This is a genomic window from Neorhizobium tomejilense (assembly GCF_964254135.1).
Lineage (GTDB): Bacteria > Pseudomonadota > Alphaproteobacteria > Rhizobiales > Rhizobiaceae > Neorhizobium > Neorhizobium tomejilense.
The window spans coordinates 4,208,314-4,264,962 of record NZ_CAXUSO020000001.1 but is presented as its reverse complement, the minus strand read 5'-3'; the positions used below and the strand labels follow the sequence as shown (position 1 = coordinate 4,264,962).

Sequence of the window (56,649 nt, the reverse complement as noted above, 5' to 3'; positions counted from 1 at the left end):
CGGGCAATGCGGCCGCCGACATCGGCAAGCGCCTCTTCGAGACCCGGCGCTTCGAAGACATCCTCATCGAGTTCCATCTCATTGGCACAGGAACGCAGCACCTCGCCGAGTTCGGCGTTGAAGTTCAGCCGGGCGAGCGAGATATCCATCTCGCCGACCGCCGTCCTGCTCTGATCGCCGAGCGCCAACATCTGGGCATCCATCCGGTCGCCGACCGAGCGGATGTTTTCAAGCGCGTTTTCCAAACGCTGGTCGAGGCTTTGTTCGCTCTCTTCGCCGTGGACGCTGGTCAGCTTGTTGGCAGCGATTTCAAGCGTCTGGAGTTCGATCAGGATCTTTTCAGCCGTCTCGTCGAGCACAGCGGCGAAGTTGCGCAGTTCGGCGGTCACGACGTTGATCGCCCTGCCTTCCTCACCGATCTTGCCGCAACGCAGGTTGGTGTTGAGCGCCATATAGTGAATGTCGGTGCGCACGACCTTGACGATGCCGATGCCCTCGACAAGTTCCCCGACGGTATCGCTGGTCGACCGGCTGAGTTCACCGGCGTGGTGGGCAACCTCCTCGATTTCGCGCACGGCACCGCGAGCTGCGGCCACGCCGCTCTCGAGCTGCCGGATCGCATTGTCGTTGTCGCCGCTGTCAGCGTCGGTCATCGTCGCGCGCAGGGCCTCGATCTGCGACAGATCGGACCGGAAGCTTGCGACAATGGCAACGATCTTTGCAGTATCGCGATCGAAGTCGGAGACGGATTGATTGAGCTGCAACGATACGAGCTTGCGGATGATCAGCGACAGGCTTTCGCGCTGGTCGCCGGTCAGCCTGGCGGCCGCAGGCGACTCCAGATAGTCGGAAAGGATGCGCAGGGCCGACTGGCAATGTTCGATGCGCTGGCGGGTGATGTCGCCGACCTGCATGGCCGACAGCGTCGAGGCGAGCTTCGACTGGATGCCGCCTGCAACGGTACGCACCCTCGCGGCGCGCTCGACCAGCAGCTTGCGGTGCTTGCCGATCTCCGCCGCGCCGTTGGAGAGGCCGACAACGATCTGCGGCACCGTTTGATCGTAGCGTGCCAGGATCGCCTTCCCCTTGACCATCACCGGTCCAAGACCGTGGCCGAGGGTGCTCAGCTTGCCGGCCAGATCGTTGACCTGGCGCGAGCCCTCCTGGATTCTTGCGAGAATTTCCTCTGCGAAGCCGGCGAAATCGGCAATACCGGCACCGGTGATCTTTGCGGTCACCGCGAAGGTGCGCAGATAACGCAGCGTTTCTTGCATCTCTTCGATCTGGGGCCGGAGCTTGCGCTCGGCACAGGCGATTTCCTGGAAGCCGATCTGGCGTCCGGATTCGAGCCTGGTCAGGTGCGACAGGCGCTCGACCGTGCTCTTCAGTTCGGCCATCGTGGCGTTTGCCGTTCCTTCATCCAGCGAACCGGTCAACTGGTCGAGAGAGCTGATCAGCTTGTTCAGCACGTCGAGGATCGACAGAAGTGCAGCCCCGCCATCGAGAAAGCGTTCCTCGATACGTGACCGTGCCGTTTCCATCCGGTCGACAAAGACCAGAACGCCCGTCGAATTGTCTGCGACGTCAAAAATGGGTGCCCTGACAGCCACTTTGCCTCACCTTTCGGGTCCCGCGGGACCTCTGCCTGCTGACGATAACGACGATGAACTCGTCTGTATTGTTTTGGGACGGCCCGCACCGGCAAGTCGCCGATACGGTTTGTCCCGTGCGAGAGGGACTGTGAGCGCCCAGGGGTTAATTCTCGCAGAATCCGCGGTCTCATTTGCGACTTGTGGTTAATTTTTCCGCCTCCTCGGTGGGTCAAAATACAACCTATAAGTATTGTTTCGCGAAAAGTCGCCATACGCGATTAACTCACCATTAACGATGCAAGTCCAAATTCTGCCAGCTATTTCAGCTCTTTCGGAATTACGTTGAGGTAAGAATGCCTGCTTCCGATGTTAAAGAAGATTGCCTTCGCCTGCCGCAGAACCTGACGGTTCGCGCGATCACCATTGTCCAGCAGGAAATGCTGCAGTTTCTCGACAAGACCGCCTCCGCAACCATCGAACTCGACGATGACTGCCAGGTGGACATCAGCTTCATCCAGCTCATGGAAGCGGCACGCATTCATGCCGATACAGCCGGAAAGCACATCGCGTTGGCCCGTCCCGCCAGCGGCTCGACGCTCGATGTTCTGAAGCGCAGCGGCTTCCTCGAAGGGATGTCCGCTGAAGACCTGAAATTCTGGCTTCATCAAGGGGGTATTCAATGAGCGCCAGCATCCTAACAGTCGATGATTCCGCCAGCATCCGGCTGACGACGCGCGTCGCCCTCAGCAATGCCGGATATCAGATCACCGAGGCAGTCGATGGACTGGACGGCATCGCCAAGCTCAAGGCCGGCCAGTTCGACCTGATCGTCACCGATCTCAACATGCCGAACATGGATGGCCTGACGATGATCCGGGAACTGCGCAAGATGCCGGCCCATATGGGCGTTCCGGTCATCTTCCTGACGACGGAATCCGACAGCGACATCAAGCAGGAAGCCAAGGCCGCCGGTGCCACCGGCTGGCTCACCAAGCCATTCGACCCGGAAAGCTTGGTCAAGATCGTGCGGAAGGTACTCGGCCGATGAGCTTTCCCGATCCTATCGCGGTTTTCAGGACAGAAGCGGCCGAGCTTCTGGAACTGATCGAAGCAGGACTTCTCGACCTGAATGTAAACCTCGGTGACAAGGATCAGGTGGACGCGGTCTTCCGCGGCCTCCACACATTGAAGGGATCGGGAGCCATGTTCGGCTTCGATGCCCTTGCCGCTTTCACCCATCACTGCGAAACGGCTTTCGACCGCGTCCGCAAGGGCGAAGTTCCGGCAACCCGGGAACTGGTCACCGCAGTTCTGGAAGCCAAGGATCACATGCGTGCCCTGGTGGACACGCCAAATGGCGACCATGAGGCAACGGGCGAAGCGCTTCTCGCCAACCTGCGTGCCGCCGTCGATGGCGCCAACAGCCCGGGCGCGGCCAGCCCCGCCAAGGCTGCGCCGGGCCGTAACCATTTCAAGATCCGCTTCAGCCTGCCGCAGAACGCGATGGCAAACGGCACTAATCCGCTGCCGCTTCTCGACGAACTGCGCGAGCTCGGCGAGTGCGAGATTGTGGCAAACCGGTCCGCCATCCCATCGCTCGAACTTCTCGCCCCGACCGATCTTCATGTCTCCTGGCAAGTCGAGCTCGTGACCACACAACCGCGTTCGGCGATCGACGACGTGTTCATCTTCGTCATGGACGAAATGCAGCTCGACGTCGTCACAGTGGAGCCTCCGCGCGCCGCCGGCACGCCGGCCAAGACCGAAGCCCCGGTTGCCGAAGCTCTGCCTGCCCCGGCACCCCAGGCCGTTGCAGCGGCACCGACCGCCCCAGCCCCTGCGCCCACCGCTCCGGCACTCGTCGATGCAAAGCAGAAAAAGACGTCCGAAAACGTCCGTGTACCCGCCGAAAAGCTCGACGAGCTGATGGACCGGGTCGGCGAACTCGTGATCGCCCAGTCGCGCCTCAGCCAGCTTGCAGGCGGCAGCGGCGACCTGCAGCTGCGGGCCGTCTCGGAAGACGTGGAACGCTTGTCCGGCGAGCTGCGGGATACGATGATGGTGCTGCGCATGGTGCCGGTCACCCAGCTCTTCGGCCGCTTCCGCCGGCTGGTACACGATCTGGCGCGTGAAACCGGCAAGACGATCGAGCTGCTGACCGAGGGCGAAACGACGGAAGTCGACAAGAGCGTGATCGAACGCCTTGCCGATCCTCTCGTGCATCTCGTGCGCAACTCCTGCGACCACGGTCTCGAGACGCCCGAGGAACGGCGTGCCGCCGGCAAACCGGAGGCGGGCCATATCCTGCTCACCGCCCGCCAGCAGGCCGGCGAAGTGATCATCACCATCAAGGACGATGGCCGTGGCATCAACAAGGAGCGGGTGCGGGCCAAGGCGGAATCCTCCGGTCTCATCGCATCCAATGCCAACCTCACCGACCAGGAACTCTATCAGCTGATCTTTCAGCCCGGCTTCTCGACGGCCCAGACGGTCACCAACCTCTCCGGCCGCGGCGTCGGCATGGACGTGGTCAAGCGGACGATCGACGCTTTGCGCGGCACGATCAACGTCACAAGCCACGTTGGCAAGGGTTCAGAGATCTCGCTCGCCATCCCGCTGACGCTCGCGATCATCGACGGGCTGCTCGTGCGGGTCGGCGACGGCCGCTATGTCATCCCGCTTTCGGCGGTGGAGGAATGCCTCGAACTTCCGATCGAGGAAGACATGCGCTCGCGCGGCCGCAGCTTCATCTCGCTGCGCGACAGCCTGGTGCCGTTCCTCAGGCTTCGGGACCTGTTCCGCACCGGCACCAAGCCCGATCCCTTCCAGAAGGTGGTCGTCATCTCGACCGGTTCCGAACGGGTGGGCCTGGTCGTCGACCAGATCATCGGCGACCACCAGACGGTCATCAAGGGAATGTCGAAACTGCACCACGACGTCGCCACCTTCTCGGGGGCGACCATCCTCGGCGACGGGGACGTGGCGTTGATCCTCGACGTCGGCCATCTCGTGGCCGAAGGACAACAACAGGAGGCGCATCTGCGCGCGGCCGGATGAACGAAGCAGTCAGAAAGATCTCCGAAAACCTCTGGGGCGGCCGCGACGAGCTGGAAGTCCTGACATTCGATATCGCCGGCGAGATGTTCGCGCTGGAAGCCGTGAGCGTACAGGAAATCCTCGATCTCCTGCCCGAGACCATGGTTCCCGGCGCAAAAGCCTTCGTCGGCAGCGTCATCAACTTCCGCGGCAAGGTCATTCCGCTGGCCGATATCCGGCTCGCATTCGGCATGGAAGCGACGAAGCCGACGATCGACAGCCGGATCATCGTCATCGCGATCAACATCGGCGGCGAACCGGTTCTTGCAGGCATCCGTACAGACAAAGTGCATGAGGTCACCACCCTGCTCCGCGCCGCCGGCGAACCGCCGCCGAGCGTGGGCATGCGCTGGCGGCCGGATTTCATCGATTGCCTCGTCAAGCGGGGGGCGGAGTTCATCATTCTCCCCAATCTCCAGGCGATCTTCTCCGCCCAACACGACCATTCCGCGACCGGGGCTTCCCACGGTTGATCACCCTTTCGATGGACGAAAAAAATGCACGCTTCGATCAAGCTTAAGCTGGCTTCAGCATTCGGTTTCATCATCATCATGCTGCTTGCGACCGCCGCCTACGGCATCGTCAGCCTTGGCAACATGAACGACACGCTCGAGAATGTGCTGCAGGGGCCGGCCCTGCGCCTGAAACTGGCCCAGAACCTGAACAACGAGCAGCTCCAGCAGACCCGTCAGCAGAAGAACCTGCTCCTGGCTGCAAATCCTGGAGAGATGCAGGGATATATCGCAAAGGGCGATGAGGCTCGACGCACGTTCGACGAAACGCTCAAGGCGGTTGAAGCCCGTGCAACCGAGCAGGGCAAGGCTCTGTGGGCGAAGCTTGGCGGCTTCACGGTCGAGTTCCGCAAGCAGGACGACCGGATCCGCAACTCTATGCTCGGCGGGGACTCAGCCTCCGCGCTGCACATTTCCAACAATGAGGCCCGCGCTGTCACCAACGACATCGACACGCTGCTCTCGGATGTAGTCAAGCTCGAGGAGAGCCGCCTCAGCGAGGCCGACAAACAAACCGATCTGGATTACGCCCAGACCCGCTTGATCATGATCTCGGTCGCCAGCGCCGCTTTCCTGATCGCCGTGCTGGCCGCGCTCTGGATCGCGCTTTCGATCAACAGGGGTCTGCGCAATGCGGTAACGGCAGTTCAGAACGTCGCCGACGGTGACCTGACCAGGTTTGCCTCGATCACCAGCAAGGACGAGATCGGCGAGCTGCTTGGTTACGTCAACACGATGATCGAGCGTCTGCGCGGCGTCGTGGGCGATGCGCTCGCGGCATCCGACAACGTCTCCTCGGGCAGCCAGGAGCTTTCGGCAAGCTCGGAACAGCTGAGCCAGGGTGCGACCGAACAGGCCTCCTCGGCCGAAGAAGCGTCCGCCTCGATGGAGCAGATGGCGGCCAACATCAAGCAGAATGCCGACAACGCCGCGCAGACGGAAAAGATCGCCCGCCAGTCGTCGCGTGACGCCGAAGCATCCGGCCAGGCGGTCGGCCGCGCCGTCGGCGCGATGCGCACGATCGCCGAGAAGATCTCGATCGTCCAGGAGATCGCCCGCCAGACCGATCTGCTCGCCCTGAACGCCGCGGTGGAAGCCGCCCGTGCCGGCGAACACGGCAAGGGTTTTGCAGTGGTCGCCTCGGAAGTCCGCAAGCTCGCCGAACGGTCCCAGGCTGCCGCTGCCGAAATCAGCGCGCTCTCGGGCGAAACGGTGCAGGTCGCAACGGAAGCCGGCGAGATGCTCAACAAGCTGGTGCCGGACATCCAGAAGACCGCTGAGTTGGTCTCAGAAATCTCCGCCGCTTGCCGCGAGCAGGACATCGGCGCTTCGCAGATCAACGAAGCGATCCAGCAGCTCGACAAGGTGACCCAGCAGAATGCCGGCGCCTCCGAAGAGATGTCGGCGACTTCCGAAGAACTCGCCTCGCAAGCCGAAGAATTGCAGGCCTCGATCGCCTTCTTCAAGGTCGATCAGGCCGGCGGCAAAAAGCCGACCAAGCGGGCTCCGGCTACCGTTGCGGCCCACAAGCCGATTGGCAAGCCGGCCCCGATGCGCCGCGCTGCGGGACAGCCGTCTCACAAGGCCGATCATTCGGTGCTCAGCCAGCAAGCCCGCGCCAAGGGTTTTGCCCTCGACATGTCGATGGGCGGACCGGATGCCGACGACGCGGACTTCCGCGAAAGCGCCTGAAGGAATTGAAAGGGTCCCGGATCAACAGAGATCCGGGATCGCCTCTCGCATGTAAGCGGGAGAATGTCCGGGCTGCCGGACCATCGCAGAAGGGTGAATGTATCGGTCTTCTCGTTCCAACCGCTTTCCTCCGCCGGAGGAAGCACTGACTGATGCACTTCACCGCCTCGAGGGGATAGGGCTATGCGATTTACGATCAAGGCCAAGCTGGGACTGGCTTTCGGCTTTCTTGTCAGCCTGCTGATTGGTACCGCCGGCTATGGGATATACAGCCTCGCCGCCGCGCACGATTCCATGACCTACGTGACAGAGGTCGCGGCAAAGCGCCTCGATAGCGTCCAGCAGATGGACATCCTGTCGCTCAATCGCATCCGCGCACAGAAGAACATGCTGCTCGCCACCTCGCCGCAGGAGATCGAAAAGTTCTACGTCGACGGCGACAAGCTGGAGCTTCAGTTCACCACGTTGCTGGACCAGCTGGCTTCGACGGCGTCGGCAGACCAGAAGCAGTTCTGGGATGAGACGCGTGCGCTCTCGACGACCAATCACGCTGCGAACGAAAAAGTCGACGCCGCGGTCAAGCGCGGCGACATGCAGGAGGCGATCGCCCTCTCGGCCGGAGAAAGCCGCAAGGCGATCATGGAACTTTCCGCGCAACTGGACGAGGCCGTACAGATCAACCGCGACCGGATGCAGAAGGCGAACGACGAAGCGGAAGCCAGCTACTGGACGACGCGCAGCCTGATGATCGCGATCGCGGTGGTGGCCGTCGTCACCGCAGCGGCAACGGCGTTCTGGATCGCCCTCGGGATCGGCAGGGGCCTCACCAAGATCATGGGCGTCGCCAAGGCAGTGTCGATCGGAGATCTCGACCAGAATATCGAGATCAAGACAAACGACGAGATCAAGGATCTGGTCGACACGATCAACACGATGACGGCGAACCTGCGCAATACGGCGACTATCGCCAGCCAGATTTCCAACGGTGACCTGACCGTCTCGCCGAAACCGCTCTCCGACAAGGATACGCTCGGCCTGGCGCTCGAAAGCATGGTGGAACGCCTGCGCGGCGTGGTCAGTGATGCGCTCGCCGCATCCGACAACGTATCCTCGGGCAGCCAGGAGCTTTCGGCAAGTTCGGAGCAGCTGAGCCAGGGCGCGACCGAACAGGCATCTTCGGCCGAAGAAGCCTCCGCCTCGATGGAACAGATGGCGGCCAACATCAAACAGAATGCGGACAACGCCGCGCAGACCGAGAAGATCGCCCGCCAGTCGTCACGGGACGCCGAAGCCTCCGGCCAGGCCGTCGGCCGCGCCGTCGGCGCCATGCGCACGATCGCCGAGAAGATCTCGATCGTCCAGGAAATCGCTCGCCAGACCGATCTGCTCGCCCTGAACGCCGCGGTGGAAGCCGCCCGTGCCGGCGAACACGGCAAGGGGTTTGCGGTGGTCGCATCGGAAGTGCGCAAGCTTGCCGAACGGTCCCAGGCTGCCGCTGCCGAAATCAGCGCCCTCTCCGGCCAAACGGTGCAGGTCGCAACGGAAGCCGGCGAGATGCTCAACAAGCTGGTGCCGGACATCCAGAAGACTGCGGAACTGGTGTCGGAAATCTCCGCCGCCTGCCGCGAGCAGGATATCGGTGCTTCCCAGATCAACGAAGCGATCCAGCAGCTCGACAAGGTGACCCAGCAGAATGCCGGCGCCTCCGAAGAGATGTCGGCGACCTCGGAAGAACTCGCAGCCCAGGCAGAAGAACTGCAGGCCTCGATCGCCTTCTTCAAGGTCGAGCGCGCTACCGCAAAGGCTCGGACCCAGCCCGGGACCAAAGCCCACGCACCGGCAAAACCCGGCGCGAAACAGATGTCGAAGTTCGCCGCTTCCCGGCCAACCGAGCATTCCGTGAAGGCGCAGCAGTCCCGCGCCAAGGGATTTGCGCTTGATCTTTCGATGGGTGGCCCCGACCAGGATGACGATGATTTCAGGGAAAGTGCCTGAGCGGCTTTCAGACACATGAGCGGGGCCGTCAGGTCCCGTCAATGGCCAGCGTAACTGCGTTAATGCGAGCCATGAAAAGTTCCGGCGGTCGGCCTACCGGCCTTTCAGCCAGACTTTTCCCGGTCGCATCTGAGGATAGGGCGGCTCTGCCGGTTGTTTCAAGAAATTCGGGGGATTTAAGATGCGGTTTACAATCAAACTGAAATTGGGATTGGCTTTCGCCCTGTTGACGCTGCTGCTGGTCGGCATTGCAGTCTACGGCAGCCTGAGCCTTGGCGGACTCAACGACGCCAGCGTCAAGATGGTCGACGGCCCGGTTCGTCGTCTGGAGCTTGCGCTCGCCGCCAATGTGAACGAGGTCGATGCGGTGCGCGCCCAGAAAAACGCGCTGCTTGCGACCAATCTCGCGGATGCCGCGAAATTCCACAAGGAAGCGGACGACAACACGGAACTGATGTTCAAGGCCGTTCAGGAAGGGCTTTCGATCGCCTCTCCGGAAGGCAAGCCCTACTGGGAAAAACTACTGACGATCGGCAAGCAGTTCCAGCAGAAGTCCAACGACTTGCAGGCAGTTCAGGCCCGCGGTGATCAGGCCGGCGCTCTGGCGCTCTCCATGGGCGATCTGCGCACCATGACCGCCGATATGGGCGAGGCCATCAAGGTTCTCCTCGATATCCAGCGCAAGGGCATGGCAAATACCGAAAAAGCGAACCAGGATCTGTTCGCCTCGACGATGATGGTCTTGAGCGTCGCCTCGATTGCGGCTGTGCTGATCGCCATCGGCGCCGCCTTCTGGATCACGCTCGGTATCAACAACGGCCTCAAGAAGATCGCGTCCGTCGCCAACGCAGTGGCCATCGGCGACCTCAACCAGAAAGTCGAGGTCAAGACGAATGACGAGGTCAAGGATCTGATCGACACCGTCAACGTGATGACCGGCAACCTGCGCAATACGGCGGCGATCGCCGAGCGCATCTCGGAGGGTGACCTTGCCGTCGACGTCAAGCCGCTTTCCGACAAGGATACGCTTGGGCTCGCCATGCAGAGCATGGTGGCCAACCTGCGCACCACGGCACATGTCGCCGACCAGATCGCCAACGGCGACCTGACCGTCTCGCCAAAACCGCTCTCCGACAAGGACACGCTTGGGCTTGCGCTGCAGAGCATGGGTGAACGCCTTCGCGGCGTCGTCGCCGATGCCCTGGCGGCATCGAGCAACGTCTCCTCCGGCAGCCAGGAGCTTTCCGCAAGCTCGGAACAGCTGAGCCAGGGCGCCACCGAACAGGCCTCTTCGGCCGAAGAAGCCTCTGCCTCGATGGAACAGATGGCGGCCAACATCAAGCAGAACGCCGACAACGCCGCGCAGACGGAAAAGATCGCCCGCCAATCCTCGCGTGATGCCGAAGCCTCCGGCCAGGCCGTCGGCCGCGCCGTCGGCGCGATGCGCACGATCGCCGAGAAGATCTCGATCGTCCAGGAAATCGCCCGCCAGACCGACCTTCTCGCCCTGAATGCCGCGGTGGAAGCCGCCCGTGCCGGCGAACACGGCAAGGGGTTTGCGGTCGTCGCATCGGAAGTGCGCAAGCTTGCCGAACGCAGCCAGGCTGCTGCTGCCGAGATCAGCGCACTTTCCGGCGAAACGGTGCAGGTCGCAACCGACGCTGGCGAGATGCTGAACAAGCTCGTGCCCGCGATCCACAAGACTGCGGAGCTCGTCTCGGAAATCTCCGCTGCCTGCCGCGAGCAGGATATCGGTGCTTCGCAGATCAACGAAGCGATCCAGCAGCTCGACAAGGTGACCCAGCAGAATGCCGGCGCCTCCGAACAGATGTCGGCGACGTCCGAAGAACTCGCCGCCCAGGCCGAAGAACTGCAGGCCTCGATCGCGTTCTTCAAGGTCGACCGGGCCGGATCCAAGCAGCGGAGCCAGCCGGTCCCAACCGCCAAGCCCGCACCGGCCAAATCCAGGGTCCAGCCGGCACCCAAGGCCTATTCGGCCGGTCATTCAGTCAATGCACAACAGGCCCGCGTGAAAGGTTTTGCCCTCGATCTGTCGATGGGCGGCCCGGACGCGGACGATGACGATTTCAGGGAGAGCGCGTAATGGCAGGCATATCCTCCGAATCCCAGTTCGTAACCTTCAGCCTAGGCGATGAGATTTTCGCGGTCCCCGTCGAGGTGGTCCGCGAGATCCTCGACCACGAGGAGCCGTTCAAGATCCCGCACGGCCCGGAATATCTGCTCGGCCTGCGCGATGTGCGCGGACAGGGCGTGCCGGTGATCGACCTCCGTCTTCGCCTCGGCCTGACGAGGACGGTCAAGACGCCGCATACGCGCATTCTGGTGCTCGACGTGCCGGTCGCCGATCGCGTCCTGGTGCTCGGCCTCGTCGCGGACCGGGTCTTCGAAGTGGTGCCGTTCCGCAAGGAACAGATCGAGACGGCGCCGGATATCGGGGTGCGCTGGCGCTCCGATTATATCGCCGGCGTGGTGCGCCGGGAGAGCGGCTTCGTTGTCGTTGTCGACCTTGCACGGCTGTTTTCGGATTCCGGATCGGCGCTCGCCGATGTCGGGCCGCAGTCCCAGGTCGCATGACGGAATTCGCATAACCGAATAGGTTCTTGTACGGGGGGCACGCGCGTGAGTGCAGCAATGAGGAGCCAGCCGCTCGATGACCGGCTGAGCAAGCGCAACTTCGATCTGCTTTCGAAGTACATCTACGACTATAGCGGCATCAAGATGCCGCACAGCAAGATGACCATGCTCGAAGGACGGCTTCGCCGGCGCCTGCGCGTCACGGCCATGCCGACTTTCGACAGTTATTGCGATTACCTCTTCAAACACGGAGGTATCGAGGCCGAATCGATCTTCCTCATCGATGCGGTGACCACCAACAAGACCGACTTCTTCCGCGAGCCGAAGCATTTCGACTACATGATGCAGACGGCGTTGCCGGACATCCTGAAAACCTACGCCGACCGGCGCATCCGCACCTGGAGTTCGGCCTGCTCGACGGGCGCCGAGCCCTATACGATAGCCATGGTGCTTTCGGAATTTCTGAGCTCGTCGACGCCGGAACGTGACTATTTCGTGCTTGCCACCGATCTTTCGACCGACGTGCTGCAGAAGGCCCAGCGCGGCGTCTACCAGAGCGATCTCCTGGCGCCTGTCCCGGCCGACATGATGAGCAAATATGTCATGCGTTCGTCCGACAGCCGTCGGCAGGAAGTGCGTATTTCACCGAAACTGCGCTCCCACGTCGGTTTCGCCCGGCTGAACCTGATGGACGAGGCCTACCCCGTCGGCGACCTGATGCACATGATCTTCTGCCGCAACGTGCTGATCTATTTCGACAAGCCGACGCAGCAGCATGTACTGTCCCGCCTTTGCCAAGCCCTGCTACCCGGAGGTTATCTGTTCATCGGTCATTCGGAAACCGTGACTGGCTTCGACCTGCCTATCCGTCAGGTGGCAAATACTGTGTTCAAGCGAGTATGAACCATGAGCGGCAAAATTCGCGTTCTGATCATTGATGACTCCGCCAGCGTCCGCCAGACCCTGACGGCCGTCCTGTCGGCGGATCCGGACATCGAAGTCATAGGCGCGGCCAGCGATCCCTTCATGGCGGCGCGAAAACTGCGCGAGGAAATCCCCGACGTCATCACGCTCGATGTGGAAATGCCGCAGATGGACGGCATCACCTTTCTGCGCAAGCTGATGTCCCAGCATCCCATTCCGGTGGTGATGTGCTCGTCTCTGACCGAAAGCGGCTCGGAAACGCTGATGCAGGCGCTCGAGGCGGGCGCTGTCGATATCATCCTGAAGCCGAAGATCGGCGCGGCCGACCACCTTGCCGAATCCGCCGAAAGGATCCGCACCGCGGTCAAGGGAGCGGCGCGCGCCCGGGTCGGCCGGCTGCGCCCGTCACGCATTTCCGAAGGCGGAACGACCGCCAAGCTGACGGCCGACGCGGTGCTTCCGCCCCCCAAGGCCGGCGCCATGGCGAAGACCACCGAAATGGTCGTCTGCGTCGGCGCCTCGACCGGCGGAACCGAGGCCCTGCGCGAGCTTCTCGAAGCCCTGCCGGCCAATTCTCCGGGCATGGTCATCGTCCAGCACATGCCGGAAAAATTCACCGCGGCCTTCGCCAAGCGGCTCAACAGCCTGTGCGAAGTCGAGGTCAAGGAGGCGGCCGACGGCGATCCGGTACTGCGTGGCCATGTGCTGATCGCCCCCGGTGACAAGCATATGCTGCTAGAACGGCGCGGCGCGCGTTACGAGGTTTCGATCCGCTCAGGCCCGCTGGTCAGCCGCCATCGTCCGTCCGTCGACGTGCTATTCCGGTCCGCCGCACGCTCGGCCGGCAGCAATGCGATGGGCGTGATCATGACCGGCATGGGCGACGACGGCGCCCGCGGCATGAACGAGATGCATCAGGCGGGCGCCTATACGGTGGCCCAAGACGAAGCGTCGTCCGTGGTGTTCGGCATGCCCAAGGAAGCCATCGCCCATGGCGGCGTCGACAAGGTCGTGCCGCTCGAACAGATCGCCCGGGAAATCCTCGCCGCCGATCGTCGGCGGTAAGATCTGGCAACGGATTTTTCACGGCTCGTTAACCATGTTTGGCAAGAATGGGGCAACGCATCATGAGGGTGCGGTGAGAGAGCAATATTTCGCTCGTAGCCGGACAGGGACCCAAGATGCCAGTCATTACCTTTGCCAACACCAAGGGCGGAGCGGGCAAGACCACCGCTGTGCTTCTTCTTGCAACCGAACTTGTTGAGCAAGGCTACCGCGTCACGATTCTGGATGCCGATCCGCAATACTGGATCACTCGCTGGCACATGCTCTCGCCGCGCGATGACAAGCTCAACGTCATTTCCTATGTAACGCAGGCTTCGATCGACCGGCATATTTCCGAGAACCGCCACAAGACCGATTATTTCGTGCTCGACCTGCCCGGCGCCCAGAGCCCGCTGCTTGCCAAGGCGATCGGACTTTCCGACCACGTGCTGATCCCTATCCAGGGTTGCGCCATGGATGCCCAGGGCGGCGCAAACGTGCTGGAACTGCTGCGCTATCTGGAAGAAAAGGCCAATCTCCGCGTGCCGCACTCGGTCGTTCTGACCCGCGTCAACTCGATGGTGACGACCCGGGCCCTGCTTGCGGTGAAGATGCTGCTGGCCGAACGCAAGGTCGAAGTGCTGGACACGCCGATCATCGAACGCGCCGCCTTCCGCGACATCTTCGATCTCGGCGGCACGCTCTACACGATGGACGAAAACCGCATCAGCAATCTCGACAAGGCCCGGCAGAACGCCCGCCTGTTCGCGCTCGAAATGCTCCGCCGCGTGCCGCTCCACAAGCCGGCCTCGCTTTCGAAGCGCTTCGTCCGCGCTGCCTGATCACGCCTTGCCGTTCATCAGGATCTGCAGCTTGACGTCGGACGGATGTGCTGCGGCGGCCCGCTCGAAGGCCTTGATCGAATCCTTGAAATCGAAGACGCCGGTGATCAGCGGCTTCAAGTCGACCTTGCCGGACGCGATCAGTTCCAGCGCCCGGTCAAAGATGTTGGCGTAGCGGAACACGGTCTCAAAGCGAACTTCCTTGGAGATGGCGCTCGAGACGTCCAACGGCACCGGCTCGACCGGCAGGCCGACCAGCACGAAGGCGCCGCCCGGCCGCACCAGGTCCAGCATGCCTGCATAGGCCCTCGGGCTGCCGCTCGCCTCGAACACGACATCCGCGCCCCAGCCGCCGGTCGCTTCGGCGATGACCTCGGCAAACGGCCGTTCGGTGATGTTGACCGGGATGATGCCCGGGTACTGGCCGGCGATCTTCAGCTTGTCGGGGCTCAGATCCGAGATGAAGACGCGGGCGCAACCGCCCGCGAGTGCCGCCAGTGCCACCATGATGCCGATCGGGCCGGCACCGATCACCGCACCGACATCGCCGGGCTGGATACGGGCGCGGCTGGCGGCCTGCATGCCGATCGCGAACGGCTCCACCATGGCACCTTCGGCAAAGGAGACGTTGTCCGGCAGCTTGTAGGTGAAGGCTGCCGGGTGGATGACTTCCGGCGTCAGCACCCCGTGGACCGGCGGCGTCGCCCAGAAACGGACGTCCGGATCGACGTTGTAGAGGCCGAGCTTGGAGGCGCGTGACGACAGGTTCGGTACGCCCGGTTCCATGCAGACGCGGTCGCCGATCTTCAAGGTCTTCACCTCGCTGCCGACCTCGACGACGATGCCGGCCGCCTCATGACCGAGCACCATCGGCTCACGCAGAACAAAGGGGCCGATTGCGCCGTGGGTGTAATAGTGAACGTCGCTGCCGCAGACACCGACCGTATCGATGGCGATCTTCACGTCGCCCGGCCCGACCTCGGTCGGAAGATCGATCTCCCTCAGCGCGAGAACGCCTTTTTTCTCGAGCACCAGTGCCTGCTGCATGCGATGTTTCCTTCCGATTACTTTCTGACGCTGGCCGAGCTTCCGGGCGAGATCAAGGCAGCCATCTGCCGCTTTCAGCCACGGCCGGCATAAGGCATGCCGTTTGCCATCACCGTCATGAACAGGACATTGGCCTCAAGCGGCAATCCATCCATGTAGAGCACGGCATCAGCCACGTGCTTGGTATCCATGACCGGCTCCACAGCAGTCGTGAGGTCCGCCTGCAGTGCCCCTTCCTTCATCCGCACCGTCATCGGCGTGTCGGCATTGCCGATATCCACCTGGCCGCAGACGATGTTCAGCGGCCGCCCATCGAGCGCGATCTGGCGCGTCAGGCCGGTAATGGCGTGTTTGGTGGCGGTGTATGCGGCCTGGAAAGGACGCGGCACGTGCGCCGAGATCGAACCGTTGTTGATGATCCGCCCGCCGCCGGGGTTTTGCCGCCGCATCATCCCGAAGGCCGCCCGGGCGCAATAGAAGGCGCCATTGAGGTTGAGGTCGATGACAGCCCGCCAGGTTTCCAGCGGCAATTCGTCGATCGGAACGGCCGGCGTGCCGCGTCCGGCATTGTTGAACAGAAGATCAAGGCGGCCATAGGCCTCTTCCGTCGCCGCAAACAAGGCCTCCACGGCGGCCGGATCGGTGACGTCCGTCGGCACGACGAGCGACTCCCCGCCGGCCAGTTCCGCCGTACCCCGCAACTCGCTCTCGCGCCGGCCGGCAAGCACGGTCCGATAACCTGCATTCAAAAGCCCGATGGCGACGGCCCTGCCAACGCCCGAGCCCGCGCCCGTTACGATCGCTACTTTCGACATATCCACTCCTCCTTGTCCGTTTCGCCGCATCTTATAATCGGCGATCGGCATGGCCGTCGAGGCCCATCAGTCCTTTGCCAGCAGTTCGCGAAGGGCGAGCCGCTTGTAGGTCTCCACCATCGCCGCACCTTGGGCGGGCTCGACGGAGATCGCCAGCCGCATTGTCGACGTGCCGAGATACATGACCAGCATGGCCCGGTTGAACAGTTCTTCCGGATGGGCGTCGGGCTGGATATGCGCCAGCGCTGCCGCGACGATCGCGCCGTTTTCGCGGGCATCGGCGAGATCGATATCCTGCAATGCCTTGTCTGCCTGGGTGCCGGACCAGATGTCGCGCATCACCGGTTCAGCGAGGAACAGGTCGTAATAGATGTCGATCAGCTCTCTGAACGCTTGCGAAAACGCAGCCTCGTTCCGGACTGGCTCCAGCGCCTCGCGAATGCAGGCGCTGCCCTCCTCGTTGTAGCGTTCGGCGAGCGTGCGGACCACCGACCCCTTGTCCGGGAAGAACTGGTAGAGCGAGCCGATCGGCACGCCCGCCTTTTCCGCCAGCTCACCCATCTTCATCACGTCGCTGCCGCCGCGGGCGATCAGCTCCTTCGCCGCCGCGAGAATCCGCTCCACCCGCTCCCGGCTGCGCTTCTGCTGGGGCTGGCGTGGCATCGATGCAGAAATCTCCATTGTCTTTCCGTGCCTTGAGTTTGTAACGCGAGGAACATTCGCATTTTTTGTTGACAAGCGCAACATGAGGATTTATCGCTTTTAAACGTGAGGAAAATTCATGTTAAAGGAGGCATCCCATGGAAAACCCCATTCTCATCATCGGCGGCAAGGGCAAGACCGGCTCTCGGGTTACAGAGCGCCTCCAAGCATTGAACAGGCCTGTCCGTTTCGCTTCGCGCTCCACCGGTTTCGACTGGACGGACCGCAGCACCTGGGCGCCGGCCCTAAAGGGAGCGTCGGCCGCCTACATCACCTACTATCCGGACCTCGCGGTGAAGGGAGCTCCGGACGATATCGACGCGCTTGCGACGCTCGCGGTATCACTGGGCGTCAAGCGGCTGGTTCTCTTGTCAGGCCGGGGCGAACCCGCGGCGCAGGAAAGCGAACAGCGGCTGATCGCCTCGGGCGCCGACTGGACGATCGTTCGGGCAAGCTGGTTCGACCAGAATTTCGACGAGGGACAGCTCTTGCCGATGATCCTTGAAGGCGAACTGGCGCTGCCGGTCAGCGCCGTGCGCGAGCCGTTCATCGATGCCGGCGACATCGCCGACGTGGTTACTGCCGCTCTGACCGACGCTCGGCATATCGGCGAACTCTACGAAGTGACCGGTCCGCAGCTTCTGACCTTTGCCGAAGCCGTGGCGGAAATCGGCAAGGCAAGCGGGCGCGCGATCGCCTTCCAGACGATCTCCAACGAGGCGTTCGTGGAAGGTCTCAAACAGGCCGAAGTGCCCGCCGATGTTGCCGAACTGTTGGTGGAGTTGTTCACCGTCGTGCTCGACGGCCGCAACGAATACCTGTCGGGCGGCGTGATGCGCGCCCTCGGCCGGCCGGCCAAGAGCTTCTCCGATTATGCGAAAGACGCCGCCGCCCGCGGCGCCTGGGCATGATCTCAGGCGGTTTTTTTCTTGGTCACGGTCACTGTACCGGCATCGGCATCGACCACGACCCAGTCGCCGGTCTCGATCACATCGAGCGGGTCCTGGTCCAGCTCGGTGATCGCCGGAACCCGGGTGACGACAGCGCCGAGCGCGATCTTGGTGGTCATCCGCGTAAAGATCATCGCCGCCGGCTGGACGCCGTTCAGTCGGGTCATATGAAAATAGGCCGACCAGCCGGACGAGCCTTTCGCGCCGGGGAAAACAAGGATCTTGCCGGCGAAGGAGACGCCGCGCATTTCGTGCCGGCGCTCGATGACCGTGCCGGTGCGCTCGTTGATGCCGCCCCAGCCGGAGATTGTCTCGGTCGTGACAAGCGCCTCGCCCTCGGCACGGCCGGCAACCACCTTGCGTCCCCTGAGCTCGATCGCATCGGATCTTGTGTCGGTCGCGATATCCATCAGGCCCTCCCGTTCCATTCACCCGTCAAGGCGGCATCGACGCAATCGCTGACCGAGCCGAACCAGCCCTGTACGCCGGTGATCGCCGGCAGGTAATGCGCCTGCTTGGCGGAATCCGTGGCGATGACCTTGGTCCCAGCCGGCAAACGGCGGGAAATGGCGGGACAGGTGTCGCTCATGACGACCCCGCCGGCTTCGCGGATGACGTCGATATAGCCGTTGCGCTCGGCGACCTGCTTGATCGCGCGCGGCGTGTGCACCCAGAGCTGCACATTCGAATGAATCTTTTTATTCTCCAGCATGTGGGCGATCAGGGCCATCTGGTCGATGGAATTGTGCGGACAGCCGAGCATGATGAAATCGACCTTTTTTTCGGTCGAGCTCTGCAGCTTCTCATAGGTTTCGCGGCGTTCCTTGGCGCCGTAGCGGAACGTGCCCTTGACCTTGCGGCCGCCGAAGGCTTCCTCGATGCTGTCCGCTTCCGGCGTGATGCCGGGAATATGGTACATCTCGACACCGCCGGAGGACGCTGCGGCTGCGCCAAAATGCTTGAGCTTGATGAGGTCGGGCTGGCGGCCGGCGCCCTTCAGCACCGGGATCTCCTCGCCGATCACCTCGCCGATATAATAACCGAGCAGGCCCCAATCCATCATGTCGTCGACCTCGATATCGAGCTCGACCAGATGGGTGCCGCGGCGGTTTTCGGTGATGTGGAAGCCCCAATAGGGAATGCGGCCGGTGAGCGCCGCAGCGCCGGTGCTTTCCTTGCCCTCGACATTGGTGCGGGCGCCGAGAACCGAGTTGCAGTAGATGACGGCCGATGATTCCATCCAGGCGCAGTGTTCGCCCTTCACCGGCACGTTGCCCACCTGATAGGGCGTGCAGGTGGCGAACATGTTGACGCCGCGCCGCCCCAGATACTTCTCATTGGCGCGCTGCATGTCCACAAGCGCCTTGTCCACGCCCTGCAGTTCCCAGTTGTCGTTATCGATGCCGGTGATCAGCTGGCAGGTATGCGCCACCATATGCGGCACCTCGACGACTTCGTCGCTGTCGAGATTGAGCTCTGAATAGACGTGCTCCATGCCCTTTTCGGCAATCGCCTGCACCGACGGCGTCGAGGCGTTGAAGGCGCCGGCGACATTGTTGGTCTCGACCAGCCGCTCGGCACCGAGCGCTTCGCCATAACGAACGAGCAGGTCCATGGCGCGCGCCTTGGCGCGGCCGTGCTCGCCGTCATACATCGCCTTTTCGTGATCCGTCAGGTTCATCGCATCCTCCTCACGATGCGGCGCGCATTTTCGCGTCGGTCCACCGATAATGCTTCTTTTCGACGTTGTCGGAAACCCGCTCGCGCAGCGCATCGCGATCGATCTGGTGCACGCTGCCGGTTCCGGCAAGGTCGAGCGCGTTGGCGGCCGCCATGCCCATGGCGATGCACGGCCCCATGACGCGGATGCTCGAAAGCGCCGCGGAATCCGCATCGACACAGCGGCCGGCGGCGGCAATGTTGTCGCATTCGTCCGGCGTCAGGCTGCCAAGCGGAATATAGTGGGCATGCTCTTCGTCGAAAGTGATCCAGTGGTGGCCGTCGCCGTGGTCATGCAGCTCGATCGGCCAGGCGGTGCGGGCAACGGCGTCGTCGAACTTGGTGCCGGCTTTGATCTCGTCGACCGTCAGGTGATGGCTGCCGGCGATCCAGCGGGTCTGGCGGATGCCCGGCAGGCCGAAGGAGCGGATACGGGCATTGCCGAAACATTCCGGGAATTCCGCCTTCAGGAACTCCACGGCGCGGGCCGCCTGGTCCTTGCCTTCCAGCGCCTTCCTGGAAGCCTCGACCGGATCGAGCGGGGTCTCCACATGCGTCATATTCATGGCGGCAATGCCTCGGCCGGGAATGGTGAAGCCGAGGCCTTCGCGGCGCAGCAGGCCATAGCTCGCCGCCTTTTCCTTCATCCGGTCGCCGATCTCGTAGCGAGTCGGCTGTTTCGCTTCATCGATGTTTTCCAGCACCACCATCTGGGTGCCGAAGACGCCGCCCTTTTCCGGTTGGCGGCAGGCAAAGCCGGCCTGCCAGACGAGCGCCGCGTCGCCACTCGCCTCCACCCAGCCGGCCGCCTCGATCGACACGCCGCCGTAACGGGTCATGAAATCGGTCTGGACGACACGGCGGCCTTCGACATGCACGTCGAGAATCTGCGCACCGAGCACGACCTCGATGCCGGCGTCCAGAATGCTACTCTCCATCCAGCGGCCGAGGACGACTTCGTCGTAATAGACGACCGTGGTGTTCGGCCCGTGGCGGTAATAGATCGACTGGTCCTGGCTTTCCAGATAGGCGAGCAACCTGTCGGCGACGCCATAGGTGAACTGGTAGCCATGCGTGCCGTTCGAAAACAGGCCGCAGAACGTGGCGATGATCGAGTTGACCGCCTGCCCGCCGAGCGCTGCCTGGCCATCGACAATCACCACCTTGCGACCGAGCTTCGCGGCTTCGAGTGCGGCCGAAATGCCGGCGATGCCGGCGCCGACGACGCAGATATCCGCCTTGAGCCTGCGGAACGGCGCCGACTTCTCGCGCCGGACAATCCGCGTTTCCCTGCTCAGCGTCTCCGCCATCGAACCCTCCCATACAGCCTGCGCCCTCCCGGCGCTCTGGCCATGATCGTAACCCAAGCCGCCTCGCCTTGAACCCGGCAAGTGATGCGATCAGCTTTCTTGTTTCGAGAAAGGTCCCGCCGGATTTCAGCGGTTTAGCGTCAGTGAAACGGTGAGCGTGACGCTGGACAGCTGCAGGTGAGTCCGGATTTCTCCTCAGAACATCGGAATGACCTGATCCGGCACCCCTTCCGAAAACCGCTTCTGCACGTAGGATATGAACTCGGACACCACGACCTTGTTCATCTTGATCCTGGGCACGGACGCCTTGACCCAGAGCGGCTCGACCGGAAACTCCGGCATCACCTCCTCGAGCGCGCCGCTATCGAGATCCGACCGAGCGAGGAACCTCGGCAGGATCGCCAGTCCCAATCCCTGCCGGGCAGCGGCGAGCAGGACCCGGCTGTCGTTAGCCGTGAAATTCGACGTGATCTCCACGTTGAGCGTGCTCGTTTCCATCTGGAAGGTCCAGGTCGTGCCGATCGTGTGGAAGGTGATGCATTCGTGGCCAACGAGTTCGGTGGGCGTCTTCGGCCGCTTGCGACCCGCCAGATAACCCCGCGACGCGCACAGCACCCGCGGATAGGGACAAAGCGGATGATCGATCACATAGGCGTAGGATTGCGGCAGGGCGCCGATCGCCACGTCGAACCCTTCTTCCAGCGGGTTGACCGAGCGGTCGATCAGCACGATCTCCATCTTCACCCGCGGATTGGCGGCCTGGAACGCGGCGCAGATATCCCCGAAGAACATCGATGTCAGCGTCGTCGGCGCCTTGATGCGCAGCGAACCGGTCAGCCCCAGCTCGTGAGTATTCGGCGTCGCCAGCGTCTCCTCGATCTCGCCGACCAGGAGCTGCAGGCGAGGCCGCAGCCGCTCGCCGTCGAGCGTCAGGGCCAATCGCCTTGTGGTGCGCACGAACAGCTGGGTATTGAGGTGCTCTTCGAGCCGCTTGACGCGCTTGGTGATGACCGAAGTCGCGACGCCCAAATCACGGCCGGCGGCGGAAAAACTGCCGGCGCGGGCAGTCGCCAGGAACGCACCGATATCGAGAAGTATATTCACTGTCTTTCTCGTTTCGAGAAAAAATCCGAGCCGGTATCACGCGCATATTTTCCGGGGTTCGCAACTCCCGCCGCGTTCCATAGCCGGCGTCCTATTTGCTTGATCGCCCTCGATGGATCAGCCGCAGCGTGCGCAGTGAAAATCGAACTCCGCAGCGAGTTTCCCGACCGCACCGGTTTCCGAGATGCGCAATGCCATCCATATGGACACGGCCGACCAGGCAGCGCGCATATAGCTGTCGGCGCGGTAGAGGGCAGCATCCGGATCGCTCTGAAGCGCCGTCATCCGCCCGCTCAAGCGCTCGAATCCCTCCAGGACCGCGAGAGCACGTTCCGATTCCGCCGGATGTTCGGCGATATAGGCGTCGATCTCGTCGCGCGCCTTCTCGAGGAAAAGCGCGAGCCCCCGCCCCTCGTCGCGCCAAAGGCGGCGGGTCAGAAAATCCAGTGCCTGCATGCCCGTCGTGCCCTCATAGATGGTCATGATGCGGGCGTCGCGAAGATATTGTTCGAGCGGCCAGTCGCGCGTGTAGCCGACGCCGCCGAGCACCTGGATTGCCGCATTCGCCGTCTCGAACCCTGCGGCAGCGCCAAAGTTCTTGATCAGCGGCAACATCCAGCCGGTAAAATCCTCCAGCCCTGTCTCGGGCTCCAGCCGGGCGATATCCATGGTCGTGGCAAGTTCGAGAATGGCGGCGCGCAGGATTTCCGTGGAGCTGCGGATCTCGTGCAGTTGGCGCTGCACATCCGGATGGCTCGATATCGGCACCGGCGGCTGGTCCGGCCGTCCGCCCTGGCGGCGCTCCTTCGCATAGTCCTCGGCAATGTCGGCGGCGGCGGACGCGATGCCCAGCCCCTGGCAACCGGTGAGCAGCCGCATCAGCTCGATCATGGTGAAAAGCTGCGGCAGGCCGCGACCTTCGCGGCCGAGCATGATGCCCCTGGCGCCGTCGAAGCGCATGGCGCAGGTGGGCGAGCCGTGCAGGCCCATCTTCTCCTCGATGCGATCGACCGAAACGCCGTTCGGTTGGCCGTCGATGAGGTTTGGCACGAGAAAGAGGCTGATGCCGCGCGTGCCCGGCTGGTCGTTGGTACGGGCGAGCAGGCAATGACCGATGCGGTCCGCCATGTCATGGTCGCCGAAGGAGATCCAGATCTTCTGGCCGGTGATCCGCCATTCGCCATCGCTGAGTTCGGCCCTGGTGCGCAGCCGGCCGACGTCGGAACCCGCATCCGGTTCGGAAATGCAGATCGTCGCCGCCCATTCGCCGATGCTGAGTTTCGGCACCCATTCGTTTGCGGTCGCTTCGTCGGCGGCTTCCGCCAGAAGATGGGCCGCCGCACGGGTCGAGCCGGCCGCCATCATCAGCGCCACGCAACCGCGCTCGAACAGCGGCGCGCAGGCCGCGTGCAAGGTCAGAGGAACGGCCTGACCGCCGAATTTCTCGGCCACGTCCATGCCGAGCCAGCCGGCCTCGGCATATTGCCGGAACGCATCGGCAAAACCGTCCGGTGTCTTCACCCGGCCGTCGACCACCTTCGCGCCGATCCGATCGCCGACCGCATTCAGCGGCGCCAGCACGCCCTCGGCAAAACTCGCCGCCTCCTCGATAATCGCGGCAACCGTCTCGTCGTCGCAATCTTCACGGAGTTCCTTCAGCCGGTGCCAGCCCGGCGTCAGGGCCAGGATGTCCAGCGTCCGCTCGGCCTGATCCGCAAACGACATCGCCGGTCACCGCGGCTGCATGCGCAGTGCGCCGTCAAGCCGGATCACCTCGCCGTTGACATACTGGTTCTCGATCACGAACCGCACCGCATCGGCAAACTCACCGGGATCACCGAGCCGGGACGGATAGGGGATCGCGCTGGCAAGGCTGTCCTGGGCTTCCTGCGGCAGTTCGTAGAGCAGCGGCGTCAGGAAGATGCCGGGTGCTACAGTGTTGACCCGCACGCCGAAACGGGAGAATTCGCGCGCCGCCGGCAAAGCCAGCGAAACGATACCGCCCTTGGAGGCCGCATAGGCGGCCTGGCCGATCTGCCCTTCGAAGGCTGCGACCGAGGCGGTGTTGACGATCACGCCGCGCGCCTTGTCGTCGCGCTCGGGCAGGCCCGACATGCGCTCGGCCGCAAGCCGCATCATGTTGAACGTTCCGATCAGGTTGACGCGGATCACCCGCTCGAAATCGGCAAGCGGCATCGGCCCGTTCTTGCCGACGATGCGCCCCGCCGTGCCGATGCCGGCACAGTTGACGAGGATGCGCAAGCCGTCGCCCGCCTTCGCCGCAATATCGAGTGCCTTGGCCGCATCGTCCTCGCTGGTCACGTCTCCGGAGAGCGCCACGCCGCCGATCTCGGTCGCGACCTTCTCGGCCGCGGCCTGGTTGCGGTCGAAGACATGCACCACGGCCCCGAGTTTCGCGAGCAGCCGTGCCGTCGCCTCGCCGAGCCCGGATCCGCCGCCGGTAACGACGGCGCTTGTTCCTTCGATCCTCATGCCGCCAGCTCCTTGCCGACCCGGATTACGCCGGGCGCATCGCCATACAGTTCCTCGACCAGATCACCGCGATGGGCGAGCACGGCGCGCTGGTTGATCGAGCCCTTGTCGGTCACCTCGCCCTTTTCGAAACGCAAAGGCTGGGTCATCAGCATCATGCGCATGACGCGGGTCGCCGAACCGCTCGACTGGCGCTGATGTTCCTTCAGCCGCTCAGTGATCGCCGCCCTTACCTTCGGATGGGCAACCACCGCCTCATCGGAAAGGGCAGCGTCGCCGCCGATCAGTTCGCGCAGCGCCGGCATGAAGGGAACCACCAGCGCCCCGAGCTCGGCCCGGTTCTCGCCGGTGATGACCGCATCGCGGATTAGCCCGCCGAACTGGTTGACGAGCTGTGCCCGCAGCACGCCGACCGCCACCCAGGTGCCGGTCTGCAGCTTGAAGTTTTCCGCCGTGCGGCCGTCGAAATAGAAGCCCTGGCGCGGATCGCCGGGCACGGCGAATTTTACGGCGTCGCCGATCCGGTAAAAACCTTCCTCGTCGAAGGCCTCTTTGGTCAGCTTCTCGTTGCGCCAGTAGCCGGGGGTGACGTTCGGGCCCTTGAGGCGCAATTCGTATTTGTCGTCGATCGGCACCAGTTTCATCGTGACGCCCTGGCCGGGCACGCCGATATTGCCCGGCTTTTCCTGCGGGTCGGTGCAGAAGATCGCGAACGGCGCGGTCTCGGTGGAACCAATGCCGGTGCCGAGCGGCACCCGTTCGCCAATCGTCATTTCGGAAAGCTCGATCAACGCGTCCCAGGTGTGCTGCGCCATGCCGGCGCCGGCATACATCAGGAGCTTCAGGTCCTTGAAGAAGGTCTTGCGAAGTCCCTCGTCCTCGCGCATCGCCTGGATCAGCATCTCGTAGCCGGCCGGAACGTTGAAATACCAGGTCGGCGAGATTTCCTTCAGGTTGGCGATCGTCTGGGCCATCAGCGCCGGGCTCGGCTTGCCGCGGTCGATGTAATAGGTGCCGCCGCTATAGATGGCGATGTTGAACACCTTGTTGCCGCTGGCGGTGTGGTTCCAGGGCGCCCAGTCGACCAGGACCGGCGGTTCGTCGCGGAAATAGGAATAGCAGTCGGTCACCATCTCCTGATTGGAGCAGAGCATGCGCTGCGTCTGGATGACCGCCTTGGGCGAACCGGTGGTGCCCGAGGTGAACAGGAATTTCGCGACCGTATCCGGCCCGACCGCGTCAAAAGCCTTGTCCACGGCCTCGGTCGGCTCAGTCTTGAGGATGTCGTCGAAGAGATAGGTGCCGGACCGGTCCTCGGGCAGGTTACGCATCCCCGCGAAAGGTATGTCAGCCCCGAAAGCCGTATCGACCGCCTTGCGGAAGGCACCCGCGTCGTCGGCGAAGATCAGGCCGGGGGTGATCTGCCTGGCGATGTCATGCAGCTTGGAAAAGTCGGAGGAGATGGTCGCATAGGCCGGCGCAATCGCCGCCGACGGGATGCCGACATGCTGGGCGCCGAGCGCCATCAGCGCATGTTCGATCGAATTTTCCGAAAGGATGACGAGCGGATTTTCGGCCGAGAGCTTCATGTCCAGCAGGAACTGGCCGATACGGCGCACCTGATCCAGCGCCTCAGCAAAACTCACCCTGCGCCATTCACCGGCGCCTTCGCGATCCGCCATCCAAGTGCGGCCGGGTGCGGTTTTTGCCCAATGGATCAGCCGCTCGTTGAGCTTGTCGGGATAAGGTCCGAGCGGATCCTCACGCCAGACCACGAACTCGCCGTTCGGCCGTTCTTCCCAGCCGACCACAGGCGACCACAGCTTCACGTCACGCACAGGTTTTCCGCTCATGACTTCTCCTCCCAGACGTCAATGCTCCCTATCGGGCTCCCAAAATTTGTTTACAAAGAAACAATCTCCCTGTAAACGATCAAAAACTGATGACGGGCTGGGGAGCGTCCGTTGCTGGAGGAGAATGCATAAAATGGCCGATCAGACGGCAACCAGCTTCGTGACCTATGAGCTCAAGGGCAATGTTGCCCATATAGGTCTCAATCGTCCGGAAAAGCGCAATGCGATCAGCGACCGTTTCGTCGAAACGATCGCCGAGACCGTGGCGCGCGCCGAAAGCGAGGCGAAAGCCGTCGTGCTGTTCGGTCATGGCGATCACTTCTGCGCCGGGCTCGACCTTGCCGAACATGTGAAGAAGACGCCGATCGAAGGCGTGCGCGGTTCGCGCCGCTGGCATGCGGTGTTTGCCGGCATCGAACACGGCACGATCCCGTGGATTTCAGCCCTGCATGGCGCGGTGGTCGGCGGTGGCCTCGAACTGGCATCCTCCACTCATATCCGGGTTGCAGACAAGTCCGCTTTTTTCGCGCTGCCGGAAGGCCAGCGCGGCATCTTCGTCGGCGGCGGCGGCTCGGTGCGGGCCGCACGGCTGATGGGCGTCGCCCGCATGACCGACATGATGCTGACCGGCCGCGTCGCTTCTGCGGAAGAGGCCGAGCGCTGGAACCTGGCGCAATACGTCGTCGAAAAGGGCATGGCCCGGCAGAAGGCGCATGAGCTTGCGGAAGCCGCTGCCAGCAACGCCGAAATTTCCAACTACGCGGTTCTCAACGCATTGCCGCGAATCCAGGACATGGCCAAGGAAGACGGGCTTTTCGTCGAATCCTTCATCGCCTCCTTCACCGCCACCAGCCCGGAGGCCGAAGAGCGTCTGCGCGCCTTCCTGGAAAAACGCGCCGCGCGGCTGAAGGCGCCGGGCTCGGCATAAGGGGGAACGCCCATGGACATGCCGATCCGCACGGCGGACGAGGTCGAACTCGACCGGCTCAATTCAGCGCTCGGTTTCCTGATGCGGCTGGCGCAGCTCAAGATCTACGAGCGGTTTTTCGAAGAGGTCGGCGAGCATAATCTGAAGCCGGGGGAATTCTCCGTGCTTTGGGTCATTCTCCACAATCCCGGCATCCGCCAAAGCGTGCTCGGCCAACGGCTGATGATCAAGCGGGCTCATATGACCAAGCTGATCCGGGCGCTGGAGGACCAGAACCTCGTTTCGCGGAAGGTGCCGGATGGAGATCGCCGCGCCGTGGAGATCACGCTGACGCCGGAAGCGGTCACCAGGGTCAAGCACGCGAGCCAGTGGTTCTTCACCTATGAAGACTCGGTCGGCGCCAACCTTACCGGTGACGAGCGCCAACAACTGACGGCCCTGCTGCGGAAATTCGTAGGCCTGGGCTGAATTTAAAGATCGGGAGGAGCGAACCTTGAACATCGACGAGCTGATCGCCATCGACGTCCACACCCATGCGGAAGAACCCTGCTGCGGCCCGCGCGACGACGGCTATGACCAATTCCAGGCCGGCATGGCCAAATATTTCAAGAACCCGGCCGGCCACAAGGGCATGCTGCCGACGGTGAACGAGACCGCCGTCTATTACCGCGAGCGCAAGATCGGCTGCGTGATCTTTCCGGTCGATGCGGAGCGCGAGACCGGTTTCCGGCGTTACAACAACGAAGAAGTGGCGATGATCGCCGCCGAAAACAGCGACATCATGATCCCGTTTGCGTCGATCGACCCCGCCAAGGGCAAGATGGGCGCCCGCGAGGCGCGTCGGCTGGTGCGGGAATTCGGCGTCAAGGGTTTCAAGTTCCACCCGACCATGCAGGCCTTCTATCCGAACGACCGGATGGCCTATCCGCTCTACGAGGCGATTGCCGAAGAGGGTGCGATCACGCTGTTCCATACGGGTCAGACGGGCGTTGGGGCCGGCATGCGCGGCGGCATGAACATGCGGCTGAAATATTCCAACCCGATCTATCTGGACGACGTGGCGGCGGATTTTCCAGACATGCCGATCATTCTCGCGCACCCCTCCTTCCCCTGGCAGGAAGAGGCGCTTTCGGTCGCGACCCACAAGCCGAACGTCTATATCGACATGTCCGGCTGGTCGCCGAAATATTTTCCGGCGATCCTGGTGCAGTACGCCAACTCGATCCTGAAGCACAAGATGCTGTTCGGCTCGGACTGGCCGGCGATCACCCCGGATCGCTGGATGGCGGATTTTGCAGCGATCTCGATCAAGGACGAGGTGCGGCCGCTGATCCTCAAGGAAAACGCCCGCAAGCTGCTGAAGCTTTAAACCGGGACGAAACTCTTTCGCACCACCAGTTCGGGGATGACCCGCTCGTAGCCCGGCGAAGCGTCCGGGTTTTCGAGGCGCCGTTCCAGAAGCTCGACGGCGCGAAGCGCCATGGTGATCGGGTCCTGGCGGAAGGTGGTGAGGCCGTAGCTCAGCCATGCCGCTTCCGGCACGTCGTCGAAGCCGATCACCGCCACATCCTCCGGGATGCGCAGCTTCTTCTCCATGCGGATGAAATCCATAAGGCCGAAGGCGATCTGGTCGTTGGCGCAGAACACCGCATCCGGTCGTTCGCCACCGGCGAACAGCTCACGGGCGGCGGCGATGCCGCTGTCGTAATCGGAATCCGGCCCGCCGGCGGAGCGGACCTCGGAGCCGAGCGCCAGCGCCGCCGACGTGAAGGCATTTTCGCGTTCGACGATGCTCGGCGTCCCCGATTGCGAACCGACAACGGCGAGGCGCCGACGGCCGGCATCGAAAAAGGCATTGGCGGCCTTGCGCGAGGCCTCGGAATTGCCGGCGCGGACATGATCGGCATCCGGTTCAGAACGGCCGATCACCACCAGCGGCTGGCCGTTGCGCTGGGCGAGTTCGAAGAAGCTTGCTGGGGGCGAACCGGAAAGGATGATGGTCGCCTCGGCGCGGTGGCCGATCAGCATTTTCTGGGCGGCCAGCAATTCCTCTTCCGCCTGTCCGGTATTGATGAGGATCGGGATGCTGCCACGCTGGATCAGTGCCTTGGCCAAAGCCGCGGTCAGATGGGCACGGAACCCGACTTCCGGCTTGGTCGCAACGATGCCGACAAGCCGGCTCTGGTTGGCAAGCACGCCGCGAGCAAGGTCGTTGACGTGGTAGCCGAGCTCTTCCGCCGCCCGCAGCACCTTTTCCCGCGTCGCCGGTGCAACGCTGGCACCTGGAGTGAACGTGCGGGAAACGGCCGAGCGGGAGACGCCGGCAAGGCGGGCGACCTGTTCGGCGCTGACAAAGCGCATCCGTTTTTCGTCCTTCATGCTTTCCTCAATGCCCCACCCGCGAAAGGACGTCCGCCTTCAGGAATCGCTCCACGATCAACATGAACACCAGAGAGGGAACGAGCAGCAAGAGGGCCGTGATCGATGCGATCTGATAATTGCCGCCGGCAGCGGTCGTATAGAGCAGCAGCGGCAGCATGTTCACGTCGGGTGCGCCAACGAAATAGCTGCCGGTGAATTCGTCGAGCGATTCCAGGAAAACGAAGATGGCGCTTGCCATCAGGCCCGGTGCCGCCAACGGCAACGTTACGTCGAGGAAGGCCCGGAAGGCGCCGGCGCCGATATTGCGCGCCGCCTGTTCGAGCTCCACGTCGATCGCCGAAAAGGCGGCCGTCGCGATCCACACCGCATAAACGAGGCCGTGCGAGACATGCACCAGCACGACGCCGGGAATCGTGCCGTTGAGCCTGATCTCGTAGAATATCCGGGCCACGTTGACGTAGACTGTCAGGTTCGGAAAGGCCTGCGGAATGAGGAAGGCGAGCAGGATGAGGCCGCGAAACGGCAGTTTTAGCCGCGCCAGCGCGTACCCGGCAGGGATCGCCAGCAAGAGCGAGACGACAACGGTCAGAAGCGCCACGATCAGCGAATTGGTGAGCGATTCCATCGCCCCACCGCGTGGTGCAAATACCTTTGCCCAAGAACTGAAGCCGTATTCCAGCGGCAGGCTGTGGGGGAAATACCACTTCTCAGCCACCGTCCAGATCAGCAGATTGAAGAGCGGCCCGAAGATGAAGAAGGCCATCAGCCCGAAGATGATGCCGCGCGGCACCCACCAGAGGGCGGCGAGAGGATTGCGGGCGGCGGGATTATGGGCGGCGGTCATGCGCGCTCCTTGAGGCTGGCGCGCAGGTAGATCCATGCGACGGAGGCGGCGAGCACGAGCGAGATCAGGCCAAGCGCATTAGCGACGCCGTAATCCCCGTAGGAATTGACCCGGAAGGCGATGTCGGCGGTCAGCATGGTCGGCGACTGGGCGTTGATCATCAGCGGCACGGACAGAACCGACATCATGGTGACGAAGGAGAGGATGAGGCCGACCGTCAGCGTCATCGCCACCTGCGGCACGACGATTTCCAGCAGCAGGCGCAGCCGCGAGGCACCGAGATTGCGGGCCGCCTCGATCGTATCGCGGTTGATGGAGGCCATGGCACCGGCGACGAGCAGCGCCACGAACGGCGTCTGCTTCCAGACGAAGGCGATGACGATGCCGCGCCAATCGAGGAAGCTCACCGCATCGAGCGGCGTCATAAGTCCAAGATTGATGAAAGTGTTGTTCATCATGCCGTTCTTGGACAGAAACGTGCGGAGAATCTGGCCGACGACGATGAAGGGAATGAACATCGGCCAACGATAGAGCCAGCGCAGGATGGCGACGGCCACCGGATGTTCGCCGAGCGTGAGATAGCCGCCGATCGCGATCGAGGCGATGCCGATCAGCACCGTCGACAGGCTGACGATCACGACGGTGAAGATGATGTCCTTGGTGTAAAGGTCGAAAGTCTTGGTGAAATTGCCCCAGCCGAAAGCCCCCTCCACCTGGAAGGCGCCAACCGCCGACATGATCAGCGGCAGGATGAAAAGGAAGGCGATCACCGCGAGTGCCGGCAGCACGAGAAGGAGACCGAGGAGGCGTTTTGGCATGGTTCGACCGTTCGGAGGGATGATGGGCACTATCTTCTCCCCTCGGGGAGAAGATGTCCGAAGGACAGATGAGGGGGTGAGCTACAGACGCGACCCTAAGACCTCGTATGCCGTGCCACAGCCCCCTCATCCGGCCCGTTGGGCCACCTTCTCCCCAAGGGGAGAAGGTAATCTCGGATTACTTCACGGACTTCTCATAGGCTTCGAGGATCGCGGTGTTGTAGGGCGCGATCGGGAAGGGCTTGCCCTTGGCGGCAAGGTCGGCCGGCGAGATATCGACGAACAGCTTGTTCCAGGTCGCGTCGTCCAGTTCCCGCTTGACGTTGTCGGCGTCGATGCCCGGATACCAGTTGAAGCGCTTGACGATGCCTTCAGCCTGGACCTTCGGGCTGGTGGCGAGAGCGATGAACTTCTCGGCCAGCGCCTTGTGGGCAGCCTTTTCCGGCATGACGTAATGCATCGGCTGGCCCGGCATGCCCGGAGCCGGCAGGACCAGTTTCATGGTCGGCGGCAGCTGGCCGTTGGCCTGCCAGGAGTAGAACATGTCGACCCAGACCGGGCCCATGGCGATTTCGCCGCGCGACAGGAGGTCGAGCGTGCCGGCATTGCCGGGCGTCAGCGTGGCGTTGGTGGTGAAGTCGGCGAGGCTCTTGAAGGCCGTATCCCACTTCTTGGTTTCGTCTTCCTTGAACGGACCGTTCATCAGGGTGTTGGCATCGCCGCCACCGAAGGCGTAGATCCAGCCCATGACGAAAGAGACGCCGGAAGCACCGCCCTTGATGCCGTTATAGCCGAACTGCTTCGGATGGGCCTTGGCCCAGTCTGCGAGCTCCGCATAGGACTTCGGCGGGTTCGGAACGAGCGCAGGGTTGTAGGCGATCGCGGTCTGGCTGTTGAACATCGGCATGACATAACCGTCGACATTGGTGCCGAGCGCCATCTTGGCGTTGGCACGGGTGACGAGCTTGCCGGTTTCGATGTCGCTGCGGTACTTGTCGAGATAGTTCTTGGTCACCATCGGGCCGACGAATTTTTCGTGGACGACAGCGACGTCGACGTCCCACTTGTCGGACTTCGCCGCGGCCTGGGCGTCGAAGCGCTCGAGAATCTTCTGTGAGCCCGCATCGCCGGGGCCGGTGCCGACGGCGCGAACCGTATTGCCGGGATAGGTCTTTTCGAATAGCGGGCCGAGATACTGGTTGATGTAGTCGACCATGTTCTGGTCGCCGGCGGTCGCAACCGTCAGCTCTTCGGCATGAACCGGAAGGGCTGCGAAAGCGACGGCGAAGGCTGCGTAGGACATCTTCTTCATGAGTGCTTCTCCGTGAGTTGAAAAGGCAGAGGTATCGAAAGGTCAGGCGTGGACTTTCCCGGATGGCGCCCGGGAAGTGGGTGAGGCCGAAGCAGCCTCCGGCGAATTGAACAGAAAGAGCGCCTCGGCCGGCACGAACACGGCGACGCGGGCGCCCGGCTCGAAGGCGCGTTCGGCATCGGCCATGATTTCGTGATCGCCGAGTTTGATGACGTGGCGCCAATGGCCGCCGGGATAACTGACGGCGGCGACCTCGCCCCGGAAGCTGATGCCGGGGCCGATCACGGCGATATCGTCGGCCAGGACAAGGCGCGTGGCCTCCGGGCGGAAGCGGGCCTCGACCGGACCGGCGGGCAGCGGACGGCCGAGAAGCGGTACGGAACCGGCCGCATTGGCCGGGCCGGCAGCAATCGCAAACTGGTCGCCCTGCGGCGCGCCGTTCAGGAAAAGCACGTTTTCCGCGCCCATGAAGGCTGCGACGAAGGCCGAGGCGGGACGGTTATAAACATCTTCCGGCGTGCCCTGTTGGGCGATCCTTCCGGCATTGAGAATGACGATCCGGTCGGCCATCACCATGGCCTCCTCGCGGTCGTGGGTGACGTGGATGGCGGTGATGCCAAGCCGCTTCTGCAGCGCCCGCAACTCGTGGCGCACCGTCAGGCGGATGCGCGCATCGAGGTTCGACAGCGGCTCGTCGAGCAGCAGGATTTCCGGATCAATGGCGAGCGCCCGGCCGAGCGCGACGCGCTGGCGCTGGCCGCCCGACAACGCCAGCGGCTTGCGCGCTTCCAGCCCATCGAGGCCGAGCAGCGACTGCATGGCGGCGACGCGGGCCGCGATCTCGGTTCGAGAAATACCCTTCAGCTTCAGCCCGTAGCCGATGTTCTGCGCGACCGTCATATGCGGCCACAGCGCGTAGGACTGGAAGACCAGCGCCATGCCGCGCTTGTCGGGCGGCAGGTAGGTCACGTCGCGATGGCGCACCTTCACTTCGCCAGCCGACGGGCTGATGAAGCCGGCCAGCAGACGCAGAAGCGTGGTCTTGCCGCAGCCGGACGAACCGAGCAGTGCTACGAATTCGCCCTTGGCGATCGACAGATCGATATCGGTCAGAACCTGCGTGGCGCCATAACGGCTGACGACACCGCGCAATTCCAAAAAACCGTCCCGTTCCATCTAACCCCCTTTTGCACAGCCGTGCAATCTTGCTGGGCGTTTCTTAGAACCGGAGTTTTACAGGGGGATGACACCTTGGATTTTTTATTGTCGGATGCGCGTGAGGTGGCCGCTCAGGCTTCCACGGAGAGCGGGGTTTCGAGCCGGGCGAGCGCTTCTGCAAGCTCCTCGGCACCGATCGCCACGAAAACGGCTCCGGCCTCCGCCAGGATTTTCGCACGGCCGGGTCGGGGGTCGGCGGGATCGACAAAGCCGATCGCCGTCATGCCCGCCGCAATCGCCCCGGTGATCCCGTGGGCGCTGTCGTCGATCACCACGCAGCGGGCCGGATCGGCGGCGAGCGTTTCGGCGCAGAGATGAAACAGATCCGGCGCCGGTTTCGGCCGCGCCACCATATCGGCACTGAAGATCGACGGCGCGAAAGCGTGCCAGAGGGGCAGAAGGCCGAGGCTTTTCGACAGCCGGTCCGTCGAGCTGTTGGAGGCGACGCATTTGCGGTGCGGCAGTGCGCGGACGAGCTTTTCGATGCCGGGCATCGGCTCCAGCGAGCGGGCGAATTCCGGATAGATATCGAGATGCCAGGCCTCGAAGACCGCATCCAAATCTGTGACGCCGAGCTCTTCGGTGCAGATGCGACGGATGGCGCTGGCCGAATTGCCGGTGAAGCGGACCAGCACTTCGTCGGCGGTGATGGCGGCGCCTGCATCCTGCAGGGCCCTGGCAAGCGTGCGGCTGGCGATCGGCTCGCTGTTGATCAGGACGCCGTCACAATCGAAAATCAGAAGATCTATCTGCATGAAAGTCCAATTTGAATGAGGCGTCAAAGCCGATTGACGCCGGCCAAACCGTCGGCGACGGCAAAGCTCTGGAAAATGGCAGCAGGGGAATTCTGCTGCTTGCGGTCGGTGATCCCGATGAAATCCACCTCGGCCGATCGCTCGCTCAAGCGCATGATCGCATAACCATGCTTGTCCGAGGCAAACTTGAGATGCGGGTTTTCGGCAAGCGCCGTCGCAAGGCTTGCAGCTGACGGCGCGTCCGAGGTGATCGAACCGCAGACGAATTCGCTGGCGATGACCTGAGCCTTTTCGTCCGCGAAATCGCGCTTCACGTCGGCCGCGTAAAAGGCATGCAGGTCACCGCCAATGATCAACGGATTTTTAACAGCCGAGGTCTGCACTGCCTCCAGCAGGCGGCCGCGGGCGGCGCGATAGCCGTCCCAGCCGTCGAGATTGTGGGCGGTAGCGGGACCGGCCTTGGTGTCGCGTTCAGCAAGCAGCGTCTGCTGGGCGATGAGGTTCCATTTCGCCCGGCTGGCACCAAGCGTATTGCCGAGCCATTGTTCCTGTGCGGTGCCAAGCATGGTCCGCTCCGGCCGGTCGTCGCCCGCAGACCCTTCGAGTTCCGGCGAACGATATTGCCGGGTATCGAGCAGCGTCACGCCGGCCAGATTGCCGAACTGATAGTGGTCGTAGATGCGCAGCGCATCGAAGCCGGCGGCGAGGCTTGGATGCACCGGCATGTGCTCGAACCAGGCCTGGTAGGCGGCACGGCGGCGGGCGAGGAATTCGTCACGGTTCGGTGCGTCGGGAGCACGGTCATTGGCGTAGTTGTTGGTGACTTCATGGTCGTCCCAGACAGCGAGCCAGGGAAAGGCGGCGTGTGCGGCCTGCAGTTGCGGGTCAGATTTGTAGAGCGCATAACGATCCCGGAATTCGTAGAGCATCGACGGCACGCCGGTCTCGTGCTTGCGCACCAGCTGCGCGCCGTAACTGCGCTCGTAGATATAGTCGCCGAGATGTACGACGAGATCGAGGTCACGGCCAGCCATGTCGGCATAGGCGCTGTAGAACCCCTGTTCGTATTGCTGGCAGGAGGCGAAGGCGAGGCGAAGCGTATCGGCATTGCCCGCCGGCGCGGTGCGAGTGCGGCCGGCAGGGCTTTCCGCATTGCCGGACCGAAAACGGTAGAAATACCAGCGGCCGGGCAGAAGGCCCGTAACTTCCACATGCACCGAATGGGCGAATTCCGGGACGGCGCGGAAGAGGCCCGACTGGACCGGCTTTGAAAAGGCCTCGTCCTCGGCAACCATCCATTCCACGTCGATCGGATCGAGGTTCTGCTTTGGCGCCGGGGCGAAAGGATCGGCGGAGGTGGCGGCCGATGTGTCTTCGAGGATCAGCCGGGTCCAGAGGACGACGCTGTCGGCCCTCGGCGCACCGGAGGCGACGCCGAGAGCGAAGGGATCGGTCTTGAAGCTCGCCGCACGCGCGGAGCCGAGCGGCCGCCAGACGGCAGCTACCGCCAGCCCGCCCACCAGCAGGCTTCGACGATCAATGAGCGGCATCGAACAGCCCTTCGCGTGCCTTGACGGCGAGGTCCGGGCGGTCGGTGGTGATCTGGCGCAGCGGGCGCTTTAGCCAGAAGGACAGGTCTTCCACCTCGTTCGGAACCCAGACGCCGAGCTTTTCGGCCGGGACGAGCGCGGAGAGCAGTTCCCATTCCTCGAGCAGCAGAGCCTTTTCGATCGCCAGCACGTCGGAAACCCGCAGCATGGCTTCGACGGACTGGCGCAGGCCGAGAGCCTGGACGGATTTTTGATTGAGCGATGAGAGCCGGCGGATATGCGGCGCGACTTCACCGATCGTCTTCAGGACTTCGCCGCTGAAACTGGTCAGGAAGGAATTGTCCGCAACGCCAAAGCGGTCGATCATCGCCGCGGCCTTGGCTTCGAGGCCTTGATAGGGCTTGCCGTCGGCATCGGCCTTCAGTTCCACATGCAGTTCGAGGCCGGTCGGCGCGTAGATTTCGAGCACGTCCTCGAGCGTCGGGATGTGCTCATCGGTGCCCTTGAGGATCACCGAGCGGTATTCGCCGGCGGCGAGATCCGCCACGCGGCCGGAACGCTCGGTGGTGCGGTCGAGCGTCGCGTCGTGGATGACGAGGAGTTCGCCGCTGGCGCTGAGATGCACGTCGAATTCGACCGATTCGACGGAGAGGTCGAGAAGGTTGCGAAAGCCAGTCAGGCTGTTCTCGGCCCAGAGATCGCGGGCGCCTCGATGGCCGACGATGATGGGATTGGTCATTGGAAATACCTCTTGTCTATTTGCTGGAATCCACCAGGCCCTTGGTGAACCAGCGTTGCATCAGAAGGATGACGAGAGCCGGCGGCGCCATCACAAAAAAGGAGGCGGCCATGGCGATATTCCAGGCCGGTTGGGCGTCGGCGACCGGGATCAGGTCCTTCAACCCGATCATCGCCGTCGCCATCGCCTTCTCGGTGGTGAAGAGGAGCGGCCAGAGATACTGGTTCCAACCGTAGAGGAAGAGGATGATGGACAGCGCCGCGATATTGGCGCGCGACAGCGGCAGCAGCACGTCCCAGAAGAATTTCAACGGCCCTGCGCCATCGAGCTTGGCCGCCTCGCAGAGTTCGTCCGGTACGGTCAGGAAGAACTGGCGGAACAGAAAGGTCGCGGATGCCGAGGCGATCAGCGGCAGGATCAGGCCGCCATAACTGTTGATCATGTTCCATTGCAGCGCCGCGTCGAGCTGGTAGCCGGTCCTGTCGGCAATGAAGCCCGTCAGGCCGATCGCCTCGAACAGTGATCGCAGCGGGCCGCCGGCATCGGCCACCGCCTCGTAGGTCGGGATGATGCGCACTTCCACCGGCAGCATCAGCGAGATGAAGATCAGCCAGAAAGCAGTCATGCGGAAGGGAAACCGGAAATAGGTGACCGCGAAGCCGGCTATCAGCGAGACCGTCAGCTTGCCGACGACGATGCCGATGGTGACGATGAGGGAATTGACGTAGAGACGGCTGAACTGCCCTTCGTTCCAGGCGAGGACGGTGTTCTCGACGAAATGGCCGCCCGGGACCAGCGGAAACGGCACCTGCTGCACCTCGCCGACAGTCAGCGAGCCGGCGACGAAAGCAAAATAGAGCGGCATGCAGACGACTGCCGCGCCGATCAGCAGAACGACGTGGCAGAAGATCGAGAGGCCCGTGTGACGTTCGACCATGGTCACACCTGATAATTGACTTTGCGCTCGACGGCGCGGAACTGCAGGAAGGTGAAGAGCACGGCGATCGCCATCAGCATCACCGACTGAGCGGCCGACGATCCGAGGTCGAGCTGGCGAAAGCCATCCTGGTAGACCTTGTAGACCAGCGTGTTGGTGCTGCCGGCGGGTCCACCGTGGGTTACCGTGTCGATGATGCCGAAGGTCTCGAACAGGCCGTAGACGAAGTTCATGACGATCAGGAAGAAAATCGTCGGCGCCGCCATGGGCAGCGTCACCGTGAAGAAACGGCGGACCGGACGGGCGCCGTCGATCGCGGCCGCTTCCATCACCGAGGCCGGCACCGCCAGGAAGGCCGCGACGAGGAAGATGTAGTCGTAACAGACATGCTTCCAGACTGCCGCGACCGAGACAAGCAGCAGCGCATCGAACGGCCGGCGGTTCGGGTCCCAGGCGAAACCAATCTCATGCAGCATCTGGGCGAGCGGGCCGACGGTCGGGTTGAACAGGAAGGCCCAGAGAACGCCCGATATCGCCGGTGCGATGGCATAGGGCAGCAGGATGACGCCCTTGTAGATCGCCCTGCCGCGCATGACGTTGTCGGTGGCGAAGGCCAATAACCCGGCGATGACGAGCGTCGCGATGCATTGCACCACCGTGAACCACAGCGTGAGGATGGCGCTGTCGCGGTATTCCGGGCTTGAAAACAGGGTAGTGAAATTTTCCAGCCCGACGAATATCATCGTGCCGCCGAACGGATCCACCTGCACGAAGGCAAGCGACAGCGCCTTCCAGGTGGGGATGAAAAAGAAGAAGAGCAGGATCAGCAGCTGCGGCGCGAGCAGGCCCGCGGCCAGCCAGGGCCGCCGGAAATGCGAGGCCTTGAGCCCCGCTTCCGACGTCCCCACCAGGGAGCTCAGGCTCCGCCGCAAGGGTAACCGAGGGCGTGTCGCCGCGCCCTCGTTCCTGATCATGATGGCATCACTTGCCGGCATGGAGCTTCTCGTACTGGCGCAGGATCTCGTTGCCGCGCTTGACGGATGAGTCCAGTGCTTCCTGCGGGGCCTTCTTGCCGGTCCAGACAGCCTGGATTTCCTCGATGAGGATAGAAGTCGACTGATTGTGGTTGCCGAAGCGGAAGCCGCGGGAATTATCCGTCGGCTCCCCACGTGACAGCTGCTCGATCGCGATTTCGCGGGTCGGATGATCCTTGAAATAACCATCGGTCTTCATCTTCTGGTAGGCGGCATTGGTGACCGGAACGTAGCCGGTCGCCTTGCTCCACCATTCCTGGGTTGCCGGCTGGGCGACGAAATTAAAGAAGGCAGCGACGCCGGCCTGAACCTCTTCCGACTTGCCCTTGACCGCCCAGAGCGATGCGCCACCGATCGTACCGTTCTTGACGTCCGCACCTTCCTCGTGCGGCATGACCGCGGCGCTCCACTTGAACTTCGCGTCCGCTTCGACGCCGGAATGGCTGGCGGTGGAGTTGATGATCGTGGCGCAGGTGCCTGACGTGAAGAGGCTGATCGGAGCGACGCCCTGGCCGGCGATCTTCAGCACGCTGTCATCGACCCATTTCTTCAGCCGCGCGACCTGACCGACCACGCCGGTCTTGTTGTAGACGAATTCGGTGTCGAGACCGCCATAGCCGTTGGCCTTGGTGGCAAAGGGGTAGTTGTTGATCGCCGAATAGTTCTCGATCAGGCTCCACTGGAAATCGCCCGGCAGCGCCATCGGGCAATCGGTGACCTTTTTCTCCTTCAGCGCATAAAGCTGCTTTTCGAGGCCCTGCCAGGTATCCGACGGCGCGTCGAAGCCGGCCGCATTGAAGGCATCGGCATTGTACCAGAGAATCGGCGTCGACGAGTTGAAGGGAAGCGCCGCCGGCTTGCCGTTGACGATATAGAAGCCGGCGACCGGCTTGACGAAATCGTTCCAGTCGATCTTGTAGCCTTGCTTGGCCATCAGCTGGTCGACAGGGATCACCGCACCGGAGTTCAGCATGGTCATGAAGCCGCGCTCGGCAGACTGAAGGATAGCCGGCTGCTGATTGACGCGGTATGCGGCGACCATGGCCGCCATGGTCTCTTCGTAATTGCCCTTGAACGTGCCGACGACCTCGTACTTGTCCTGGGACTTGTTGAAGTCGGAGATCAGTTGCTGGACGGTATCGCCGAGCTTGCCGGAGATCGCATACCACCACTCGATCTTCACGCGGTCGGCGGCAGTTGCTCCCGTCGCGCCCATCAAAAGTGCGCTTGCGGCAAGAAGGCCGGTGATCGATTTCACATATGTCGAAGCCATGTTTCGGTCCCTGATAATCGGGTCTTTCGCACGACCCGCCCTGTTTCGGTTCTGGCCATCTCCATCAGTCTGGGTTAGCCATGACATGGATGGGTTATGTTACACATGTTACACACATGTGACATATGATACTTCAAAGGTGGGGACAATGGAATATCGTGAGCTGATGGTGCGGGCCGCGTGGCTCTATCACGTGGAAAGCCTTACCCAGCAGCAGATCGCCGAGCGGATGAATATCACCCGCCGGCGCGTCAACGAGATCCTCTCGGAGGCGCTGGAAGCAGGCGTTGTCAGGATCAGCTTCGATTCCGTGCTGGCGGAAAGCGTCGAGCTCGAAGCGAAGCTACGCAAGCGGTTCGGCCTGCAGGGTGCGGTCGTGGTGCCGACGCCGGCGGACCCTGCGCTTCTGCATTCGGTGCTCGGACGCGGGGCCGCCGGCTTTCTCGGCCGGTTGATCCAGACGCAGAAACCCGCATCGATCGGCGTCGGCTGGGGCTCGACGCTGCGCGAGACGATCCAGCACATCCCCTCGCTCAACGAGCCGCAGATCAAGGTACGCTCGATGATGGGCGGGCTGACGCAGGGCTCCGAAATCAACACGTTCGAGATCGTGCGCGGCTTTGCGCAGGTGCTGAACGCCCAGTGCCGCTATTTCGTGGCGCCGATCTATGCCGAAAGCCCGGAATCACGCGATGCGATCATTTCGCAGGCGGTGTTCCAGAGGACGTTCAAACAGATCTGCGAGGTGGATGTCGCCTACCTCAGCGTCGGCGACGTGTCGCAGCAGTCGCTGCAGGTGCGTTATGGCCTGCCCGAAGGCATGACCGAGCAGATCCTCAGGAAAGCCGGCGCGGTCGGCGACCTGATGGGCCGGTATCTCGACGCGACGGGCAAGGAAATCGACCATCCGCTGAACCGTCAGGTTCTCGCCCCGGAGATGGACGATTTCCGGAAAATCGGCTGCCGCATCGTCGCGTCGGGCGGAGCGCACAAGCACAAGATCCTGCAGGCGGTGGCGCAGAGCGGGCTCGCCAACGTGATGATCACCGACGCCGACAGCGCCAAGGCCATGCTGGCGGTGAAATAACCATCAGATATTGCGCCTCTTGCCCTCCAAGAGGTCGATGATGGAATTGGCGGCATCCAGCACATTGGTGCCGGGGCCGAAGACGGCGGCAACGCCTTGGTCCATCAGATAGTCGTAATCCTGCCGAGGCACGACGCCGCCGACCACGACGATGACGTTTTCGGCACCTTTCGCCTTCAACGCTTCGACGAGCTGGGGCGCAAGCGTCCGGTGACCGGCGGCGAGCGACGACATGCCTACCACCTGGACCTTCTCTTTGACCGCGAGGTCCGCCGCTTCCTCGGGCGTCTGAAACAGCGGGCCGGCGAGAACCTCGAAACCGATGTCGCCAAAGGCCGAGGCGATCACCTTGGCACCGCGGTCATGGCCGTCCTGGCCGAGCTTGGCGACCATGATCTTCGGCTTGCTGCCAAGCGTTTGAGCGTAGCTACCAAGCCGCGAGACGATCGTCTTGTATTCCGGATCGTCCTCATAAGCGGGTCCGTAGATATCGCTGACCACTTCCGGCACTGCCGAGTGGTCACCGAAGGCTTGCCGCATCGCGTCGGAGATTTCACCGACGGTGGCGCGGGCACGGGCCGCCTCGATCGCCACCTCCAGCAGGTTTCCCTCGCCGCTTTCGGCGGCCTCCTCCAGGACAGCCAGGGCCGCCGCCACCCGCTTCGGATCCCGCTGCCGGCGAACTTCCTCCAGCCGCTTGATCTGGCCGTTGCGCACGGCGGTGTTGTCGATCGCCAGAATGTCGATCTCGTCCTCGTTTTCCAGCCGGTACTTGTTGACGCCGACGATGATTTCCTCGCCACGGTCGACGGCGGCCTGGCGGCGGGTAGCGGCCTCCTCGATCAGCCGTTTCGGCAGGCCATCGGCGACAGCCTTGGTCATGCCGCCCATCGCCTCGACCTCCTCGATCAGCGCCCAGGCCTTTTCGGCAAGCTCGTTGGTGAGGCTCTCGACATAATAGGAGCCGGCGAGCGGATCGACGACCTTCGTCACGCCGGTCTCGTGGCTGAGGATCAGCTGGGTATTACGGGCGATGCGGGCGGAAAAATCGGTCGGCAGTGCCATCGCCTCGTCGAGCGCGTTGGTGTGCAGCGATTGGGTGCCGCCGAGCACCGCCGACAGCGCCTCATAGGCGGTGCGGATGACGTTGTTATAGGGATCCTGTTCCTGCAGCGAAACGCCCGACGTCTGGCAGTGGGTGCGCAGCATCAGCGACGACGCCTTCTGCGGCTTGAACTCCTCCATGATCCGCGACCACAGAAGCCGGGCGGCGCGCAGCTTCGCCGCCTCCATGAAGAAGTTCATGCCGATTGCGAAGAAGAAGGAAAGCCGGCCGGCGAATTCGTCGACGCTGAGGCCCTTGGCAAGTGCTGCACGGACATATTCGCGGCCGTCGGCCAGCGTGAAGGCGAGCTCCTGGACGAGCGTCGCGCCCGCTTCCTGCATATGGTAGCCGGATATCGAGATCGAATTGAACTTCGGCATTTCCTTTGCCGTATATTCGATGATGTCGGCGACGATCCGCATCGAGGGTTCCGGCGGGTAGATATAGGTGTTGCGGACCATGAACTCCTTGAGGATGTCGTTCTGGATCGTCCCGGAAAGCTCGGCCCGCGAACAGCCCTGTTCCTCGCCGGCGACGATGAAGGAGGCGAGGATCGGGATGACCGCGCCGTTCATGGTCATGGAGACGGACATCTCCTTCAAAGGGATGCCGTCGAACAGGATCTTCATGTCTTCGACGCTGTCAATCGCCACGCCCGCTTTGCCGACATCGCCCTCGACGCGCGGATGGTCGCTGTCGTAGCCGCGGTGGGTGGCGAGGTCGAAGGCGACAGAGAGGCCTTTCTGCCCGCCGGCGAGATTGCGGCGGTAGAAGGCGTTCGACGCTTCGGCGGTCGAGAAGCCTGCATATTGGCGGATCGTCCAGGGCCGGCCGGCATACATCGTGGCGCGCGGGCCCCGCACGAACGGCTTCATCCCCGGCAGCGAATCGAGATGCTCGATGCCGGCTAGGTCGTCGGCCGTATAGAGCGGCTTGATGTCGATGCCTTCGGGCGTATGCCAGACAAGGGTTTCCGGCGAAGCCTCCAGCTCCTTTTCGGCCAGAGATTCCCAATCCTTGACGGTCTTTGCGGCTTTCACGGTCTTTTCGGCCATCACTCGAACTCCATGATCAACTCGTCGACCGCCAGGCTTTGGCCCTGGCTCGCGGCGACGTGCTTGACGATACCCCTGCGCTCGGCCTTCAGCACGTTTTCCATCTTCATCGCCTCGACGGTCGCGAGCGTCTGGCCGGCTTCGACGGCGTCGCCGGCTTTCACCGAGACGGAGGTGATGACGCCGGGCATGGGGCAGAGCAGCATCTTCGAGGTGTCCGGCGGCAGCTTTTTCGGCATCAGGCGGGCAAGTTCGGCCACGCGGGGCGAACGGACACGGGCGGTGACGTCCATGCCGCGCCAGCGCAACCGGATGGCCGAGCCGACGAGGTTGACCTTGACCCCCATCGTCTCGCCGCCGACATGGAAGCGGGCATGGCTCTGGCCCGGCAGCCACCCGCTGGCGACGGAGAGCTGTGCGCCATCGCCAAAGCGGACGCCGGCGCCGTCGGGGCCGGTTTCGAGCGTCACGGCCTCTTCGAAGCCTGCAAGCGTCACCACCCAGTCCTTGCCGATCACCCGGCGATGATTGCCGATCGTGCCGGAAATCTGTACCGCCCGCTCCTGCAGGGCCTGATGGACCAGGACGGCGATGGCGGCGAGCTTCCTCGCGGCCGCCTCGACGGGATGCACGCCTGAAAAACCTTCTGGGAATTCCTCGGCGATGAAGGCCGTAGTGATGTTTCCGGAGCGAAAACGGTCGTGATCCATGACGGCCGAGAGGAAGGGCAGATTGTGGCCGATGCCGTCGACCTCGAAATCGTCGAGCGCCTTGCCCATCGCGTCGATCGCCGTCAGACGATCAGGCGCCCAGGTGCAGAGTTTTGCAATCATCGGGTCGTAATACATCGAGATCTCGCCGCCCTCGAAGACGCCGGTATCGTTGCGGACCACGGTGCCGTCGTCCTGCCGGCCTTCCGCGGGCGGGCGGTAGCGGCTCAGTCGGCCGATCGACGGCAGGAAGTTGCGGTAGGGATCCTCGGCATAAAGCCGGCTTTCGATCGCCCAGCCATTCAGCTCGACGTCGTCCTGACCGAACGACAGCTTTTCGCCTGACGCAACGCGGATCATCTGCTCGACGAGATCGATGCCGGTGACGAGTTCGGTGACCGGGTGCTCCACCTGCAGGCGGGTGTTCATCTCGAGGAAATAGAAATTTCTGGCGCCGTCGACGATGAATTCCACCGTGCCGGCCGAGAAATAACCGACCGCTTTCGCGAGTGCGACCGCCTGTTCGCCCATGGCCCGTCGGGTTTCGGCGTCGAGGAAGGGTGACGGAGCCTCCTCGATGACCTTCTGGTTGCGGCGCTGGATCGAGCATTCGCGCTCGCCGAGATAGAGCGTGGTGCCGTGTTGATCGCCGAGCACCTGGATTTCGATGTGGCGCGGCTGGTCGACGAATTTTTCGATGAAGATGCGGTCGTCGCCGAAGGAATTCTTCGCCTCGTTGCGGGAGGACTGGAAACCTTCCCGCGCCTCGGCATCGTTCCAGGCGATGCGCATGCCCTTGCCGCCGCCGCCCGCGGACGCCTTGATCATCACCGGGTAACCGATCGAGGCGGAGATCCTCACCGCCTCCTCGGCATCCTCGATCAGGCCCATGTGGCCCGGAACGGTGGAGACGCCGGCTTCGGCGGCGATCTTCTTGGAGGTGATCTTGTCGCCCATCGCCTGGATGGCTTTTACCGGCGGGCCGATGAAAACGACGCCCGCCTTTTCCAGCGCCTGCGCGAAAGCGGCATTTTCCGAAAGGAAGCCATAACCCGGATGCACCGCATCCGCGCCGGTCGTCCGGATCGCCTCCAGGATCTTGTCGATGACGATATAGGACTGGGAAGACGGTGCCGGGCCGATATGAACAGCCTCGTCCGCCATCCGTACATGCAGCGCCTCGGCATCCGCGTCCGAATAGACCGCCACCGTCTTTATGCCCATCTTGCGGGCCGTCCGGATGACCCGGCAGGCGATCTCGCCGCGATTGGCGACGAGGATTTTCTTGAGCGCCGGCATCAGACCTCCATGACGTCGTCGAAGGATTCGGGGAACGTTCTGCGGGCGACCTTCTCGTCGATCCTGAGAAGCGCGTCGTAGGAGGTCGGGTCGAAGTCGCTCTCGGCCGGTACGACCTCGCGGCCGAACAGAAGGTTGAGCCGGCCGGCATCGAGATTGCCCCGCTCGAACGGCTCAGAGCCGAAATGGTGCCACAGCGCATGCAGGAAGGCGGCATCCACCTTGTGCTCGATCGTACCCGGGCGGGCGAGGCGCTGCAGCTGCTTCAGCGGCGTTGCCCCCTTTTCGTTTGCCCGCCGGATCGTGAAATGATGCCCGTGGCCCGGCATGCCGGAAGGGAAACCCCTATGTTTCGTCATGTCGGGCGGTCTGGGCATGCTGGTCTCCTTGCGGTCGTTCTTCAAGCCTTGGCGAGCTTGTCCTGCGTCTTCGTCTCGAAATCGGAAGCGTCGTGGCGTTCGTGAAGCTGTTCGGACGGATCGCCGTTCACCCGGTTCACCATGCGGCCACGCTTGACGGCCGGCCGTTCGGCGATCTCGGCCGTCCAGCGCTGGACGTTCTTGTAGCTCTGGACGTCGAGGAAGGTACCGGCCTCGCCATAGGCCTTGCCTTGCGCCAGGTTGCCGTACCAGGGCCAGATGGCGATATCGGCGATCGAATATTCGGAGCCTGCCATGTACCGGTTCTCGGCAAGATGCCGATCCAGGACATCGAGCTGGCGCTTCACCTCCATCGAGAATCGGTCGATGGCATATTTGATATAGACCGGCGCATAGGCATAGAAATGGCCGAAGCCGCCGCCGAGATAAGGCGCCGAGGCCATCTGCCAGAACAGCCAGTTCATCGTCTCCGTGCGTGCCTTGTGGTCCTTGGGCAGGAAGGCGTCGTCGAACTTGTTTGCGAGATAGAGAAGGATCGACCCGCTTTCGAAAACGCGGGTCGGCTCGGGCGTGGAACGGTCCAGCAGGGCCGGGATCTTCGAATTCGGATTGACGTCGACGAAACCGGAACCGAACTGGTCGCCGTCGCCGATCTTGATGAGCCAGGCATCGTATTCGGCGCCCTTGTGGCCGGCGGCCAGCAATTCTTCCAGCATGATGCCGATCTTCACGCCGTTCGGCGTTGCCAGCGAATAGAGCTGCAGGGGATGCTTGCCGACCGGCAGCTCCCTCTCATGTGTCGGACCAGCGATCGGCCGGTTGATATTGGCGAACTGGCCGCCGTTTCCCTGTTCCCAGGTCCAGATCTTCGGGAGCTCGTAGCCCGCTGGAAAATTCTCGGCGGGGGATTTGTCGGTCATGAAATCTTCCTTCCATTCAGGTGGCGCGCCCGAGGGTTTTAGCGGGGCGACACCTATATAGAGAGCGGCCAGCCGAATTTCCGCTCATCACAGCGGGATCGTGTCGTGTTTCTTCCAATGCGTCGTCACCTGCTTGTTGCGCAGCGAGGCGAAGGCGCGGGCAATGCGGCGGCGCGACGAATGCGGCATGATCACCTCGTCGATGAAACCGCGTTCCGCCGCCACGAATGGATTGGCGAAACGCTCCTCGTATTCCTTCGTCCGCGCCGCGATCTTCTCCGGGTCGCCGAGTTCCGAGCGGTAGAGGATCTCGGTCGCTCCCTTGGCGCCCATCACGGCAATTTCGGCGGTCGGCCAGGCATAGTTGAAGTCGGCGCCGATATGTTTCGAGGCCATGACGTCATAGGCGCCGCCATAGGCTTTTCGTGTGATCAACGTGACCATGGGGACGGTCGCTTCGGAATAGGCGAACAGCAGTTTTGCACCGTGCTTGATGACGCCGCCATATTCCTGGGCAACGCCGGGAAGGAAACCCGGCACGTCCACCAGGGTCAGGATCGGGATCGAGAAAGCGTCGCAGAAACGCACGAAACGGGCGGCCTTGCGGGAACTGTCGATATCGAGGCAGCCGGCCAGCACCATCGGCTGGTTGGCGACGACGCCGACCGTCTGGCCTTCGAGGCGGATGAAGCCGGTGATGATGTTTCTCGCATAGGCTTCCTGGATCTCGAAGAAATCGCCCTCGTCGGCGATCGCATAGATCAGCTCCTTCATGTCGTAGGGTTTTGCGGCGCTGTCCGGAATCAGGCTGTCCAGGCGGTTCTCGACGCGGGCCGGATCGTCATGGAAGGGGCGGACCGGCGGCTTTTCGCGGTTGTTGAGCGGCAGGAAATCGAAGAGCTGGCGGACGGCCTCCAACGCTTCCACGTCGTTTTCGAAGGCGGCATCGGCGACCGAGGATTTTTTCGTGTGGGTGCCTGCGCCGCCGAGTTCCTCGGCCGTGACGATCTCGTTGGTCACGGTCTTCACCACGTCGGGACCGGTGACGAACATATAGGAGCTGTCGCGCACCATGAAGATGAAGTCGGTCATGGCCGGCGAATAGACCGCACCACCGGCGCAAGGCCCCATGATGACGGAAATCTGCGGCACGACGCCGGATGCCTCGGCATTGCGGCGAAAGACTTCGGCATAGCCGGCAAGCGAGGAAACGCCTTCCTGGATGCGGGCACCGCCGCTGTCGTTCAGGCCGATCACCGGCGCCCCGACCCGCACCGCCATATCCATGATCTTGCAGATCTTTTGCGCATGTGTCTCGGAAAGGGAGCCGCCGAGAACCGTAAAGTCCTGGGAAAAGACGTAGACCTGGCGGCCGTTGATGGTGCCCCAGCCGGTGACGACGCCGTCGCCCGCGACCTTTTGGCTATCCATGCCGAAATCCACCGCCCGATGAGTGACGTACATGTCGAACTCCTCGAAGGAGCCCTCGTCGAGCAGGACCTCGAGGCGCTCGCGGGCCGTCAGCTTGCCCTTCGCATGTTGTGCCTCGATACGCTTCTTGCCCCCGCCGAGCCTTGCCTCCGCCCGGCGTTTCTCGACCTCACCCAGAACTGCTCGCATGTTTGCTCCCGGTATTCCCTTGGGCATTACTTAGCGTTTCGCGGGCCTACGGGAAACCGTGGAACGCGCATCTATACGAATTGATAAGAGCACCGACCGGAAAATGCAAAACGGCCTGAAACCATATGACCACACCTAGAGCGTGGTTTCGCCCGAATCCGCCTTGATGATGTTGATGAACGCCTCGGCCGTCCAGGACAGCGGCGTGCCGGGCATCGAGATGATCCCGTATTCGGAGAGCTTGTCGGGCAGGAAAGGCCGCATGGCGATTGCGTCGCTGCGGAAGAACTCGGCTATCAGCGACGGCACGATGGCGATGCCGAGCCCTTGGGCTGCGCAGGCGCAGGCGGTCTCGACCGAATGGACTTCCAGGCTGCAGCGGTAGCTCGGCACCATGCGGCGCAGTTCGTGTTCCAGCTCGTTGCGGTTGACGCGCTGCCGGCCGAGCAGGATCAGGTCGTTGCGGGCAAGATCGTTGACGTCGATGGCCTGCTTGGCGGCCAGCGGGTGGCCGACCGGCATGACGCAGGTGGTGCCGCTGGTGAAGAGCGGGCGGGTGTCGAAGGAATGTTCCTCCGGCGGCAGGCGAACGAAACCGAGATCGGCGACGCGGCCGCGCACCATGCGTTCGATCGCATCATAAGGGCCGCTCAGGATCTCCACCGTCACACGCGGATGATCGGCCTTGAAGCGGGCAAGGATCGGCGGCAGCATGGTGGTCGCGAGGCTGTGCGGGAAGGCGACGCGGATCAGTGCCTCACCGAAGGCACCCGAACGGACGTCGCCGACCTTGACGCGCAGCCGGGCGACGCTCTCCGCGACGTCATCCACCTCGTCGACCAGGAGATGCGCTTCCGGCCGGGGGATGAGGCGCCCCTTGTCGCGCAGGAAAAGCTCGCGACCGATCTCTTCCTCCAGCGATGCGAGCTGACGGCTGATCGCCGACTGCGACAGGCCGAGCTGTGCCGCCGCCGCTATGGTGGAGCCGGTATCCATGATCGTCTTGAAGATTTCGAGCTGCTTGAAATTCATGCCGCGATCCTACGGAAGGCGGCGGCGAACACAAGCAGAGACATCGAACAGGGTTCCGCGCGCAAAACGCATAGGACCATGCATTCCGCGCATAATATTGCGCATCCCGCGCCGCCAGCTATCGTCGGCCTCAACAACGAGAAAAAGGGAACGTCTTCATGAGAATTCTCTGTCCCTGCGGGACGAAGGGTAAGCAGGAGCGCAGGCTATGACGGTTTTCGTTATCCGTCGCTTCCTGCAGAGCATCGCCGTCCTCTGCGTCACCGCGGTTATCGTCTTCATCGGTATCTATGCGATCGGCGATCCGGCTGAAATGCTGATCTCGCCGGATGCAAGCCCGGCGGAACGCGCTCAGGTCGTCGCCTCGCTCGGGCTCGACAAGCCGCTCTGGGAACAGTTCTTCACTTTTGCCTGGAACGCGCTGCACGGTGACCTCGGCCGCTCCTTCGTCTTCAACCGTCCGTCCATCAGCCTGATCTTCGAACGCCTGCCGGCGACGCTCGAGCTGACGCTGACCGGCCTCGTCTTCGCGCTCCTGCTCGGTATCCCGCTCGGCCTCCTGTCCGGCTTGAAGCCGAACACCGCCACCGACGAAGTGATCATGACCGGCTCGATCTTCGGCTTCTCTCTGCCGAGCTTCTGGCAGGGCATGATGCTGATCATGATCTTTTCCGTGTGGCTCGGCTGGCTGCCGTCCACCGGGCGCGGCCAGATGGGCGAATTTCTGGGGCTCCGTTCCAGCCTGTTTACGCTCGACGGCCTCACTCACCTGATCCTGCCGGCGATCAACCTGTCGCTGTTCAAGCTTTCGCTGGTGATCCGCCTCACCCGCACCGGCGTGCGCGAGACGATGCCGCTCGATTTCGTCAAGTTCGCGCGCGCCAAGGGCATTTCCGAGCGACGCATCGTTTTCGTCCATGTGTTCAAGAACATCCTGATCCCGCTGATCACCGTGATCGGCCTGGAGCTCGGCAGCATGCTCGCCTTCGCGGTGGTGACGGAGACGATCTTCGCATGGCCGGGAATCGGCAAGCTGCTGATCGACAGCATCATGCGGCTCGACCGGCCTGTCGTGGTCGCCTACCTGCTGGTCATCGTCAGCCTATTCATCTTCATCAATTTCGTCGTCGACGTGCTCTATTCGCTGGTCGATCCCCGCGTCCGGCTCGGAGGCGCCCAATGACCGCCCGCGCTCTTTTCGCCGAAGACATGCTGCTCGGCCGCCTGGTAACCGGCATCGGCCGCAGCCCCAAGGCGGTCGTTGCCGCCGTCGTCTGCGTCATCCTGCTGTTTGCCGCAGTCATCGGCCCCTATCTGACGCCCCAGAACCCGTTCGATCTCGCGGTGCTGGACATCCTCGATTCCAAGCTGCCGCCCGGCTCGCAAAGCATGGACGGCATGAACTACTGGCTCGGCACCGACGGCCAGGGCCGCGACATGTTCTCGGCGATGATCTATGGCCTGCGCACCAGCCTCGGCGTCGGCGTATTCTCAGGTATCGTCGCGCTTCTGGTCGGCACGGTGCTCGGCCTGATCGCCGCCTATTTCGGAGGGCGTATCGACACGCTGATCATGCGCGTCGTCGACCTGATGCTCGGCTTTCCGACCATCCTCGTGGCGCTGATGCTGCTGGCGCTGCTGGGCCAGGGGCTCTGGAAGGTGATCTTCGCGCTGATCCTGGTGCAATGGGCGACATTTGCCCGCGCCGTCAGGAGTGCTGCGCTTGTCGAGAAGAACAAGGACTATGTCGAGGCCGCGGTGACGCTCGGCATCGGGACGCCGCGGATCCTGATCGGCCATATCCTGCCGAACTGTCTGCCGCCGCTGATCGTCATCGGCATGCTGCAGGTGGCGAACGCCATTTCGGCGGAAGCGACCCTCTCCTTCCTCGGCATCGGCCTGCCGATCACCGAGCCGTCGCTCGGGCTGCTGATCGCCAACGGTTATCAGCTCCTGATGTCCGGCGAATACTGGATCAGCGTCTATCCGGGCGTGCTTCTGCTCGTCCTGGTCTTTTCGATCAACATCGTCGGGGACCGGCTGCGCGAAGTCCTCAACCCCCGACTTGGTGAAAGGTGAGCGCGATGACACCGGTCCTCGAAGTCAAAAACCTTTCCACCCATTTCATGACCCGCCGCGGGATCTTGAAGGCCGTCGATGACGTGAGCTTCACGGTCGGTGAGCGCGAGATCGTCGGGCTGGTCGGCGAATCCGGCTCCGGCAAGTCGATCACCGGGTTCTCGATCCTCGGCCTCGTCGACCCGCCCGGGCGGGTGGTCAGCGGCCAGATCCTGTTCAACGGCGACGACCTCCTGAAGATGTCGCCGGGCGCCATGCGGACGATCCGGGGCAAGCGCATCGCGATGATCTTCCAGGACCCGATGATGACGCTGAACCCGGTTCTCTCGGTCGCCACCCAGATGATCGAAACGGTGCAGGCGCATGACAGGGTCTCCCGCACGGAAGCCCGCGCCCGGGCTCGCGATGCACTGGGCCTCGTCGGCATTCCTTCGCCGGAGGAGCGGCTCGATTCCTATCCGCACCAGTTTTCCGGCGGCATGCGCCAGCGCGTGGCGATCGCGATTGCCCTCCTGCACCGGCCGGACCTGATCATCGCCGACGAACCGACGACGGCGCTCGACGTGACGATCCAGTCGCAGATCCTGTTCGAGATCAAGCGGCTGGCCGCCGAATTCGGCATGGCGCTGATCTGGATCAGCCACGATCTCGGTGTCGTCGCAGCGCTCGCGGACCGGATCATGGTCATGTATGCGGGCCGCATCGTCGAGGCGGGGCAGGTCGATGGGGTGCTCACCGCGCCGCGCCATCCCTATACGTCCGGCCTGCTCAGCGCCGTGCCTGCCGCGGTGCCGCGCGGTGAACCGCTTCGGCCGATCCCCGGTTTCGCACCCTCGCCGCTGTCTCGTCCTTCCGGCTGCGCCTTCCGTGACCGCTGCGCCCGGGCCACCGATATCTGCGCCACCGAGCCGATACGGTCGATCGCCGCCGGCCGCGAGTTCCGCTGTTTCCACCCTCATCTCTGGAGCGCCGCATGACGAACCCGCTCATGGAAGCCGTGCCCCTCGTAGAAGCCGTGGATGTCAGCCGGCGGTTTTCCCGCAAGCTCGACTATGCGGAAAAGATTGCCAAAGTCTTCGGGGCGGGACTCGAGGAGAAGACCGTACATGCGGTCGACGAAGTCAATCTTGCGGTCTATCCGGGCGAGGTGGTCGGCCTCGTCGGCGAATCGGGCTGCGGGAAATCGACGCTCGGCCGGGTGATGGCCGGCATCATGCCCGCGAGCGGCGGCGAGGTACGCTGGAAGGGCCGGCCGCTGACTTCGCTGCAGGGTGACGACAAACGCGCCATGCGGCTTTCCGCCCAGATGATCTTCCAGGACCCGATGTCGACGCTCAATCCGCGCAAGCGGGTTCTCGACCTGATCGGCGAGGCGCCCAAGGTGCACGGCATCGTCAAGGGCCGGGAGATGCGGGATTATGTGGCCGCACTGGTGACGCGTGTCGGCCTCGATCCGTCTTATCTGGACCGCTACCCGCACCAGTTTTCCGGCGGCCAGCGGCAGCGTATCGGCATTGCCCGGGCGCTCGCGGTAAAGCCGAAGCTGCTCGTCTGCGACGAATCCGTCGCTGCCCTCGACGTGTCGATCCAGGCGCAGATCCTCAACCTGTTCATGGACCTGAGACAAGAATTCGGGCTGACCTACCTGTTCATCAGCCACGACCTCGGCGTCGTCAAACATATCTGCGATCGGGTGGTGGTCATGTATCTCGGCCGCGTGGTGGAAAGCGCCACGCCTGACGAGCTCTTCGACAATCCGAAACATCCCTACACCCAGGCGCTGATCCGCGAACTGCCGTCCGTCACCGATCGCCGCCGGGTGTTCACGCCGATCAAGGGCGAGATCCCCTCGCCGCTCCATCCGCCGGCGGGATGCCATTTCCATCCCCGCTGTCCCAAGGCTTTCGACCGCTGCCGCGTGGAACGGCCGGTCTTGAAGGAAAACGCGGCCAAGGTCGCTGGTCGTCATGTCAGCGCCTGCCACCTGAACGATCTTGCCGCCCATCAGACAACAAACGCGACGGCCGAACCGGCCATCTAAAAAGGAAGGGAACAGACATAATGAAACCGATGAAATTTCTCCTGGCCGGGGTTGCGGCCTCGGTCATCGCGCTGAGCTCGGCTCAGGCCGCCGACCTGATACTCGGCAGCGCCACCGAGCCGTCCGCGATCGATCCGCAGTTTTCGCGCACCGGCAACAACCAGAACATCGCCATGCAGGTCTTCGACCGCCTGGTGCAGACCGACCCGGCAATCAATGTCGAGCCGGCGCTTGCCGTCTCCTGGACAAATGTCGAGCCGCTGACCTGGCAGATCAAACTGCGCGACGGCGTCAAATTCCACGACGGCAACCCGCTGACATCAGAGGACGTGATCTTCTCGCTCACCCGCGCCAAGGATATCCCGAACAGCCCGGCGCCGTTCTCCGGCAATGTCGGGGCGATCGACAGCATGAAGGCGATCGACAAGCTGACCGTCGAAATCAAGACCAAGAAGCCGACGCCCGATTTCATCGAACAGGTCGGCTTCGTCTACATCGTCGAAAAGAAGGTCGCGGAAGGCGCTTCGATCGAGGACTTCAACAGCGGCAAGGCGGCGATCGGCACCGGCGCCTACAAGTTTAAGTCCTGGACGCCAGGCGACAACTTGGCCCTCACCCGCAACGATGCCTTCTGGGGCAAGAAACAGGATTTCGACAACGTCACGATCAAGTTCATCTCGAACGACGCCTCGCGCGTCGCGGCCCTCCGCTCCGGCTCCGTCGACCTGATCGACGCCGTGCCGCCCGGCGACGTGAAGACCCTCCAGGGGATCTCCGGTCTCAAGGTCTTCTCGATCCCCTCGTCCCGGATGATCTACCTGGCGCTCGACAGCGCCCGCGACAAGACGCCCTTCATCACCGACAAGGAAGGCAAGCCGCTCGACAAGAACCCGCTGAAGGATATCAAGGTCCGCCAGGCGCTCTCCGAGCTGGTCAACCGCCAGCTGATCATCGACCGGATTCTCGACGGTTCGGCGGAAGCTGCAGGCCAGCTGGTTCCGAAGGGCGTCGCCGGCAACGATCCGTCGATCGCGGCACCCGCTATGAACGCCGAGAACGCCAAGAAGCTGCTTGCGGAAGCCGGCTACAAGGACGGTTTCGGCATCACCATCCACACCTCCAACGACCGCTTCCCGGGTGATGCGGAAGTGGCGCAGGCGCTCGGCCAGATGTTCGCGCGCGGCGGCCTGAAGGTGAACGGCGTCGTCGCCCAGCCCTATAACGTCTACACCAAGGGTGCCGGGGCCGGCGAATTCTCCGCCTTCATCTTCTCGCTCGGCAACTCTACGCCGACCTCCGCCACGGGTCTTCGCAACCTGCTGATGACGGCCAACAAGGACGCAGGCACCGGTTCGTTCAACCGGACGAAATATTCGAACCCGGCCTTCGACGATGCGATGCGTGCCGCCACCGCCGAATTCGACGTCAACAAGCGCGTGGAACTGCTGCAGAAGGCGACCAAGCTGGTCTTTTCCGACATTCCAGTCATCCCGCTCTACTGGCAGAAGGTTCACTGGGCCGGCAAGGCGAACCTCTCCTATGTCGCCAACATGACGGAAGACACCGCCGCGACGCTCGCCGGCATCGCCAAGTAAGCCTTCCGCTCAACGGTTTGCTGCGGCCCTCTCTCCTGGAGCCGCGGCATACCCCGGGCCGGCCTGACGTGTGGTGGGGCTGGCCCGGAATTGATTTGCAAATTCGAGGATATGGACATGGATACTCTGACGCCATCGCGCTTCGAGGTGATTGCCGACGACGTGGTCGTCGAACGGGATGTGATGGTGACGACGCGCGACGGCGTGAGGCTGGCGACCGACGTCTACCGGCCGGCCAAGGACGGCAAGGCGATCGAAGGCCGGCTTCCGGCGATCATGGAACGCACGCCCTACGGCAAGGCGGAGCGCTCACGTTCCGAGATCGAAGTGGGCATGGCGGAGCCGATGAAGCGCCATGAGGTGGCCAGTTATTTCGTCCGGGCGGGATATGCCGTGATCTACCAGGATTGCCGCGGCCGCTACAATTCCGAGGGCGAGTTCAGCAAATACATTTCAGAAGCGGCCGACGGTTACGATACCGCCCACTGGCTGGTGGAACAGGCCTGGTCAAACGGCCAGTTCGGGACGATGGGCCTTTCCTACGCGGCGCATACTCAAGCGGCGCTCGCCTGCCTCAACCCGCCGGGGCTTGCCTGCATGGTGATGGATTCGGGCGGATTTTCGAACGCCTATCAGTGCGGCATCCGCCAGGGCGGCGCATTCGAACTGAAGCAGGCGACCTGGGCCTACAACCAGGCGATCGGCGAGGGCAACGAGTTTGCCCGTGCCGCGATCGAAGCGGAGGACCTTCACGCATGGTTCAACGTCATGCCCTGGAGCGAAGGCAATTCCCCCGTGCGCTGGATGCCGGAATATGAAAGCTACCTGCTCGACCAGTGGCGCAGCGGCACGTTCGACGAAAGCTGGCGCCGGGTCGGGCTTTACATGGAAGGTTTCTACGAGACTTTTCCGGAAGTGCCTGTCGTGCTGATGTCGAGCTGGTACGACGCCTATGTGAAATCAACGCTCGACAACTATCGCGGACTTTCCGGCAAGGACAGCCGGCCGCTGCAGCTGATCATGGGGCCTTGGCTGCACGGCAACCGCAATGCGACGCTCGCCGGCGACACCTCCTTCGGGCCGACGGCGCCGCTTGACGGCAATGTCATGGAAAGCTGGCTATCCTTCCGCCGCAACTGGTTCGACCACTGGCTGAAGGGCAAGGACAATACGGTTGCGCAGGAACCGGTGGTGCGGGCCTTCGTGATGGGCGGCGGGTCGGGCACGCGCAACGCGGACGGCCGGCTGGATCACGGCGGGCACTGGATCGAGGCGGCCGACTGGCCGCTGCCGGGAACGGAATTCCGAAATTACTATATCCATGAAAACGGCTCGCTTTCGACCGACAGGCCGAAGGCGGAGGCTTCCCCCTTCACCTACGACTTCGACCCGAAGAACCCGGTTCCGACCATCGGCGGATCGCTGACGAGCGGACAGCCGATCTTCGAAGGCGGCGGCTTCGACCAACGCGAGGGCGACAAATTCTACGGCTCGAAACATCCGGGCCTGCCGCTTTCGGCGCGTGCCGACGTGCTCTCCTTCGAGACCGAGCCGCTCGCCGAAGATGTCGCCGTGGTCGGGCCGATCACGGTCGAACTTTATGTCTCGTCGGATGCGCCGGACACGGATTTCACCGCGAAACTCGTCGACG

At 63.0% G+C, this 56,649-nt stretch carries 50 protein-coding genes (2 of these 50 cut by a window edge); 22 read left to right on the top strand and 28 right to left on the bottom strand.

Features of this window, described 5'->3' with window-relative positions:
* Positions 1-1,610, bottom strand: the 5' portion of a protein-coding gene (locus tag ACSQ3G_RS20930) for a methyl-accepting chemotaxis protein (RefSeq protein ID WP_436111395.1). The gene continues 124 nt to the left of window position 1, outside the view; the window shows 1,610 of its 1,734 coding nt (coding positions 1-1,610); it begins with the start codon at positions 1,608-1,610; its stop codon lies beyond the left edge, outside the window.
* Positions 1,611-1,945: 335 nt separating this feature from the next.
* Between ACSQ3G_RS20930 and ACSQ3G_RS20925 the strand changes: the two genes are divergently transcribed.
* From ACSQ3G_RS20925 to ACSQ3G_RS20875, 11 genes are all read left to right on the top strand, one after another.
* Positions 1,946-2,275 carry a hypothetical protein gene (locus tag ACSQ3G_RS20925; RefSeq protein WP_105402238.1) on the top strand — a complete coding sequence of 110 codons (330 nt, stop codon included), beginning with the start codon at positions 1,946-1,948 and terminating at the stop codon, positions 2,273-2,275.
* Positions 2,272-2,640: a response regulator gene (locus ACSQ3G_RS20920; RefSeq protein WP_046637913.1), complete on the top strand. Its 369-nt coding sequence runs from the start codon at positions 2,272-2,274 to the stop codon at positions 2,638-2,640. Before ACSQ3G_RS20925 ends, ACSQ3G_RS20920 begins: the two co-directional genes overlap by 4 nt.
* Complete coding sequence (locus ACSQ3G_RS20915; protein ID WP_105402237.1) at positions 2,637-4,649, top strand: chemotaxis protein CheA; 2,013 nt, start codon at positions 2,637-2,639, stop codon at positions 4,647-4,649. Before ACSQ3G_RS20920 ends, ACSQ3G_RS20915 begins: the two co-directional genes overlap by 4 nt.
* Positions 4,646-5,161 (top strand): chemotaxis protein CheW, encoded by a 516-nt coding sequence (locus tag ACSQ3G_RS20910; protein ID WP_037080182.1) that lies wholly within the window; start codon positions 4,646-4,648, stop codon positions 5,159-5,161. The genes ACSQ3G_RS20915 and ACSQ3G_RS20910 overlap by 4 nt, the downstream gene beginning before the upstream one ends.
* Before the next feature lie 24 nt (positions 5,162-5,185).
* Positions 5,186-6,892 (top strand): methyl-accepting chemotaxis protein, encoded by a 1,707-nt coding sequence (locus tag ACSQ3G_RS20905; protein ID WP_436111394.1) that lies wholly within the window; start codon positions 5,186-5,188, stop codon positions 6,890-6,892.
* Between the two features lie 183 nt (positions 6,893-7,075).
* Positions 7,076-8,887 carry a methyl-accepting chemotaxis protein gene (locus ACSQ3G_RS20900; RefSeq protein ID WP_436111393.1) on the top strand — a complete coding sequence of 604 codons (1,812 nt, stop codon included), beginning with the start codon at positions 7,076-7,078 and terminating at the stop codon, positions 8,885-8,887.
* A gap of 181 nt (positions 8,888-9,068) precedes the next feature.
* On the top strand, positions 9,069-10,991 hold the full coding sequence (locus ACSQ3G_RS20895) for a HAMP domain-containing methyl-accepting chemotaxis protein (RefSeq protein WP_436111392.1): 1,923 nt from the start codon (positions 9,069-9,071) through the stop codon (positions 10,989-10,991).
* Entirely contained in the window at positions 10,991-11,482 is a 492-nt protein-coding gene (locus tag ACSQ3G_RS20890; RefSeq protein ID WP_046602812.1) for a chemotaxis protein CheW, read from the top strand. Before ACSQ3G_RS20895 ends, ACSQ3G_RS20890 begins: the two co-directional genes overlap by 1 nt.
* 57 nt (positions 11,483-11,539) lie before the next feature.
* Entirely contained in the window at positions 11,540-12,385 is an 846-nt protein-coding gene (locus ACSQ3G_RS20885) for a CheR family methyltransferase (protein WP_436111758.1), read from the top strand.
* A 3-nt stretch (positions 12,386-12,388) separates the two neighbouring features.
* On the top strand, positions 12,389-13,471 hold the full coding sequence (locus ACSQ3G_RS20880) for a protein-glutamate methylesterase/protein-glutamine glutaminase (RefSeq protein ID WP_105424770.1): 1,083 nt from the start codon (positions 12,389-12,391) through the stop codon (positions 13,469-13,471).
* 116 nt (positions 13,472-13,587) lie between these two features.
* On the top strand, positions 13,588-14,292 hold the full coding sequence (locus tag ACSQ3G_RS20875; protein ID WP_046669009.1) for an AAA family ATPase: 705 nt from the start codon (positions 13,588-13,590) through the stop codon (positions 14,290-14,292).
* On the opposite strand, the gene ACSQ3G_RS20870 is transcribed toward ACSQ3G_RS20875, so the two are convergent.
* From ACSQ3G_RS20870 to ACSQ3G_RS20860, 3 genes are all read right to left on the bottom strand, one after another.
* Complete coding sequence (locus ACSQ3G_RS20870) at positions 14,293-15,339, bottom strand: NAD(P)-dependent alcohol dehydrogenase (RefSeq protein ID WP_436111391.1); 1,047 nt, start codon at positions 15,337-15,339, stop codon at positions 14,293-14,295.
* A gap of 74 nt (positions 15,340-15,413) precedes the next feature.
* Positions 15,414-16,154 (bottom strand): SDR family oxidoreductase, encoded by a 741-nt coding sequence (locus ACSQ3G_RS20865; RefSeq protein WP_436111390.1) that lies wholly within the window; start codon positions 16,152-16,154, stop codon positions 15,414-15,416.
* A gap of 66 nt (positions 16,155-16,220) precedes the next feature.
* On the bottom strand, positions 16,221-16,835 hold the full coding sequence (locus ACSQ3G_RS20860; RefSeq protein WP_436111389.1) for a TetR/AcrR family transcriptional regulator: 615 nt from the start codon (positions 16,833-16,835) through the stop codon (positions 16,221-16,223).
* Between the two features lie 119 nt (positions 16,836-16,954).
* Here ACSQ3G_RS20860 and ACSQ3G_RS20855 point away from each other — a divergent pair, with 119 nt between their 5' ends.
* Complete coding sequence (locus ACSQ3G_RS20855) at positions 16,955-17,767, top strand: NmrA family NAD(P)-binding protein (RefSeq protein WP_436111388.1); 813 nt, start codon at positions 16,955-16,957, stop codon at positions 17,765-17,767.
* A gap of 2 nt (positions 17,768-17,769) precedes the next feature.
* Here ACSQ3G_RS20855 and ACSQ3G_RS20850 read toward each other — a convergent pair whose 3' ends face one another.
* From ACSQ3G_RS20850 to ACSQ3G_RS20820, 7 genes are all read right to left on the bottom strand, one after another.
* On the bottom strand, positions 17,770-18,216 hold the full coding sequence (locus tag ACSQ3G_RS20850) for an aconitase X swivel domain-containing protein (RefSeq protein WP_436111387.1): 447 nt from the start codon (positions 18,214-18,216) through the stop codon (positions 17,770-17,772).
* The gene (locus tag ACSQ3G_RS20845) at positions 18,216-19,487 is read right to left on the bottom strand and encodes an aconitase X (RefSeq protein ID WP_436111386.1); all 1,272 of its coding nucleotides are present in this window, start codon (positions 19,485-19,487) and stop codon (positions 18,216-18,218) included. Before ACSQ3G_RS20845 ends, ACSQ3G_RS20850 begins: the two co-directional genes overlap by 1 nt.
* A 10-nt stretch (positions 19,488-19,497) precedes the next feature.
* Positions 19,498-20,835: an FAD-dependent oxidoreductase gene (locus ACSQ3G_RS20840; protein WP_436111385.1), complete on the bottom strand. Its 1,338-nt coding sequence runs from the start codon at positions 20,833-20,835 to the stop codon at positions 19,498-19,500.
* 195 nt (positions 20,836-21,030) lie between these two features.
* Positions 21,031-21,939 (bottom strand): LysR family transcriptional regulator, encoded by a 909-nt coding sequence (locus tag ACSQ3G_RS20835; RefSeq protein ID WP_046637950.1) that lies wholly within the window; start codon positions 21,937-21,939, stop codon positions 21,031-21,033.
* A gap of 117 nt (positions 21,940-22,056) precedes the next feature.
* A complete protein-coding gene (locus ACSQ3G_RS20830) occupies positions 22,057-23,664 on the bottom strand; it encodes an acyl-CoA dehydrogenase family protein (RefSeq protein WP_436111384.1) in 1,608 nt (535 codons plus the stop codon).
* Positions 23,665-23,670: 6 nt separating this feature from the next.
* Positions 23,671-24,432 carry an SDR family NAD(P)-dependent oxidoreductase gene (locus ACSQ3G_RS20825; protein WP_105440182.1) on the bottom strand — a complete coding sequence of 254 codons (762 nt, stop codon included), beginning with the start codon at positions 24,430-24,432 and terminating at the stop codon, positions 23,671-23,673.
* The gene (locus ACSQ3G_RS20820) at positions 24,429-26,285 is read right to left on the bottom strand and encodes a feruloyl-CoA synthase (protein WP_436111383.1); all 1,857 of its coding nucleotides are present in this window, start codon (positions 26,283-26,285) and stop codon (positions 24,429-24,431) included. Before ACSQ3G_RS20820 ends, ACSQ3G_RS20825 begins: the two co-directional genes overlap by 4 nt.
* Before the next feature lie 133 nt (positions 26,286-26,418).
* On the opposite strand from ACSQ3G_RS20820, the gene ACSQ3G_RS20815 reads away from it, so the two are divergent.
* Genes ACSQ3G_RS20815 through ACSQ3G_RS20805 form a run of 3 tightly spaced genes read left to right on the top strand, consistent with a single transcriptional unit; the run spans position 26,419 to position 28,582 of the window.
* Complete coding sequence (locus ACSQ3G_RS20815; RefSeq protein ID WP_046600458.1) at positions 26,419-27,213, top strand: crotonase/enoyl-CoA hydratase family protein; 795 nt, start codon at positions 26,419-26,421, stop codon at positions 27,211-27,213.
* A gap of 12 nt (positions 27,214-27,225) precedes the next feature.
* Positions 27,226-27,681, top strand: a complete 456-nt coding sequence (locus tag ACSQ3G_RS20810) for a MarR family winged helix-turn-helix transcriptional regulator (RefSeq protein ID WP_436111382.1) — start codon at positions 27,226-27,228, stop codon at positions 27,679-27,681.
* A 25-nt stretch (positions 27,682-27,706) separates the two neighbouring features.
* Positions 27,707-28,582: an amidohydrolase family protein gene (locus tag ACSQ3G_RS20805; RefSeq protein ID WP_038547636.1), complete on the top strand. Its 876-nt coding sequence runs from the start codon at positions 27,707-27,709 to the stop codon at positions 28,580-28,582.
* Here ACSQ3G_RS20805 and ACSQ3G_RS20800 read toward each other — a convergent pair.
* The 11 genes from ACSQ3G_RS20800 to ACSQ3G_RS20750 form a co-directional block, all read right to left on the bottom strand.
* On the bottom strand, positions 28,579-29,592 hold the full coding sequence (locus ACSQ3G_RS20800) for a LacI family DNA-binding transcriptional regulator (protein WP_436111381.1): 1,014 nt from the start codon (positions 29,590-29,592) through the stop codon (positions 28,579-28,581). The genes ACSQ3G_RS20805 and ACSQ3G_RS20800 overlap by 4 nt on opposite strands.
* Before the next feature lie 7 nt (positions 29,593-29,599).
* Positions 29,600-30,439 (bottom strand): ABC transporter permease, encoded by an 840-nt coding sequence (locus tag ACSQ3G_RS20795; RefSeq protein WP_436111380.1) that lies wholly within the window; start codon positions 30,437-30,439, stop codon positions 29,600-29,602.
* Entirely contained in the window at positions 30,436-31,257 is an 822-nt protein-coding gene (locus tag ACSQ3G_RS20790; RefSeq protein WP_436111757.1) for an ABC transporter permease, read from the bottom strand. The genes ACSQ3G_RS20795 and ACSQ3G_RS20790 overlap by 4 nt, the downstream gene beginning before the upstream one ends.
* 178 nt (positions 31,258-31,435) lie before the next feature.
* A complete protein-coding gene (locus tag ACSQ3G_RS20785) occupies positions 31,436-32,569 on the bottom strand; it encodes an ABC transporter substrate-binding protein (RefSeq protein ID WP_436111379.1) in 1,134 nt (377 codons plus the stop codon).
* A gap of 42 nt (positions 32,570-32,611) precedes the next feature.
* Positions 32,612-33,745 carry an ABC transporter ATP-binding protein gene (locus ACSQ3G_RS20780; protein ID WP_436111378.1) on the bottom strand — a complete coding sequence of 378 codons (1,134 nt, stop codon included), beginning with the start codon at positions 33,743-33,745 and terminating at the stop codon, positions 32,612-32,614.
* 113 nt (positions 33,746-33,858) lie between these two features.
* Positions 33,859-34,542: an HAD family hydrolase gene (locus ACSQ3G_RS20775; RefSeq protein ID WP_436111377.1), complete on the bottom strand. Its 684-nt coding sequence runs from the start codon at positions 34,540-34,542 to the stop codon at positions 33,859-33,861.
* A gap of 23 nt (positions 34,543-34,565) precedes the next feature.
* The gene (locus tag ACSQ3G_RS20770) at positions 34,566-36,092 is read right to left on the bottom strand and encodes an alkaline phosphatase D family protein (RefSeq protein WP_436111376.1); all 1,527 of its coding nucleotides are present in this window, start codon (positions 36,090-36,092) and stop codon (positions 34,566-34,568) included.
* Positions 36,079-36,831, bottom strand: coding sequence for a glycerophosphodiester phosphodiesterase family protein (locus ACSQ3G_RS20765; protein WP_436111375.1), 753 nt, complete (start codon positions 36,829-36,831; stop codon positions 36,079-36,081). The genes ACSQ3G_RS20770 and ACSQ3G_RS20765 overlap by 14 nt, the downstream gene beginning before the upstream one ends.
* 16 nt (positions 36,832-36,847) lie before the next feature.
* Positions 36,848-37,768 (bottom strand): ABC transporter permease subunit, encoded by a 921-nt coding sequence (locus ACSQ3G_RS20760; protein WP_436111374.1) that lies wholly within the window; start codon positions 37,766-37,768, stop codon positions 36,848-36,850.
* 2 nt (positions 37,769-37,770) lie between these two features.
* On the bottom strand, positions 37,771-38,763 hold the full coding sequence (locus tag ACSQ3G_RS20755; protein ID WP_436111373.1) for an ABC transporter permease subunit: 993 nt from the start codon (positions 38,761-38,763) through the stop codon (positions 37,771-37,773).
* Positions 38,750-40,075 carry an extracellular solute-binding protein gene (locus tag ACSQ3G_RS20750; protein ID WP_436111372.1) on the bottom strand — a complete coding sequence of 442 codons (1,326 nt, stop codon included), beginning with the start codon at positions 40,073-40,075 and terminating at the stop codon, positions 38,750-38,752. The genes ACSQ3G_RS20755 and ACSQ3G_RS20750 overlap by 14 nt, the downstream gene beginning before the upstream one ends.
* 148 nt (positions 40,076-40,223) lie before the next feature.
* On the opposite strand from ACSQ3G_RS20750, the gene ACSQ3G_RS20745 reads away from it, so the two are divergent.
* Positions 40,224-41,162 (top strand): sugar-binding transcriptional regulator, encoded by a 939-nt coding sequence (locus ACSQ3G_RS20745; protein WP_436111371.1) that lies wholly within the window; start codon positions 40,224-40,226, stop codon positions 41,160-41,162.
* 3 nt (positions 41,163-41,165) lie between these two features.
* Here ACSQ3G_RS20745 and scpA read toward each other — a convergent pair whose 3' ends face one another.
* From scpA to ACSQ3G_RS20715, 6 genes are all read right to left on the bottom strand, one after another.
* Positions 41,166-43,307, bottom strand: a complete 2,142-nt coding sequence (scpA, locus tag ACSQ3G_RS20740; protein WP_436111756.1) for a methylmalonyl-CoA mutase — start codon at positions 43,305-43,307, stop codon at positions 41,166-41,168.
* 14 nt (positions 43,308-43,321) lie between these two features.
* Positions 43,322-45,331: an acetyl-CoA carboxylase biotin carboxylase subunit gene (locus ACSQ3G_RS20735; protein WP_436111370.1), complete on the bottom strand. Its 2,010-nt coding sequence runs from the start codon at positions 45,329-45,331 to the stop codon at positions 43,322-43,324.
* Positions 45,331-45,708 (bottom strand): hypothetical protein, encoded by a 378-nt coding sequence (locus tag ACSQ3G_RS20730; RefSeq protein ID WP_250809041.1) that lies wholly within the window; start codon positions 45,706-45,708, stop codon positions 45,331-45,333. The genes ACSQ3G_RS20735 and ACSQ3G_RS20730 overlap by 1 nt, the downstream gene beginning before the upstream one ends.
* A gap of 23 nt (positions 45,709-45,731) precedes the next feature.
* Complete coding sequence (gene yghU, locus ACSQ3G_RS20725) at positions 45,732-46,631, bottom strand: glutathione-dependent disulfide-bond oxidoreductase (RefSeq protein ID WP_037086440.1); 900 nt, start codon at positions 46,629-46,631, stop codon at positions 45,732-45,734.
* A gap of 87 nt (positions 46,632-46,718) precedes the next feature.
* The gene (locus tag ACSQ3G_RS20720; protein ID WP_436111369.1) at positions 46,719-48,251 is read right to left on the bottom strand and encodes an acyl-CoA carboxylase subunit beta; all 1,533 of its coding nucleotides are present in this window, start codon (positions 48,249-48,251) and stop codon (positions 46,719-46,721) included.
* 135 nt (positions 48,252-48,386) lie between these two features.
* The gene (locus ACSQ3G_RS20715) at positions 48,387-49,283 is read right to left on the bottom strand and encodes a LysR family transcriptional regulator (RefSeq protein ID WP_105416833.1); all 897 of its coding nucleotides are present in this window, start codon (positions 49,281-49,283) and stop codon (positions 48,387-48,389) included.
* Positions 49,284-49,491: 208 nt separating this feature from the next.
* Between ACSQ3G_RS20715 and ACSQ3G_RS20710 the strand changes: the two genes are divergently transcribed.
* The 6 genes from ACSQ3G_RS20710 to ACSQ3G_RS20685 form a co-directional block, all read left to right on the top strand.
* Positions 49,492-50,466 (top strand): ABC transporter permease, encoded by a 975-nt coding sequence (locus ACSQ3G_RS20710; RefSeq protein ID WP_046638255.1) that lies wholly within the window; start codon positions 49,492-49,494, stop codon positions 50,464-50,466.
* Positions 50,463-51,362, top strand: a complete 900-nt coding sequence (locus ACSQ3G_RS20705; protein WP_436111368.1) for an ABC transporter permease — start codon at positions 50,463-50,465, stop codon at positions 51,360-51,362. Before ACSQ3G_RS20710 ends, ACSQ3G_RS20705 begins: the two co-directional genes overlap by 4 nt.
* 5 nt (positions 51,363-51,367) lie before the next feature.
* Positions 51,368-52,339, top strand: a complete 972-nt coding sequence (locus ACSQ3G_RS20700; protein WP_436111367.1) for an ABC transporter ATP-binding protein — start codon at positions 51,368-51,370, stop codon at positions 52,337-52,339.
* Positions 52,336-53,403, top strand: coding sequence for an ABC transporter ATP-binding protein (locus ACSQ3G_RS20695; RefSeq protein WP_436111366.1), 1,068 nt, complete (start codon positions 52,336-52,338; stop codon positions 53,401-53,403). Before ACSQ3G_RS20700 ends, ACSQ3G_RS20695 begins: the two co-directional genes overlap by 4 nt.
* Before the next feature lie 20 nt (positions 53,404-53,423).
* Positions 53,424-54,998 (top strand): ABC transporter substrate-binding protein, encoded by a 1,575-nt coding sequence (locus tag ACSQ3G_RS20690; protein WP_436111365.1) that lies wholly within the window; start codon positions 53,424-53,426, stop codon positions 54,996-54,998.
* A 117-nt stretch (positions 54,999-55,115) separates the two neighbouring features.
* Positions 55,116-56,649: the 5' portion of a CocE/NonD family hydrolase gene (locus tag ACSQ3G_RS20685; RefSeq protein ID WP_436111364.1), read on the top strand. The gene runs 371 nt beyond the window's last position; 1,534 of the gene's 1,905 nt are visible here — the first part of the coding sequence; the start codon lies at positions 55,116-55,118; its stop codon lies beyond the right edge, outside the window.

What these genes read in the sequence shown, in the direction of transcription:
- ACSQ3G_RS20925 (WP_105402238.1), top strand. Translation starts at nt 1,946, where the DNA reads ATGCCTGCTTCCGATGTTAAAGAAGATTGCCTTCGCCTGCCGCAGAAC.
- ACSQ3G_RS20920 (WP_046637913.1), top strand. Translation starts at nt 2,272, where the DNA reads ATGAGCGCCAGCATCCTAACAGTCGATGATTCCGCCAGCATCCGGCTG.
- ACSQ3G_RS20915 (WP_105402237.1), top strand. Translation starts at nt 2,637, where the DNA reads ATGAGCTTTCCCGATCCTATCGCGGTTTTCAGGACAGAAGCGGCCGAG.
- ACSQ3G_RS20910 (WP_037080182.1), top strand. Translation starts at nt 4,646, where the DNA reads ATGAACGAAGCAGTCAGAAAGATCTCCGAAAACCTCTGGGGCGGCCGC.
- ACSQ3G_RS20905 (WP_436111394.1), top strand. Translation starts at nt 5,186, where the DNA reads ATGCACGCTTCGATCAAGCTTAAGCTGGCTTCAGCATTCGGTTTCATC.
- ACSQ3G_RS20900 (WP_436111393.1), top strand. Translation starts at nt 7,076, where the DNA reads ATGCGATTTACGATCAAGGCCAAGCTGGGACTGGCTTTCGGCTTTCTT.
- ACSQ3G_RS20895 (WP_436111392.1), top strand. Translation starts at nt 9,069, where the DNA reads ATGCGGTTTACAATCAAACTGAAATTGGGATTGGCTTTCGCCCTGTTG.
- ACSQ3G_RS20890 (WP_046602812.1), top strand. Translation starts at nt 10,991, where the DNA reads ATGGCAGGCATATCCTCCGAATCCCAGTTCGTAACCTTCAGCCTAGGC.
- ACSQ3G_RS20885 (WP_436111758.1), top strand. Translation starts at nt 11,540, where the DNA reads ATGAGGAGCCAGCCGCTCGATGACCGGCTGAGCAAGCGCAACTTCGAT.
- ACSQ3G_RS20880 (WP_105424770.1), top strand. Translation starts at nt 12,389, where the DNA reads ATGAGCGGCAAAATTCGCGTTCTGATCATTGATGACTCCGCCAGCGTC.
- ACSQ3G_RS20875 (WP_046669009.1), top strand. Translation starts at nt 13,588, where the DNA reads ATGCCAGTCATTACCTTTGCCAACACCAAGGGCGGAGCGGGCAAGACC.
- ACSQ3G_RS20870 (WP_436111391.1), bottom strand. Translation starts at nt 15,339, where the DNA reads ATGCAGCAGGCACTGGTGCTCGAGAAAAAAGGCGTTCTCGCGCTGAGG.
- ACSQ3G_RS20865 (WP_436111390.1), bottom strand. Translation starts at nt 16,154, where the DNA reads ATGTCGAAAGTAGCGATCGTAACGGGCGCGGGCTCGGGCGTTGGCAGG.
- ACSQ3G_RS20860 (WP_436111389.1), bottom strand. Translation starts at nt 16,835, where the DNA reads ATGGAGATTTCTGCATCGATGCCACGCCAGCCCCAGCAGAAGCGCAGC.
- ACSQ3G_RS20855 (WP_436111388.1), top strand. Translation starts at nt 16,955, where the DNA reads ATGGAAAACCCCATTCTCATCATCGGCGGCAAGGGCAAGACCGGCTCT.
- ACSQ3G_RS20850 (WP_436111387.1), bottom strand. Translation starts at nt 18,216, where the DNA reads ATGGATATCGCGACCGACACAAGATCCGATGCGATCGAGCTCAGGGGA.
- ACSQ3G_RS20845 (WP_436111386.1), bottom strand. Translation starts at nt 19,487, where the DNA reads ATGAACCTGACGGATCACGAAAAGGCGATGTATGACGGCGAGCACGGC.
- ACSQ3G_RS20840 (WP_436111385.1), bottom strand. Translation starts at nt 20,835, where the DNA reads ATGGCGGAGACGCTGAGCAGGGAAACGCGGATTGTCCGGCGCGAGAAG.
- ACSQ3G_RS20830 (WP_436111384.1), bottom strand. Translation starts at nt 23,664, where the DNA reads ATGTCGTTTGCGGATCAGGCCGAGCGGACGCTGGACATCCTGGCCCTG.
- ACSQ3G_RS20825 (WP_105440182.1), bottom strand. Translation starts at nt 24,432, where the DNA reads ATGAGGATCGAAGGAACAAGCGCCGTCGTTACCGGCGGCGGATCCGGG.
- ACSQ3G_RS20820 (WP_436111383.1), bottom strand. Translation starts at nt 26,285, where the DNA reads ATGAGCGGAAAACCTGTGCGTGACGTGAAGCTGTGGTCGCCTGTGGTC.
- ACSQ3G_RS20815 (WP_046600458.1), top strand. Translation starts at nt 26,419, where the DNA reads ATGGCCGATCAGACGGCAACCAGCTTCGTGACCTATGAGCTCAAGGGC.
- ACSQ3G_RS20810 (WP_436111382.1), top strand. Translation starts at nt 27,226, where the DNA reads ATGGACATGCCGATCCGCACGGCGGACGAGGTCGAACTCGACCGGCTC.
- ACSQ3G_RS20800 (WP_436111381.1), bottom strand. Translation starts at nt 29,592, where the DNA reads ATGAAGGACGAAAAACGGATGCGCTTTGTCAGCGCCGAACAGGTCGCC.
- ACSQ3G_RS20795 (WP_436111380.1), bottom strand. Translation starts at nt 30,439, where the DNA reads ATGACCGCCGCCCATAATCCCGCCGCCCGCAATCCTCTCGCCGCCCTC.
- ACSQ3G_RS20790 (WP_436111757.1), bottom strand. Translation starts at nt 31,257, where the DNA reads ATGCCAAAACGCCTCCTCGGTCTCCTTCTCGTGCTGCCGGCACTCGCG.
- ACSQ3G_RS20785 (WP_436111379.1), bottom strand. Translation starts at nt 32,569, where the DNA reads ATGAAGAAGATGTCCTACGCAGCCTTCGCCGTCGCTTTCGCAGCCCTT.
- ACSQ3G_RS20780 (WP_436111378.1), bottom strand. Translation starts at nt 33,745, where the DNA reads ATGGAACGGGACGGTTTTTTGGAATTGCGCGGTGTCGTCAGCCGTTAT.
- ACSQ3G_RS20775 (WP_436111377.1), bottom strand. Translation starts at nt 34,542, where the DNA reads ATGCAGATAGATCTTCTGATTTTCGATTGTGACGGCGTCCTGATCAAC.
- ACSQ3G_RS20770 (WP_436111376.1), bottom strand. Translation starts at nt 36,092, where the DNA reads ATGCCGCTCATTGATCGTCGAAGCCTGCTGGTGGGCGGGCTGGCGGTA.
- ACSQ3G_RS20765 (WP_436111375.1), bottom strand. Translation starts at nt 36,831, where the DNA reads ATGACCAATCCCATCATCGTCGGCCATCGAGGCGCCCGCGATCTCTGG.
- ACSQ3G_RS20760 (WP_436111374.1), bottom strand. Translation starts at nt 37,768, where the DNA reads ATGGTCGAACGTCACACGGGCCTCTCGATCTTCTGCCACGTCGTTCTG.
- ACSQ3G_RS20755 (WP_436111373.1), bottom strand. Translation starts at nt 38,763, where the DNA reads ATGCCGGCAAGTGATGCCATCATGATCAGGAACGAGGGCGCGGCGACA.
- ACSQ3G_RS20750 (WP_436111372.1), bottom strand. Translation starts at nt 40,075, where the DNA reads ATGGCTTCGACATATGTGAAATCGATCACCGGCCTTCTTGCCGCAAGC.
- ACSQ3G_RS20745 (WP_436111371.1), top strand. Translation starts at nt 40,224, where the DNA reads ATGGAATATCGTGAGCTGATGGTGCGGGCCGCGTGGCTCTATCACGTG.
- ACSQ3G_RS20735 (WP_436111370.1), bottom strand. Translation starts at nt 45,331, where the DNA reads ATGCCGGCGCTCAAGAAAATCCTCGTCGCCAATCGCGGCGAGATCGCC.
- ACSQ3G_RS20730 (WP_250809041.1), bottom strand. Translation starts at nt 45,708, where the DNA reads ATGCCCAGACCGCCCGACATGACGAAACATAGGGGTTTCCCTTCCGGC.
- yghU (WP_037086440.1), bottom strand. Translation starts at nt 46,631, where the DNA reads ATGACCGACAAATCCCCCGCCGAGAATTTTCCAGCGGGCTACGAGCTC.
- ACSQ3G_RS20720 (WP_436111369.1), bottom strand. Translation starts at nt 48,251, where the DNA reads ATGCGAGCAGTTCTGGGTGAGGTCGAGAAACGCCGGGCGGAGGCAAGG.
- ACSQ3G_RS20715 (WP_105416833.1), bottom strand. Translation starts at nt 49,283, where the DNA reads ATGAATTTCAAGCAGCTCGAAATCTTCAAGACGATCATGGATACCGGC.
- ACSQ3G_RS20710 (WP_046638255.1), top strand. Translation starts at nt 49,492, where the DNA reads ATGACGGTTTTCGTTATCCGTCGCTTCCTGCAGAGCATCGCCGTCCTC.
- ACSQ3G_RS20705 (WP_436111368.1), top strand. Translation starts at nt 50,463, where the DNA reads ATGACCGCCCGCGCTCTTTTCGCCGAAGACATGCTGCTCGGCCGCCTG.
- ACSQ3G_RS20700 (WP_436111367.1), top strand. Translation starts at nt 51,368, where the DNA reads ATGACACCGGTCCTCGAAGTCAAAAACCTTTCCACCCATTTCATGACC.
- ACSQ3G_RS20695 (WP_436111366.1), top strand. Translation starts at nt 52,336, where the DNA reads ATGACGAACCCGCTCATGGAAGCCGTGCCCCTCGTAGAAGCCGTGGAT.
- ACSQ3G_RS20690 (WP_436111365.1), top strand. Translation starts at nt 53,424, where the DNA reads ATGAAACCGATGAAATTTCTCCTGGCCGGGGTTGCGGCCTCGGTCATC.